General features: G+C 74.9%; 48 protein-coding genes and 1 tRNA gene (1 of these 49 running past the window's edge). 19 read left to right on the forward strand and 30 right to left on the reverse strand.

Annotated features, from left to right (window positions below; translation table 11 throughout):
* Positions 1–398: 398 nt before the first annotated feature.
* Positions 399–1427 (reverse strand): hypothetical protein, encoded by a 1029-nt coding sequence (locus tag ACIBEC_RS12470; protein ID WP_360496095.1) that lies wholly within the window; start codon positions 1425–1427, stop codon positions 399–401.
* The gene (locus ACIBEC_RS12475; protein WP_396287909.1) at positions 1424–2305 is read right to left on the reverse strand and encodes an RNA polymerase sigma factor; all 882 of its coding nucleotides are present in this window, start codon (positions 2303–2305) and stop codon (positions 1424–1426) included. The genes ACIBEC_RS12470 and ACIBEC_RS12475 overlap by 4 nt, the downstream gene beginning before the upstream one ends.
* Before the next feature lie 568 nt (positions 2306–2873).
* Between ACIBEC_RS12475 and ACIBEC_RS12480 the strand changes: the two genes are divergently transcribed.
* From ACIBEC_RS12480 to ACIBEC_RS12495, 4 genes are all read left to right on the forward strand, one after another.
* Complete coding sequence (locus ACIBEC_RS12480; protein ID WP_360496098.1) at positions 2874–3566, forward strand: hypothetical protein; 693 nt, start codon at positions 2874–2876, stop codon at positions 3564–3566.
* Positions 3567–3723: 157 nt separating this feature from the next.
* Positions 3724–4542, forward strand: a complete 819-nt coding sequence (locus tag ACIBEC_RS12485) for a VC0807 family protein (RefSeq protein ID WP_360496101.1) — start codon at positions 3724–3726, stop codon at positions 4540–4542.
* Positions 4543–4742: 200 nt separating this feature from the next.
* Positions 4743–5486 carry a tyrosine-protein phosphatase gene (locus tag ACIBEC_RS12490; RefSeq protein WP_360496104.1) on the forward strand — a complete coding sequence of 248 codons (744 nt, stop codon included), beginning with the start codon at positions 4743–4745 and terminating at the stop codon, positions 5484–5486.
* Positions 5487–5646: 160 nt separating this feature from the next.
* Complete coding sequence (locus tag ACIBEC_RS12495) at positions 5647–6405, forward strand: Clp protease N-terminal domain-containing protein (protein ID WP_360496107.1); 759 nt, start codon at positions 5647–5649, stop codon at positions 6403–6405.
* Positions 6406–6473: 68 nt separating this feature from the next.
* Here ACIBEC_RS12495 and ACIBEC_RS12500 read toward each other — a convergent pair whose 3' ends face one another.
* From ACIBEC_RS12500 to ACIBEC_RS12525, 6 genes are all read right to left on the reverse strand, one after another.
* Positions 6474–6965, reverse strand: coding sequence for an NUDIX hydrolase (locus tag ACIBEC_RS12500; RefSeq protein WP_360496110.1), 492 nt, complete (start codon positions 6963–6965; stop codon positions 6474–6476).
* A 413-nt stretch (positions 6966–7378) separates the two neighbouring features.
* Positions 7379–8458 carry a sigma-70 family RNA polymerase sigma factor gene (locus ACIBEC_RS12505; RefSeq protein WP_360496113.1) on the reverse strand — a complete coding sequence of 360 codons (1080 nt, stop codon included), beginning with the start codon at positions 8456–8458 and terminating at the stop codon, positions 7379–7381.
* Between the two features lie 116 nt (positions 8459–8574).
* Complete coding sequence (locus ACIBEC_RS12510) at positions 8575–9810, reverse strand: serine hydrolase domain-containing protein (protein ID WP_360496116.1); 1236 nt, start codon at positions 9808–9810, stop codon at positions 8575–8577.
* Between the two features lie 226 nt (positions 9811–10036).
* Positions 10037–10309, reverse strand: a complete 273-nt coding sequence (locus tag ACIBEC_RS12515) for a hypothetical protein (RefSeq protein WP_360496119.1) — start codon at positions 10307–10309, stop codon at positions 10037–10039.
* A gap of 165 nt (positions 10310–10474) precedes the next feature.
* Positions 10475–10741 (reverse strand): UBP-type zinc finger domain-containing protein, encoded by a 267-nt coding sequence (locus tag ACIBEC_RS12520; protein ID WP_360496122.1) that lies wholly within the window; start codon positions 10739–10741, stop codon positions 10475–10477.
* A gap of 125 nt (positions 10742–10866) precedes the next feature.
* Entirely contained in the window at positions 10867–11751 is an 885-nt protein-coding gene (locus ACIBEC_RS12525) for a helix-turn-helix transcriptional regulator (RefSeq protein WP_360496125.1), read from the reverse strand.
* 256 nt (positions 11752–12007) lie between these two features.
* Between ACIBEC_RS12525 and ACIBEC_RS12530 the strand changes: the two genes are divergently transcribed.
* Both ACIBEC_RS12530 and ACIBEC_RS12535 read left to right on the forward strand, forming a co-directional pair.
* Positions 12008–12769 carry an SDR family oxidoreductase gene (locus tag ACIBEC_RS12530; protein ID WP_360496128.1) on the forward strand — a complete coding sequence of 254 codons (762 nt, stop codon included), beginning with the start codon at positions 12008–12010 and terminating at the stop codon, positions 12767–12769.
* 57 nt (positions 12770–12826) lie between these two features.
* Positions 12827–15532, forward strand: a complete 2706-nt coding sequence (locus tag ACIBEC_RS12535; protein ID WP_360496131.1) for a lysylphosphatidylglycerol synthase transmembrane domain-containing protein — start codon at positions 12827–12829, stop codon at positions 15530–15532.
* 96 nt (positions 15533–15628) lie between these two features.
* Here the strand turns inward: ACIBEC_RS12535 and ACIBEC_RS12540 are convergent, their stop codons facing one another.
* The gene (locus tag ACIBEC_RS12540) at positions 15629–15826 is read right to left on the reverse strand and encodes a hypothetical protein (protein WP_360496133.1); all 198 of its coding nucleotides are present in this window, start codon (positions 15824–15826) and stop codon (positions 15629–15631) included.
* 255 nt (positions 15827–16081) lie between these two features.
* On the opposite strand from ACIBEC_RS12540, the gene ACIBEC_RS12545 reads away from it, so the two are divergent.
* The 9 genes from ACIBEC_RS12545 (at position 16082) to ACIBEC_RS12585 (ending at position 25175) form a co-directional block, all read left to right on the forward strand.
* Positions 16082–16549 (forward strand): carboxymuconolactone decarboxylase family protein, encoded by a 468-nt coding sequence (locus ACIBEC_RS12545; RefSeq protein ID WP_360496136.1) that lies wholly within the window; start codon positions 16082–16084, stop codon positions 16547–16549.
* A gap of 175 nt (positions 16550–16724) precedes the next feature.
* Positions 16725–17369, forward strand: a complete 645-nt coding sequence (locus ACIBEC_RS12550) for a methyltransferase (protein ID WP_360496139.1) — start codon at positions 16725–16727, stop codon at positions 17367–17369.
* Positions 17366–17953, forward strand: coding sequence for a TrmH family RNA methyltransferase (locus ACIBEC_RS12555; protein ID WP_360496142.1), 588 nt, complete (start codon positions 17366–17368; stop codon positions 17951–17953). The genes ACIBEC_RS12550 and ACIBEC_RS12555 overlap by 4 nt, the downstream gene beginning before the upstream one ends.
* 126 nt (positions 17954–18079) lie before the next feature.
* Positions 18080–18976, forward strand: coding sequence for an ABC transporter ATP-binding protein (locus ACIBEC_RS12560; protein WP_360496144.1), 897 nt, complete (start codon positions 18080–18082; stop codon positions 18974–18976).
* Positions 18970–20583 (forward strand): hypothetical protein, encoded by a 1614-nt coding sequence (locus tag ACIBEC_RS12565; protein ID WP_360496147.1) that lies wholly within the window; start codon positions 18970–18972, stop codon positions 20581–20583. Before ACIBEC_RS12560 ends, ACIBEC_RS12565 begins: the two co-directional genes overlap by 7 nt.
* Positions 20584–20725: 142 nt before the next feature.
* The gene (locus ACIBEC_RS12570; protein ID WP_360496150.1) at positions 20726–21283 is read left to right on the forward strand and encodes a hypothetical protein; all 558 of its coding nucleotides are present in this window, start codon (positions 20726–20728) and stop codon (positions 21281–21283) included.
* A 387-nt stretch (positions 21284–21670) separates the two neighbouring features.
* Complete coding sequence (locus tag ACIBEC_RS12575) at positions 21671–22288, forward strand: YbaK/EbsC family protein (protein WP_360496153.1); 618 nt, start codon at positions 21671–21673, stop codon at positions 22286–22288.
* A gap of 110 nt (positions 22289–22398) precedes the next feature.
* Positions 22399–23196 carry an ABC transporter ATP-binding protein gene (locus tag ACIBEC_RS12580; RefSeq protein ID WP_360496156.1) on the forward strand — a complete coding sequence of 266 codons (798 nt, stop codon included), beginning with the start codon at positions 22399–22401 and terminating at the stop codon, positions 23194–23196.
* A complete protein-coding gene (locus tag ACIBEC_RS12585; protein WP_360496159.1) occupies positions 23193–25175 on the forward strand; it encodes an ABC transporter permease in 1983 nt (660 codons plus the stop codon). The genes ACIBEC_RS12580 and ACIBEC_RS12585 overlap by 4 nt, the downstream gene beginning before the upstream one ends.
* Before the next feature lie 176 nt (positions 25176–25351).
* Here ACIBEC_RS12585 and ACIBEC_RS12590 read toward each other — a convergent pair.
* From ACIBEC_RS12590 to bldG, 13 genes are all read right to left on the reverse strand, one after another.
* Positions 25352–25425 (reverse strand) — tRNA-Thr (locus tag ACIBEC_RS12590).
* 83 nt (positions 25426–25508) lie between these two features.
* Positions 25509–26159, reverse strand: coding sequence for a leucine efflux protein LeuE (gene leuE, locus ACIBEC_RS12595; protein WP_360496162.1), 651 nt, complete (start codon positions 26157–26159; stop codon positions 25509–25511).
* Between the two features lie 107 nt (positions 26160–26266).
* A complete protein-coding gene (locus ACIBEC_RS12600) occupies positions 26267–27955 on the reverse strand; it encodes an alpha/beta fold hydrolase (RefSeq protein WP_360496164.1) in 1689 nt (562 codons plus the stop codon).
* Positions 27956–28077: 122 nt separating this feature from the next.
* Positions 28078–29244, reverse strand: a complete 1167-nt coding sequence (locus ACIBEC_RS12605) for a hypothetical protein (RefSeq protein WP_360496166.1) — start codon at positions 29242–29244, stop codon at positions 28078–28080.
* 286 nt (positions 29245–29530) lie between these two features.
* On the reverse strand, positions 29531–30742 hold the full coding sequence (locus ACIBEC_RS12610; protein ID WP_360496675.1) for a DNA polymerase III subunit delta': 1212 nt from the start codon (positions 30740–30742) through the stop codon (positions 29531–29533).
* Positions 30743–31041: 299 nt separating this feature from the next.
* Positions 31042–34530, reverse strand: coding sequence for a dTMP kinase (gene tmk, locus ACIBEC_RS12615; protein WP_360496169.1), 3489 nt, complete (start codon positions 34528–34530; stop codon positions 31042–31044).
* A gap of 216 nt (positions 34531–34746) precedes the next feature.
* Entirely contained in the window at positions 34747–37620 is a 2874-nt protein-coding gene (gene topA, locus ACIBEC_RS12620; protein WP_360496172.1) for a type I DNA topoisomerase, read from the reverse strand.
* A gap of 408 nt (positions 37621–38028) precedes the next feature.
* Entirely contained in the window at positions 38029–38487 is a 459-nt protein-coding gene (locus tag ACIBEC_RS12625) for a DUF3592 domain-containing protein (RefSeq protein WP_360496175.1), read from the reverse strand.
* Between the two features lie 224 nt (positions 38488–38711).
* A complete protein-coding gene (locus tag ACIBEC_RS12630) occupies positions 38712–40244 on the reverse strand; it encodes a methyltransferase (protein WP_360496178.1) in 1533 nt (510 codons plus the stop codon).
* Between the two features lie 428 nt (positions 40245–40672).
* The gene (locus ACIBEC_RS12635) at positions 40673–41428 is read right to left on the reverse strand and encodes a hypothetical protein (protein ID WP_360496181.1); all 756 of its coding nucleotides are present in this window, start codon (positions 41426–41428) and stop codon (positions 40673–40675) included.
* A 175-nt stretch (positions 41429–41603) separates the two neighbouring features.
* A complete protein-coding gene (locus ACIBEC_RS12640) occupies positions 41604–41972 on the reverse strand; it encodes a cyclophilin-like fold protein (RefSeq protein WP_360496184.1) in 369 nt (122 codons plus the stop codon).
* 213 nt (positions 41973–42185) lie between these two features.
* The gene (locus ACIBEC_RS12645) at positions 42186–42605 is read right to left on the reverse strand and encodes an ATP-binding protein (RefSeq protein WP_360496187.1); all 420 of its coding nucleotides are present in this window, start codon (positions 42603–42605) and stop codon (positions 42186–42188) included.
* A gap of 159 nt (positions 42606–42764) precedes the next feature.
* Entirely contained in the window at positions 42765–43106 is a 342-nt protein-coding gene (bldG, locus tag ACIBEC_RS12650; RefSeq protein ID WP_360496190.1) for an anti-sigma factor antagonist BldG, read from the reverse strand.
* A 223-nt stretch (positions 43107–43329) separates the two neighbouring features.
* Between bldG and ACIBEC_RS12655 the strand changes: the two genes are divergently transcribed.
* Positions 43330–45756 carry a DEAD/DEAH box helicase gene (locus ACIBEC_RS12655; protein ID WP_360496193.1) on the forward strand — a complete coding sequence of 809 codons (2427 nt, stop codon included), beginning with the start codon at positions 43330–43332 and terminating at the stop codon, positions 45754–45756.
* On the opposite strand, the gene ACIBEC_RS12660 is transcribed toward ACIBEC_RS12655, so the two are convergent.
* The 7 genes from ACIBEC_RS12660 to ssd all read right to left on the reverse strand — a co-directional run bounded on the left by ACIBEC_RS12660 (position 45751) and on the right by ssd (position 51611).
* Complete coding sequence (locus ACIBEC_RS12660) at positions 45751–46284, reverse strand: Rv3654c family TadE-like protein (protein ID WP_360496196.1); 534 nt, start codon at positions 46282–46284, stop codon at positions 45751–45753. The two genes, ACIBEC_RS12655 and ACIBEC_RS12660, sit on opposite strands and share 6 nt — an antisense overlap.
* Entirely contained in the window at positions 46272–46616 is a 345-nt protein-coding gene (locus ACIBEC_RS12665) for a TadE family type IV pilus minor pilin (protein WP_360496199.1), read from the reverse strand. Before ACIBEC_RS12665 ends, ACIBEC_RS12660 begins: the two co-directional genes overlap by 13 nt.
* A 193-nt stretch (positions 46617–46809) precedes the next feature.
* On the reverse strand, positions 46810–47082 hold the full coding sequence (locus ACIBEC_RS12670) for a DUF4244 domain-containing protein (RefSeq protein WP_360496202.1): 273 nt from the start codon (positions 47080–47082) through the stop codon (positions 46810–46812).
* An 87-nt stretch (positions 47083–47169) separates the two neighbouring features.
* On the reverse strand, positions 47170–47739 hold the full coding sequence (locus ACIBEC_RS12675; protein WP_360496205.1) for a type II secretion system F family protein: 570 nt from the start codon (positions 47737–47739) through the stop codon (positions 47170–47172).
* 218 nt (positions 47740–47957) lie between these two features.
* A complete protein-coding gene (locus tag ACIBEC_RS12680; protein ID WP_360496208.1) occupies positions 47958–49022 on the reverse strand; it encodes a type II secretion system F family protein in 1065 nt (354 codons plus the stop codon).
* A gap of 106 nt (positions 49023–49128) precedes the next feature.
* On the reverse strand, positions 49129–50487 hold the full coding sequence (locus ACIBEC_RS12685) for a TadA family conjugal transfer-associated ATPase (protein WP_360496211.1): 1359 nt from the start codon (positions 50485–50487) through the stop codon (positions 49129–49131).
* Positions 50487–51611: a septum site-determining protein Ssd gene (gene ssd / locus ACIBEC_RS12690; protein ID WP_360496214.1), complete on the reverse strand. Its 1125-nt coding sequence runs from the start codon at positions 51609–51611 to the stop codon at positions 50487–50489. Before ssd ends, ACIBEC_RS12685 begins: the two co-directional genes overlap by 1 nt.
* Before the next feature lie 842 nt (positions 51612–52453).
* Between ssd and ACIBEC_RS12695 the strand changes: the two genes are divergently transcribed.
* The gene (locus tag ACIBEC_RS12695; RefSeq protein ID WP_360496678.1) at positions 52454–53251 is read left to right on the forward strand and encodes an HAD-IB family hydrolase; all 798 of its coding nucleotides are present in this window, start codon (positions 52454–52456) and stop codon (positions 53249–53251) included.
* Positions 53252–53655: 404 nt separating this feature from the next.
* Here ACIBEC_RS12695 and ACIBEC_RS12700 read toward each other — a convergent pair whose 3' ends face one another.
* The gene (locus tag ACIBEC_RS12700; protein WP_360496217.1) at positions 53656–54546 is read right to left on the reverse strand and encodes an oxidoreductase; all 891 of its coding nucleotides are present in this window, start codon (positions 54544–54546) and stop codon (positions 53656–53658) included.
* Between the two features lie 222 nt (positions 54547–54768).
* On the opposite strand from ACIBEC_RS12700, the gene ACIBEC_RS12705 reads away from it, so the two are divergent.
* Both ACIBEC_RS12705 and ACIBEC_RS12710 read left to right on the forward strand, forming a co-directional pair.
* Positions 54769–55776: an ATP-binding protein gene (locus ACIBEC_RS12705; RefSeq protein ID WP_360496223.1), complete on the forward strand. Its 1008-nt coding sequence runs from the start codon at positions 54769–54771 to the stop codon at positions 55774–55776.
* 445 nt (positions 55777–56221) lie between these two features.
* Positions 56222–57671, forward strand: partial view of a SulP family inorganic anion transporter gene (locus tag ACIBEC_RS12710; RefSeq protein ID WP_360496226.1) — the 5' portion only. Its footprint extends 950 nt past the window's final position; 1450 of the gene's 2400 nt are visible here — the first part of the coding sequence; it begins with the start codon at positions 56222–56224; its stop codon lies off the right edge, out of view.

Below are 57671 nucleotides of genomic sequence, written 5' to 3' on the forward strand. Positions count from 1 at the left end.
CCGGCGGGCCCGCCCCCGCGTCCCCCCCCGCGGCCGGGGGGGGGGCCCGGGGGGCCGGGGGGGGGGGGGGGGGGCCGGGGGGGGGGGCCCCCGGCCCCCCCCCCCCCCCCCGCCGGCGCGGGGGTGCGGCCCGCCCTGACTGCGGGAGGGCGGGCCGCACGTTTCCGGGCCGGCCGGGCCGGCGGCGCGTCCGGGGTGACGCCTTGCCGGTCCGGCCGGGGCCGGCCGGGTGGACGGTGGGCACGGGGGAGCCGACCGGCCACCCGGAGTCTTCGGGTGGTACTGCTTCCTGCTGGTACCGCGAGTGGTACCGGGTGGTGCTGGTACTGCGGGTGGTGCGTTCCGGGTGGGCGGTGAGCCCGGGGGGAGTCGCTCGCCGCCCACCCGGAGTTCTGGGGTTATCCCGTGGACGACTGCCCGTCCTCGGATCGGCCGGTCTTGCTCGGGCGGATGTCCGGCAGGGTGGGCGCGGCGGGCAGCGGCGGGACGGTCGCACCGGTCTTGCCGGGCTTGGTGCCGCTGCCGCCGGTGTCCTGGCCGTTCCCGCCGCCCTTGCCGCCGTCGGTGCCGCCCTTGCCGGCGCCCGCGCTGGGAGCGTCGCCGGGCCGGCCGGGGTCGCGTGGCTGCGCACTGGCGCCCTGGTGGTCGCCGTCTCCCGCGCCGAGGGCCTTGGCGCAGAAGTCCGGGACCCGGTCCGCTCCCCCGGCGGCCGCGACCAGCGGACCGTAGAGCGGATCGGTGACCAGCCGGGCAGGGCGGTCGCCCTGGGCCGTCCGGTCGGCGAAGCCGCGGCAGAGGCCGAGCAGCGCGGGCGGTACGGCCGGACGATCGCCGTGACCCTCGGCCGACGGGGTGCCGGGGGTCGCGGTGCCGAAGGGGGCGGCCGTCTGTGGGCCGGGGGAGGCGGCGTCGGACGGACGGGCGGAGCCGGACGGCGGGGCGAACGGGGCGCCGGCGGAGTGGCCGCCGCCCGACGCGCCCGGCGAGGTGCCGGAGGCGCCGCCCTGGGCCGCGAGCGTGCGCTCGGGCTCGGCGGTGCCGCCGCTCAGTGGGGACGGCAGGTTGCCGGTGCCGGCGGCGACCGCGACCCCGCACAGCGCGGTGGCGCCGAGCACGGCGGCAGCAGCCTTCGTGCTGAAGGCCCTGGCCAGCGCTGCGGTTGCCATTGATCGTCTCCGGACGGGGGTCACTACGGGGTCGGGCGTGAGACTCGCCTCCCGGAACGCGGCCAGGGCGGCTTCCTCCCCGGCCAGTTCACCGGCCGTCGCGGGAGCGGCGGCCGCGGCGAGCACCCGGGCGAGCTGCCCGGGACCGCCGTCCGGTCCGGTGAGCGAGGCCTCCTGCCCGGCCGACGGGGCGGCCACGGCACCGCCGAGCAGCTGCTCGGCGGTATCACGGTCGATCCGACGGGATCGGTTGGTGCTCATCTCATGTCCTTCAGCGTCGCGGCCCGGCGTTCTGTCACACCCTGCGGAGAACTTTTTTTCGCGGGTTTCCCCGCGGGCTGCCCGGAGGCCTTGCCCGCGCTCCCTTCGGCGGCCTTCCCGGGGTCGCCGGGGGCCCTTCCTGCGGTGCCGCCGGGGGCCTTGACGGCGCCCTCGTCGGCTGACCCGCCCGTCCGCGCGGCCGGGATCCCGCCCCCGGACGCGAAGGGCTGCTCCAGCAGCTTGGCCAGCCGTCGAAGCCCCCGGTGGGCGGCCATCCGGACAGTGCCGGCCCGCTTGCCGAGCACCTGGGCGGCGCTCTCCGCGTCCAGTTCCATGACCACCCGCAGCAACACCGCCTCGGCCTGGTCGCGCGGCAGCCGGGAGATCAGCGCCAGTGCGTCGGCGGTGCCCACGGTGGTCAGCGCGGCGCCCGCGGTGTCATCCCCGGCCGCCAGTTCGACGAGGTACTCGAAGGGCAGGTCGGCGACCGGACGGCGGCGGCGGGCGCGCAGGTGGTCGAGTGCCCGGTGGCGGGCGATGGTGGCGGCCCAGCCGCGGAAGCCGTCCCCGTCGCCGGAGAAGCCGCTCAGGTCGCGGGCGATCTGCAGCCAGGTCTCCGAGGCGATGTCCTCGGCGTCCTGCATGTCCTCCGGCCGGCCGCCGACCAGCACCCGCAGGTAGCGCAGCAGGCCCGGTTGGACGGTCCGGAACAGCAGCCGGAACGCCTCCTCGTCCCCGCCCTGCGCGGCGCGGACCGCGTCGGCCAGATCGGCGGGAGCGGCAGCCGGTCCCGGTGGTGGGTCGTCTGCGGTCGGTACTGGTCCGGACCGGCCGACTGGGCTGCCGGTGCCCGCTCCGGGGCGCTCTGCACTCTGCACCCGCCACATGATGCGCCATTCGGGCGAACGGGTCGGCTCCGGTCGAAGGACCGGCCGGCCCGGGGCCAAGGTCCCGCGCGCTGCTGCCCTTCGTCCGCAGACCCGGCAGGCCTGCACCGCCTATGTTGTCCGTAGACGAAGCAGTCCTGGGCCGCCGGCACGCCCGGAGACCGGGTCCGCCGAAGTGCCCGGCCCGCCGCCGCGGACCCGCCGCGAATCCGCCGCGCCCGACGGCGTACGCGCGTCCACACGCACCCGGTTCGTGCACATCCGGGACGCATGACCCGGCCCCGACCGCGCAGACGAGGCGGGGACCACCGGCGACCCACCCAAGACCCCGCAGGACCGGCACAGGACCGACCGAGAACCGGCACAGGACCGACCGAGAACCGGCACAGGACCGACCGAGAACCGGCACAGGACCGGCGCAGGACCGACCGAGGACCACCGCAGGGGCCGGCCGAGGACCACCGCAGGACCGGCCATGCCACCCCCAGGCCCGCCCGAGGGCCACCAGCAGCCACGACCAGTAGCCACGACCAGTAGCCACGACCAGCAGGGACGAACGATGACGACTGCCCACGAGCTCCACGCGAAGGGCCTGCGCGAACACCTCGCGCCCGCCCTGCGCGCCCTGGGCCTCACCGGGTGGCGCCGGAGCTTCAACCTGCCGGACGACACCCACTGGGTGCTGCTCGGCCTCGTCGAGCGCCCCGCCGCCGACCGGGTGCCCTTCACCTTCGACCTCAGCCTGGTCCGCCGCACCGACTGGACCGCTGCCGCCCTGCCCGGCCATCGGCCCGACCCCCGCGTCCGGTACGGCATCGAGACCTGGCGGGCCCGGATCGGCGAGGTGCTGCCGGTCGGCGAGGACGTCTGGTGGGAGGTGCTGCCCGGGCGGCGCTGGCAGCTCCCACTGGACGATGCCGTCGCCGCCGTCAGGCACTACGGCCTGCCGGAGCTGCGCCGCCGGGCCGAGGCCGACCGTGCCCCGACCGGGGAGACCTATCTCTCCCCCGCCGAACTGCAGGAGGTCAACGCCGCGCTGCTGACCGTCGCGGTGGCCCGGGTGCAGCGCGCCGAGCTGGCCGACAAGGCGCTGGTGCTGACCGGCGCCTGGACCCGGGGCGACGCCGTCGCCCGGACCGTCCTGGCCGGGGTCGCGCAGGGGTTCCTGTCCGCCGGGGACGAGCGGTTCGGCACCGTCCGCTGCCGGGACACCCTGGACCGCGAGCTGTGGACCTTCCCCGCTGACGACTAGAGAACCGCAGGTCGGACGGGGTGTCACGGTGCGCTCCATGACAACTGTCACGCGGATCCCGCAACGGACGGCACTGCCCTGACGGAGGGTCGGCCGGAAAAACTGGAGGCACAACGCGGGCAGCAGCCCGCGGCCACCAGCCGGGGAGGAACCCACCGTGAGCCAGACCGTCAGCGCCGCCGCCGGCGCCCCCACCCTCGCCGTCACCCCCACCGTCGCCGTCGCCGTCTCCGCCCGTGCGAAGGCCGCTCCCGCGAAGGCCGCCGCCGATGTTCGGCAGGCCCAGGCAGTTGCCGAGGGCGCCGCCAGCGCCAAGGCCGCCAACCCGCTGCTCTCCGGCCTCCGCCCGCTGGCCCTCGACGTGGCCGCCCCGCTGGCCGGCTACTACCTGCTGCACTCGGCCTGCGGCCTGAGCGAGTTCGCCGCCCTGGCCTGGAGCAGCGCCTTCCCGGCCGCCCGCACCGTCATCGGCCTGCTCCGGGAGCGCAAGGTCAACCTGTGGGCCGCGCTGATGCTGACCGTCAACCTGGCGGGCCTCGCCCTGACCTTCGTCACCGGCGACGCCCGGATGATGATCGCCAAGGACGGCGGACTGAGCGGCACCGTGGCGCTCGCGATCCTGGTCTCGGCGGTGATCGGCCGACCGGTGATGAGCCCGATGCTGATGCCCTTCCTCACCAAGGGCAAGCGGGACCGCGCCGCCGCCTGGCAGCGGCTGGCCGAGGGCCGGGCGGCCGCGTCGCGATCCTTCCGCCGCCACGAGCGCCTGTTCTCGGGCATCTGGGGCGCCGCGCTGCTGACCGAGTGCGCGGCCCGGGTGGTCGGCGCCTTCACCCTGCCGGTGTCGACGATGGCCTGGCTGTCCACCGTGTTCCTGATCGGCGCGATCGTGGCCGGTTCGATGCTCGGCCAGATCGCCACCGAGCCGATGGAGAAGCTGGTCAGTGCCGAGACCGAGGCCCCGACCGCCGCCTGAGCCCCACACCCGCCCGCCGCCCGACCGCCGTCTGACCAGCACCCCGACCACCACCCCGATCAGCACGGGAGCGCCACCCCGACCGGCACGTGAACAGCCGGTTCCGAGGACTCGAACGGCCAGGAACCATCCTGATCTCCCGGGAGTCCTTACATAACGAGGGGGTAACGGGACCCCCCGACGAGGAAACGGGGAGTCCCATGAACCGGACGACGGACGCGCTGACCACCATCGAGGACCGCACCCTCGTCTGGGACGGCTGCCTGAACATCCGCGACCTGGGCGGGCTGCCCACCGCCTCCGGCCGGCTCACCGCCCGCCGTGCGATAGTCCGGGCGGACAACCTGGACCGCCTCACCTTCGAGGGCTGGGACGCCCTCCTCGACCACGGGGTCCGCACCGTGATCGACCTGCGCAACGCCGAGGAGTACAAGCCGCTCCTCCCGCTCCCCGACGACGTCGACCTGATCCGCATCCCGCTGGACGAACTGGCCGGCCCCGCCTGGTGGGAGGCCCACGGCCGGCTGGACGGCACCCCGCTCGCGCTCCGCCCGTACCTGGACCACTGCCCGCACGCCGCCGCCGCGCTGATCGCCGCGATCGCCGGCGCCCACCCCGGCGGCGTGGTCGTGCACTGCGGCGCCGGCCGTGACCGCACCGGCCTCGCCGCCCTGCTGCTGCTCGCCCTGGCCGGGGTCGACCGGGCCTCGATCGCCGAGGACTACCTACTGAGCGGCCCCAACGTCCGCCCGTTGTACGGGATGCTGGGCCTGCCCGACCCGTACCGCCGGATCGATGCGGTGCTCGCCGAGGCCGGCACCACCGCCGAGGCCGCCCTGGAAGCCACGCTCGACGGGTTCGACCCGGCCGGCTACCTGCTCGCGGCGGGCGTCACGCCCGACCGGATCGCCGCCGTCCGCAGCCGACTGCTGCCGGCCGCATAGGAACCGCCAGGCAGGAACCGCCGCGCAGGAACGCCGCACAGGAACCGCCACCTAGGACCCGACGCGCAGAGGCCGCCGCGCAGGACGGGCCGCCGGAAGCCTTCACGACAATCGTCAATCGATGGTTGACGATCCCGGGGCGACAACCTACGGTTGACGCATGGAGAATCCCGTTGTTCCCAACACCACTCCGTTGCGCCTCGACGACCTGATCGCCGCGATCAAGAAGGTCCACACCGACGCGCTCGACCAACTCTCCGACGCGGTCATCGCCGCCGACCACCTCGGCGAGCTCGCCGACCACCTGATCGGCCACTTCGTCGACCAGGCCCGGCGCTCCGGCGCCTCCTGGACCGACATCGGCCAGAGCATGGGCGTCAGCAAGCAGGCCGCCCAGAAGCGCTTCGTCCCCAGGGACCCGGCCACCCCGAACGACCTCGACCCCAGCCAGGGTTTCAGCCGGTTCACCCCCCGGGCCCGCAGCGTCGTGGTGGCCTCGCAGGAGGAGGCCCGGAAGGCGAGCAACGCCGAGATCACCACGGAGCACCTGCTGCTCGGCCTGCTCGCCGAGCCCGAGGGCATCGGCATGAAGGCGCTCGCCGCCCAGGGCGTCGCCCCGGAGGCCCTGAGGGAGGCGGCCACCGCCGCCCTGCCGGCCGCCGTCGACGAACTGCCCGCACTGATCCCGTTCGACGCCCGCAGCAAGAAGGTGCTGGAGCTGACCTTCCGCGAGGCGCTCAAGCTCGGACACAACTACGTCGGCACCGAGCACCTCCTGCTCGCGCTGCTGGAGCAGGACAACGGCCAGGGCATCCTCACCGCGCTGAAGGTGGACAAGTCCGAGGCGGAGACCTTCGTCTCTGAGGCCATCGCCGCCATCATCGCCGCCCGGAACGCGGAGTCCGAGCAGCAGGGTTGAGGACCCGGCGCCGTGCCCCGGGCGGAACACCCGCCCGGGGCACGACACTTCCTGCTGGAACCCGGAGCCTAGAAGCCGGAGACGCGGGTGGTGACGATCCGGACCCGGCCGTCCTCCGCCGCCTCCAGAGCCGCCCGCAGCCGGGCCGATCGGGCCGGGCCGAGGAGCTCCAGCGCCTCCTCGAGCGGGGCCCAGCGGTGGTCGTCCAGCTCACCGGCCGGGACGGTCACGGGGGTGCCGTCCGGGACGGTGCCGAAGTCGAACATGAAGTGCTCGGCGGGGTGGTCGAGTTCGGCCGAGGGGTGGGTCCAGGAGATGGCCAGCAGCTCACCGGCCTCCCGGACGATGCCGGTCTCCTCCTCCAACTCCCGCTTGGCGCACTCGACCGGGCCCTCCCCGAGGTCGATCGTGCCCCCGGGGAACTGCCAGTGCTCGCGGTACCCGGCCTTCACGATCAGGATCCGACCGGACTCGTCCCGCAGCAGGCCGCCCGCCCCCGCGTAGATCCGGGGCAGGGACGCCAGCCATTCCTCGCGGGACTTCAAGGGCTCAGCCGTCACGGTGCTCCTCCTGGCGCAGGTGGGGTTCGACGGCCCCACTCTGCCACCAGGCTTCGTCACCGGACTTCGCCACCGCACCTCGCCACCGGACCGCGCCGACGAAACGTCGCCGCCGGACTTCGGAGCGACCGATGAGTCGGCACCGTCATGCCGGTCCAACCCGTATGACCACCACCACCGGGACCACCGGCGAGACCACACCGAGCACGATCGTGCTGACCTGCGACCTGCGCGCGCTGACCGCCCCCGACCTGGCCGTCGTCGACGCGCTCGCCCGGCTGCGGCTCGCCGCCGCCCGGTACGGGGTGGACGTGGTGCTGCTGAACGCGAACGGCCCGCTGCGGGAACTGCTCGCGTTCAGCGGGCTCGCGGCACTGCTGCCGGGCGCGGCCGATCCACTCGACCTGTACGGGCTACTCGGCGTCGACCTCCCCGTCGCGGACATCCGGGCGGACATCCGGGCGGACATCCGGGCGGACGTCGACCGGTCCAGCGCCGACCGGCCCGACCCCGGCCTGCTCGGCATCCAGCCGGGGCGGCAGGCCGAACAGCGGGAAGAGCACATCGGTGTCCAGGAAGTTGGTGAACCCGGTGATCCGCCCCGCTGACACCTCCGGCACGATCAGCGCCCACGGCTCGTGCCCGCCCGCCGGGCTCGGCCGGTACTGGGCGAAGGCCGGCCCGCCATTGGCCGTCACCGGGAGCAGCCGGGAGTCGCGGCAGCCGTGCCCGGGGCCCAGCATCCAGGCCCGGATCTCGTCCTGCCCCTGCAGCCACATCGCGAACGGCGGCATGTTGAGCGTGACGTCCTCGTGCAGCAGGGCGGCCAGGCCGTCCATGTCGTATGCCTCGAAGGCGCGGACGTAGCGGTCCAGCAGCGCGCGGTGGTCCTCGTCCAGCGCGGGGACCGGCCGGGCGGCCGAGGCGTCGGTGGCGAGCACCGCGCGGGCGCGCTGCAGCGCGCTGTTGACCGAGGCCACCGTGACGCCGAGGAGTTCGGCGACCTCGGCGGCCTTCCAGCCGAGCACCTCACGAAGGATCAGCACCGCCCGCTGCCGGGGCGCGAGCCGCTGCAGCACGGCCACGAAGGCCAGCTTCACCGATTCGCGCTGGGCGGCCACCTCGGCCGGGTCCCCCGTCTCGGGCAGCACCCGGCCGTCCGGGGCAGGGCCGATCCAGGTCACCTCGGGCAGCTGGGTGTCGTGCGCCGTGGCCACCGTGACCGGGCCCGCCAGGTCCATCGGACGGGCCCGGGCGTTGCGGCCGTTCAGCGCGTCCAGGCAGACGTTGGTGGCGATGCGGTACAGCCAGGAGCGCAGCGCGGCCCGGCCCTCGAAGCCCCGGTGCCCGCGCCAGGCCCGGACCATGGTCTCCTGCACCGCGTCCTCGGACTCGAAGACGGAGCCGAGCATCCGGTAGCAGTAGCCGGTGAGTTCCGTCCGATACCGCTCCAGCTGGAGCTCGACCGGCTCCGCCGTGATCACGTCGGCCATCGTGCGCCCCCGTCGTCCTGCCGTGCCCTGGTGAACGGGACGAACGTAGCGCAGGGCACCGACAATCGCTCACGGCTCCGGCAGCCGGCCGTCGGCTCACCGCTCCGACGGCCGGCTCACTGCTTCCCGTACACCTGGCCGGAGCCGAAGCCGGTGGTCACCAGCTTCCACAGGGTGGGGAACTCCTCGCCGGAGATGCCGGTCGGGTTGAGCCCGACGATCACGGTGCGGGAGAGATCGCGGGTGGCGAAGAAACCGCTGCTGTAGCCGGGCCGGGCACCGGTCTTGCCCCAGATCTCGGTGCCGTTCGGCAGCACGCTGCGCAGCATGCCGCCCGCGCTGAAGCAGGCGTGGCCGGCGGTCGGGCCGATCTCGCAGCTCTTGTTGTGGTCGTTCGGCACGTTCGGGACGGCGAACACCTCGGCCTGCTGGGCGGGCGGCAGCAGCCGGCCGCGGAAGAGGGCGTCGAAGAACCGCTCCAGGTCGGCGGCGGAGGAGATCATGCCGCCTTCGGCCCACGGGTACGGGCTCTGCTCGGTGACGTCCACCCGGTCGGTGGTGCCGTCGGCGGCGCGGACGTCCACGTAGCCGGAGGCGTGCGGACCGTGAACGGTCAGGTCGTCGGCGGCCGGGACGTAGGTGGCGTGCAGGCCGAGCGGGCCCGTGATGCGTCGGCGCACCTGGTCGGCGAAGGTGTCGCCGCTGACCTTCTCGATCACCATCCCGGCGACGAAGTAGTTGTTGCCGTTGTACTGCTGGGCGGTGCCGGGCACGAAGCTCATCGGCTGGGTGAGCATGTCGGCGACCACCTGCTCGGGGCTGAAGTAGTCCGCCTTGTGCGCGGCGAACCACGCCGTGCTGCCGTCCCCCGCGGTCATTCCGCCGCCGCCGGGCAGACCGCTGGTGTGGTCGAGCAACTGCCGTACGGTGACCGGCGGGTAGCCGGTCGGCAGCAGGCCGGGCAGGTAGTGCTGGACGGTGCCGTCCAGATCGACCTTGCCCTCGGCGACGAGCTGGAGCATCACGGTCGCCGTGAACACCTTGGAGATGCTGCCGATCCGGAACCGGGCGTTCGCCGGGACGTCCTCGCCCGAGGTGCCGCGCCACCGCGCGTCCGGGCCGCCCACCCGGACCAGCGCGCCGGTGATGTCGGCGGGCAGGGTGTCGAGGGTCTTCGCGAGCGATTCCCGGTCCAGCGGCCCCGGTTGGGCCGACACGGAGGCGGAGCCAGCGCTGACGGACGGCGCCTCCGCAGCCAGGGCCGGGGCCGCAGCGCCGACCGTGACGGCGGCGAGCAGCGCACCGGCTGCCGCAAGGGTGGACCAACGAATGCTGCGCGTAAGGGTGTTCATCCGGCTTCTCTCCAACGACGGCTCGCCCGGCGGGCGGTGGCTCTGACAGGAGAGAGTCTTCGGCGGGACACCCGGCCGCGGCATCCGGGAACTCCCCTGAACCGGCCCGGAGAAGGCCCCCGAGAAGACCCCCGAGGAGAGCCCTGATGAAAGCCCCCGAGAGCACCCCTGGCCATGCGCCGGGGGCGGACACCCGCAGCTCGGTGCCCGCCCCCGGCCGGACGGTTCAGTGGGCGGAGTGCTTCTCCGCGCCGCGGTGCCGGTGACCCTTGAGTTCGGCGTGCATCGCCGGAGCGGAGTGCGTGGCCGCGGCCGGCGTGTCGCGCCCGCCGTGGCGGAACGCCTCGCCGGTGCCGTACCCGGCGCCGGCGGAAGACACCGCGCCGGTGCGCAGCTTCGGCCCGATCCGGGCGGGCGGGCTCGCCATGCCGCGGCGTTCCAGCAGTTCCTGGGTGCCCTGGCGGAGCTGGGCGGTGCTGCCCGGTGTTCGCTTGGTCATCGTGGGCCTCCCTTCGGCGGTCCACCGGCCGGACGGGCGTCGGCCGGAGGGGCCGCACGGGCTTTATGTCCGGATTTTATCCGTCGTGCGCGGCCACGCCACCGGGGAGAGCGAGGAGAGCGGCGAGACCCGGGAGACCGGGGAGACCGGTTGCGAACGCCCGTCTCAGCCCATGACCTCGTGGACGAAGCACCAGCGCCAGTCCTCCCCCGGCTCGTACGAGCGGATCACCGGGTGGGAGGTGTTGTGGAAGTGCGCGGTGGCGTGCCGCTGCGGCGAGAAGTCGCAGCAGCCGATGTGGCCGCAGTCCAGGCAGATCCGCAGGTGCACCCAGTCCCGGCGCCCCTGCGCCAGGCAGTCGGCGCAGCCGTTGGTGGGAGGAACGGGCTCGATGTCCTGAGGGGCCAGAGCGAGGTCTTCGCAGGCACTCATGAGTGCAGGCTAAGCCGCCCCGGGCCGTCCCGCCCGCTCAGAACTCCCCGGACGGCCCGTTCAGGAGGACCCGGCCCGACCTGCCCAGGACGGCCCGCTCGGCCTGCCCGGGACGCCTCCGGCGCTCAGGAGACGCCGGACGCCTCGGACTCCGCCCCCGGCGCCGTCCAACTCGCCAGCAGCGCCAGCTTCTGGGCGGTCGGCGAGCCCACCGGGGCGGTGTAGACGACCAGCAGTTGGTCCGGCGAGCCGTTGACGCCCAGGGTCTCGTAGCCGAACTCCAGGTCGCCGACCAGCGGGTGCCGGACCAGCTTGACGCCGTGGGTCTTCTCCCGAACCAGGTGGTCCGCCCAGAGCCGGCCGAACTCCTCACTGCGCACCGACAGTTCACCCACCAGGGCGCTCAGCTCCGGGTCCTCCGGGTGCAGTCCGGCGTCCCGGCGCAGGTAGGAGACGGTCTCCGCGGCGACCGCGTCCCACTGCCGGTAGTAGTCCCGGGCCGCCGGGTCGAGGAAGCCGTGCCGGGCCTGGTTGGGCGGGCCGTCCGGGCCGCCCTCCGTACGCGTGGAGAAGCCGTTCACCGCGTCGCCCAGCGCGTTCCAGGCCAGGACGTCCATCCGGCGGCCCAGGACGAAGGCCGGCACCTCGGTCATCAGGTCCAGCAGCAGCCTGGTCCCCGGGCGGACCTGCTGCCGGGCCCGTCCCCGCGCGGCACCGGCGGCGGCACCGGCCGGGGCCTTGGGCGGACGGGCGAGCGAGCGCAGGTGCGCCGTCTCCACCTCGTCCAGCCGCAACACGCGGGCCACCGCGTCCAGCACCGCGTCCGAGGCGCTGCCGCCCCGGCCCTGCTCCAGCCGGACGTAGTAGTCGACGCTGACGCCCGCGAGCTGCGCCACCTCCTCCCGGCGCAGCCCCTGCACCCGGCGGCGGCCGTGCGAGGGCAGGCCCACCTCCTCCGGCAGGATCCGGGCTCGGCGCGTGCGGAGGAAGTCCCCCAGGGTGTTCTCCATGCCTGGCAGGTTAGCCGCGGGCGGCCGCGCGAGGGTGGTACTGCCGTACCCAGGAAAGGCCGTCCCGGGAAGGGGGTTCCCAGGACGGCGGTACCCGGGAAAGGCACAGCCCTGGGTCGGCGGCCGCGGTCCGCGCAGAGTGGTCGACGTCAGCCCGACCACCGCCGGAAACCCCGGAGCCCCCGGACCCTCTGGCCCCCGGAACACCGGAACCTCTGGACCCGGACCCCGGAACCTGGACCCCCCTGGAGCCCCGATGAGCCTCGTCTCCCTCGCCACCCGCACCGCCGTCGTCACCGGAGCCGCCAGCGGCATGGGCGCCGCCACCGCCCGGACGCTCGCCGCCCAGGGCGCCCGGGTCGCCCTGCTCGCCCGGCGCACCGATCGGCTGGACGCGCTCGCCGCCGAGATCGCCGCCGCCGGCGGGCAGGCGCTCGCCGTCACCGCCGACATCACCGACCAGACCTCCGTGGACGCCGCCGCGAAGGCCGTCCACGACACCTACGGGCAGGTCGACCTGGTCGTCAACAATGCCGGGGTGATGCTGCCCAACCCGCTCGCCGACGGCCGGATCGACGAGTGGACCCGCATGGTCGACACCAACCTCACCGGCGCGCTGCGGATCGTCCGCGCCTTCACCGCCGACCTCACCGCGGCCGCCGCCGAGGGCCGCCCCTCCGACCTGGTCAACGTCTCCTCGATCGCCTCACACGTGGTCTTCCCCGACTACGCCGTGTACGGCGCCACCAAGGCCGCGCTCACCCAGCTGTCCGCCGCCCTGCGCAGCGAGCTGGGCCCGCGCGACGTCCGGGTCAGCGCGATCGAGCCCGGCCTGACCGACACCGAACTCGGCGGGCACATCGACAACCCGGCCCTGCGCGAACAGCTCGGCAGCATGTTCGACGTCATCCCGGCGCTCGCGGCCGAGGACATCGCCGACCTCATCGCGTACACCGTCAGCCGCCCCCGGCACGTCAACCTGCGCCACCTGGTCGTGCTGCCGACCCGGCAGGCGTGACCGGCCCGCCCGGCGTCCACGCTCCGCACGCACGGGTGGCATGGGAGCATGCCACCCGTGGCGATCGTGACGGGGAGAACGAACGGCGACACCGACGGGGGCGACACCGGCGGTGTGCCCGCGCAACTGGCGGGTGACGCGGGCGACGCAGGGGTGCCGGACGGCGGTGCAGCAGGCAGCGGCGGTGCGACGGACACCAGTAGAGCGGGCAGCAGGGCCACCGGGATCCCCGGGCAGGCCGGACCCGGCCGGTTCCCGGCCCGCCCGGTGCCCGCCACCGGCCGGCTCCGGCAGCCCGTCGCCCTGATCCGGCTGCTCGGCGGCCTGTTCGCCATCGCCCTCACCCTGCTGCTCGCCGACTACGCCCGCGCCACCACCGGCGGCATCGCCGCCGACGTGGCCGAGGCCGCCGCCCTGGTGCCGCGGCCGCTGGCGAGCCTGGCAGGCGGGCTCACCACCGCCGCCGTCCTGCTGCTGCCAGTCGGCCTCGCCGTGCGCCGCCTGCTCGGCCCCGACCGGCGGCGCGCCCTCCAGCAGGTCTCCGACGGGCTGCTCGCCGCCGTCCTCGCGTACGGCGCCACCCTCGGCGTGGACCTGTGGGCGGACGGCCTCGCTCCGCACTCGCTGCTCACCGCGCTCAGCCAGCCGCTGCCCGGCGACGTCCTCGGGCACACCGAACCGGTGTACGGCTACCTCGCCCCGGTCCTCGCCTTCATGACCGCCTCCGGCAGCCGCGAACGCCGCCTGCCCTGGACCATCCTCGCCCTCTCCGGCCTCGCCGGACTGGCCGGCGGCTTCGCCACCCCCACCGCGCTGCTGCTCGGCCTGCTGATCGGCTGGACCGGCGCCCACGGCACCCTCTACGCAGTCGGCACCCCCGACCCCTGCCCCCGGCCCGGCGAGATCCTGCGCGCCCTGCGCGAGAGCGGCCTGCGCCCGGTCGAAGCCCACCCGACCGGGCCCGACCGCTACCGGGTCCGACAGGCCGACGACCGCCCCGACCTCGACGTCCAGCTCCTCGACCGGCAGGCCGTCACCGCCGCCGCCGTCCGGCGCGCCTGGCGCCGGCTGCGCCTGCGCACCGCCCCCGACCCGCGGGTCCTGCGCTCCCCGCGCACCGGCCTGGAACACGAGGCCCTGGTGACGTACGCGGCCCTGGCCGCCGGCGTCCGCACCCGCAGCATCGCCGCCACCGCCGGTGTCGGCCACGACACCGCCCTCCTCGCGTACGAGCGGCTGGCCGGCCGCACCCTGGACCAGCTCGCCGACGAGGAGATCACCGACGAGCTGCTCACCGACGCCTGGGGCCAGCTCGCCCTCCTCCAGCGCCGCGAGATCGCCCACCGCGCCCTCGTCCCCTCCTCGCTCCTGGTCGACGGCTCGGGCGCGGTGCACCTGGTCGACTTCGCCGACGGCGACATCGCCGCCACCGAACTCGTCCTGCGCTGCGACATCGCCCAGCTCCTCACCACCCTCGCCCTGCGCACCGGCGCCGCCCGCTCCGTCCGCACCGCCACCGCCGTCCTCGGCCGCGACCCCATCGGCGCCGCTCTCCCCCTCCTCCAACCGATCGCCCTCACCCACACCACCCGCCGCGCCCTCAAACGCCACGCGAAACCCACCGGCACGGCCCCGGCCCGGCCGGAACCGTCGCCCGCCGGCACCCCGGCCGCCTCGGCTGGCACCGCCCAGGGCGCTGGCGCCAGTGCCAGCGCCGCCGACGGGGCGCAGACCCAGAACGCCCCCGTTCCCGGTGGGCTGCTGGAGGAGATCCGGGCTGAGGTGCTGCGGGCGCGACCGCAGGTGGTGGGGCGGCCGGTGCGGTTGGAGCGGTTGCGGCCGCGGACGATGCTGGCCGTCGTGGGCGGGGTGGTGGCCGGGTGGCTGCTGATCCCGCAGCTGTTCGCGGCGGAGGACAACCCGGTCTCCGCCCTGGCGGACGCCGATCCGTGGTGGCTGCTGCTGGCGCTGGTCGCGGCGGCAACGAGCCACGTCACGGCGGCGATGGGGTTCGTCGGCTTCGTGCCGGAGCGGCTGGACTTCCGCAACGCGGTGCTGGCGCAGGTGGCCGGGTCGTTCGTGAAGCTGGTGTCGCCCGGCGGGGTCGGCGGGGTCGCGCTGAACACCCGCCTGCTGCAGCAGGCCGGGATCCCGACGGCGCAGGCGCTGTCCAGCGTCGGTGTGGGGACGATGATCGGACTGGTGCTGCACCTGCTGCAGCTGGGGGCCTTCGTCTACCTGCTGGACCTGCAGCCGGGCGGCTCCGAGCTGGACGCGCTGCCCGCGGTGGTCGGCGGGCTGGCGGGGGCGGCGGCGCTGCTGGCGTTGGTGTCGGCCATCCCGGTGGCCCGGCGGTGGCTGGCGGCGCGGCTGCGGCCGTTGACGACCGAGGTGGTGCCGCGGCTGCTGGACCTGCTGCGCAGTCCGACCCGGCTGGCGGTCGGGGTGACCGGGCAGCTGCTGGTGTCGATCTGCCTGATCTCCTGCCTGTACTGCTGTACCCGGGCGATCGGCCGGGAGCCGTCCTTCGCCTCGGTCGCGGTGGTGTTCCTGGTGGGCAACGCGGCGGGCAGCGCGGCGCCGACCCCGGGCGGGGCCGGCGCGGTGGACGGGGCACTGATCACGCTGCTGCAGCAGACCGCGTCGATGGAGAAGGGCGGCGCGCTGGCGGCGGTGGCGCTGTACCGGCTGCTGACGCTGATCCTGCCGGTGCTGCCGGGCTGGGCGGCGCTGGCCTGGCTGCAGCGCCGCCGCGCGCTCTAGGGTCCGCCGCACGCCGTAGGGCCGCCGCTCGGGAACAGCCCGGCACGCGGGGCCCGCTCGGGTTCAGCCCGACCCCGCGCGGCCCGCTCGGGACGGCTACTCCCGGTACTCGTCCTCGTCGAGCTGGACCACCCGGGTCTGCTCCGCAACGTCCGCGACGTCGGTGGCCGGGTCGGCGCCGAGGGCGCGGCGCTCGGCGACCTCGTCGTACTCGTCGACGTCGGGCGCCTCCTCGTCGGTCTCGACGGTCTCGGCGGTCTCGTCGATCAGGTAGTCCTCGTGATCCTGCGGCATGGCATCGTCCTCACTGTTCGGAGGCTCCCACGGGCCCGGGTGGCGGTACTGGCAGTATCCGCCGCCCGGTGCCCGGACGCGAAGCGCCGAGCCCGCCCGGGCGTGTTGCCGCAAGCGCCGTGCCGCCTCCGCGCCGCCTCCGCGCCGCCTCCGCGCCGCCTCCGTGCCGCCCGGCCGAACCCCTCGCATTGACCCACGAATCACGCTGCCGAATGACCCAAGAGAAGGGTGCATTCCGAGCCTAGGGTCGTAGCCATGACGACGAACGAGCTCACCGAAGCCCCCGCCCGCCTCGACTACGCCCGCACCGTCCCGAAGGTGTTCCGGGCGATGATCGCCCTGGACGCCGCCGCCCGCGAGGGCCTGGACCCGGCGCTGGTCGAGCTCGTCCAGATGCGCACCTCGCAGCTGAACGGCTGCGCGTACTGCCTGGACATGCACACCAAGGACGCCCGCAAGGCCGGCGAGAGCGACGAGCGGATCTACCTGCTGCCGGTCTGGCCGGAGGCCCCGGCCGGGGTGTACAGCGAGCGCGAGCGGGCCGCCCTGGCACTCGCGGAGGAGATCGCGCGGATCGGCGGCGGGGTCTCGGACGCGGTGTACGCCCGGGCGGCCGCGCACTTCGCGGAGGCCGAGCTGGCGCAGCTGATCTCGGTCTGCTTCACCATCAACGCCTGGAACCGCATCAACGTGGCCACCCGCAAGTCCCCCGGCGCCGCCTGACCGGGCCACCTGCCGGACCGCCGCGCGGGGCACCGTACGCAGCACCGCCCGCAGCACCGCCCGGTGGCCCGTGCGGAACGCCGCCCAGGCCACCGGGGGTACGATCGGTGCCGTACAAAGGGCTTACCCACACCCACCCGGTGGCCCCGAGGCCCACACGAACGACGGGGAAATCATGTCCGGCTCGCACTACTTCAGCGGTGCACCCGAGGTCGCCAGCGACCGTCGGCCGATCACGGTCTCCCTGCCGGACCTGACCCTGGAACTGACCACCGACACCGGGGTGTTCTCCCGCGAGCGGCTCGACCCGGGCACCCGGATCCTGCTGGAGCACGCCCCGCAGCCGCGGGTGCGCGGCCCGATCCTGGACGTCGGCTGCGGCTACGGCCCGATCGCGCTCACCTGGGCGACCCGGCGCAAGCGCCTGCCGGTCTGGGGGGTGGACGTCAACGAGCGCGCCCTGGAGCTGGTGCGGCTCAACGCCGAGGCGCTGGGGCTGGGCAACGTCCAGGCCGCGCTGCCGGACGACGTCCCGGAGGACCTCCGGTTCGCGACGATCTACTCCAACCCGCCGATCCGGATCGGCAAGGCGCCACTGCGCCGCCTGCTGACGCACTGGCTCGGCCGGCTGACCCCGGACGGCTCGGCGTTCCTCGTGGTGCAGAAGCACCTGGGCTCGGACTCGCTGCAGAAGTGGCTGAACGACCAGGGCTACCCGACGACCCGGGTCGCGTCGGTCAACGGGTTCCGGATTCTGGAAGCGCGGCCCCGTCCCGAGGTGGGCGAGGGCTCCGAGAATGGACGAGGTACGACGTCGTGAAGCAGCTCCGCGGGACCGAACTGAAGCGTCTGCACCGCTCGTGGCGGCGCAGCAACGAGTTCCGGCTCGCGATGATCCTGGAGAACCTGCAGTCGCCGTTCAACGTCGGCTCGGTGGTCCGGACCGGTGCGGCGATGGGCGCCGAGAAGCTGTACCTGGTCGGGGAGACCCCGTCGGTGCGCTCGTCCGGCGCGCAGAAGGCCGCGATGGGCACCGACAAGTACCTGAAGGTGGAGCACTTCCCGACCATCGCCGAGGCGGTGGCGGCGGCGAAGGCGGACGGCTTCAAGGTGGTCGGCCTGGAGCTGGCGGACGAGGCGGTGCCGATGTTCGCCGCCGAGCTGACCCCGGCAGTGGCCTTCGTGCTCGGGCACGAGGACCGCGGGATCACGCCGGACGCGCTGGAGCTCTGCGACCAGGTGGTGTTCGTGCCGCAGCTGGGCCGGGTCGGCTCGCTGAACGTGTCGGCGGCCGCGACGGTGGCCTGCTACGAGGCGCGCCGGCAGGGGTACACGATCAGCGGCACCCCGGACGGCGACCTCGGCGGGGACTTCGGGGGCGACCTCGGGGGCGACGAGGACTGAAGCGTGTGAACGGCGGGAGGGGTGGGCCGAAAGGCCCACCCCTCCCGCCGTTTCCGCCCGGAAACCCCGCACATCTCTGCCGAACGGCAGATGTGCGAACGGCCCCCGCCCGGAAGCATTCCGTGCGTGACCGAACTCCGGATCCTCGACCTGACCAAGGAGTACCGCGGCGGCAAGCGCGCGGTGGACTCCTTCACGCTGACGCTGCGGCCCGGCGTGCTCGGCCTGCTCGGTGCCAACGGCGCCGGCAAGTCGAGCCTGATGCGCATCCTGGCCACGGTCACCCGGCCCACCTCGGGCCGGGTGCTCTGGGAGGGCGAGGACATCGCCCGCCGCCCCGGGCCGCTGCGCCGTGCCGTCGGGTACCTCCCGCAGGACTTCGGCGTCTACCCGCAGCTCACCGCGCGCGAGTTCCTCGGCTACCTGGCCGCCGCCAAGGGGATGCGGCGGCGCCCCGCGAAGGCCCGGATCGACGAACTGCTCGAACTGGTCAACCTGTCGGGCGTGGCCGGGCAGCGGCTCGGCGCGATGTCCGGCGGGATGCGCCAGCGGGTCGGCATCGCCCAGGCACTGCTCAACGACCCGGCCCTGCTGATCGTGGACGAGCCGACGGTCGGGCTGGATCCGGAGGAGCGGCTGCGCTTCGGCAGCCTGCTGAGCGGGCTCGGCGCCGACCGGATCGTCGTGCTGTCCACCCACATCGTCCCGGACGTGGCCGCCACCGCCGACCGGATCGCCGTCATGGGACACGGCCGGCTGCTGCACCACAGCACCCCGGAGGAGTTGCTCCGCCGCGCCGAGGGCTCCGTCTGGGAGTTGACCGTCGGGGCCGAGCAACTCCCCTCGCTGCGTTCGCGGTTCCTGCTCGGCGGCACCACCCGCACCCGGCAGGGCGTCCGGGCGCGGGTGCTGTCCGGGGCCCGGCCCGCACCGGAGGCGCAGCCCGTCACGCCCCGGCTGGACGACGCGTACCTGCTGCTCACCGCCGCCCCGGCCGCGGCCAAGGAGGTGGCGGCATGGTGACGCGCGTCGGGGCGCTGGCCCTGGCCGACTTCCGGGAGCGCCGACGGCGGCCCGGCTACCTGGTCGTGCTGCTGGGCACGCTCGCCCTCGGGCTACTGGCCGCGCCGGTCGGCGACTCCCGCTGGGAGGTGTTCCAGGTGACCGATCTGCACGGCCGCTACACCAGCGGCTACGTGGGGACGGTGACGGCGCTCGGCGGCGCGGTGTGGCTGTCGCTGGCGGGCTTCGGCATCGTGCGCGGAGCGATCCCCCGGGACGAGCAGAGCGGTGTCGGCCGGCTGCTCGCCGCCACGCCGATGAGCCGGATCGCCTATCTGGCCGGCAAGTTCGGCAGCAACCTGCTGCTCTTCGGGTCGATGCTGCTCGCCCTGGCCGGAACGGCGCTCGGGGTGCAGCTGCTCAAGGGCGACGCGGACCACGTGGACGTGGTGCGGCTGCTGCTGCCGTACGTCCTGATCACGCTGCCGCTGCTGGCGGCGGTGGCCGGGTGCGCGGTGCTCTTCGACACCGTGCCCGGGCTGCGCGGCGGGCTGGGGGCCGCGGTCTGGTGCGCGGTCTGGCTGATGCTCGTCCTGGGCGCGCAGACGAGCAGCGGGCTGGATCTGCTGGGCATGCGGCGGATCACCGCGTCGATCCGGGAGGTGCTCGCGGCGGGCGGACGGCCGGTTGACGGCGTGGAGTTCGGCGTCGGGCTGACGGCGGACGACCGGGTGCTCGGCACCTTCGACTGGCCCGGTCTGGGGCCGGGCGAGGCGGGCGGGCCGGCCGCGACGGGGCTGCTGCTGACGGCGGCGGCCGTCGGGCTCGCGCTGCTCGGGGCGCTCTGGTTCCGCCGCTTCGACGGGGCGCAGGCACGCCCGGGTACGACGACGCTCCGCCCGGGCGCGACGGGGGTGCGCCCGGGCGGGTGGGGCCGTGGGGCCGCCCCACAGGACGGCGCGGCAGGCGCGGCTCCGGAGGTCGGCCCCGCCGCCTTCGCGCTGGATCCGGCCCGGTTGACCCCGGCCCACCGGGGCGGCACGGTGCTCGCCGCGCTCGCCGGTGAACTGCGGATCCTGGCGCAGGGGCAGCGGTGGTGGTGGGCCGGGGCCGCGGTGATCGCGGCGGTGGCGCTGAGCGTCGCACCGGACGGGCCCAGCCACGCGATGCTGCCGTTCGCGATGCTCTGGCCGATGCTCCTCTGGTCCCGGATGGGCCACCGGGCGGGCGGCGGCAGCATCGAGGAACTGCTCGGTGCCTGCCCGTCCCCGCTGCGCCGCGGGCTGGCCGCCCTGCTCGCCGGGATCGTCCCGGCGCTGGCGGTGGCGGCCGGGCCGGTGGTCCGGCTGCTCGGCGCCGGGGAGTCCCGGGCCGCCGCGGGCGCCCTGGCCGGGGCGCTGCTGATCCCCTCCCTGGCGATGCTCTGCGGCACCGTCACCCGCGGCCCCCGGCTGTTCCAGACCCTCTACCCGCTGCTCTGGTACGGGATGGTCAACCACGTCGGCGGGCTGGACTTCCTCGGCGTCTCCGGGGGCCGCGCCCCGGCCCCGGCGGCGGTCGCCGGCCTCGCCGCCGCGCTGGCCCTGGGCGCGCTCACCGTCGACGCGATACGCCACGCCACCCGCTGAGCCGACGGGTCGAGAGCCGGTTCCCCCGCCCGGGGGAGCCGGTCCCTCCGCAGGACGGAGGCCACGCCCGGGGGCGAACCGGCAGCGTTGTCGGCAACGCACGCACAGCCCGAAATCCCGCCCCGCACCGAAGGACCGACCCATGCGCAAGCCGATCACCGCCATCGCCCTCGCCACCGCAGCCACCGCCCTCTCGGCGGGCACCGCCATCGCAGCCCCCGCCTCCGCGCCCGCGCCCGCAGCCGACCACCTCCGGCTGCACAGCTGGACCGTGCTCAACGAGCACGGCCCCGGCCCCAACCCCGGCGAGCGGCTCACCGCGTGGGTCGACGCCCGGACCGTCGACGGCCGCACGCGTGGACACGCCGTGGTGCAGCACGAGTTCATCGGAACCGGTACCGCCCGGGTCGAGTTCGACATCGACTGCCTGACCGCCGACGCCGGCGGTGCGGTCACCGTCACCGGGCCGGTCGGCACCGCCACCGTCACGCCGGTCAACGGCCCGGCAACCACCGGCCGGGCCGGCTGGCACCCCGAGACCGGCCTCACCTTCTATCCCGCGGACGCGAGCGGCGAGCACCGGGTCGGCTGGGCCGGGGCCGACTTCCTGCACCCCGACGCGCCCGCCCGGGCCACCAGGTGCACCCCGGTCCCCGCCGGTCTCTGGGTCATCGAGGGTCGCACCGCCGTACACCGGTGATCCATCCGCGCCCACCGGAGAAGCACCGGAGTGAGGAGGGCGGCCATGCCGACCGCCGCCGGACAGGGTGCCCGTCGTGCCCCCGCGGACACGGCAACGAAGCGCAAAGCTGCCGGTCAACCGGCAGATTGGGCCCGGCGCGAGGCCGAAACCCCGGAGTACGATGGCCCGGTCCCGGAGGCGCCGAACGCATCAGAGCCCCGTGGGCCCGCCCCTCGCCGAAGCCGAAGCGATCCTCTCGGAGCGAGGTCGGGCAGGGCCGCGCACCCCGGGATCGTCAATCGCACCACAGCACCAGGCAAGGCCCAGAACGACGGCCCGTCGTGCTGCGCAGGCAGGGCGAGGGGCCGCGCCACGCCCCGATGCCCCGTCTGTGAGGACGCACCCATGACCCCTGCCTTGTCCACCACGAGCCCGACCACCGGCGGACGCCCGACCGGGATCGCCGACTCCACCGACTCCACCTCCACAGCCACCGGAGTCTTGACCTCCACCTCCACCTCCACCGAACCCGCGACCGAACCCTCCACCTACAGCAGGCTGTTGGGCCTACTGGCCACCCATCCCGCCGCCTACCGGACGATCTGCCACGAGCCGGAGGGGAACACCGCCCTCGCCAGTGAGCTGCGCGGCCACCCGCTGGAGCAGGCCGCCAAGTCCATCGTCATCCGGGCCAAGCGCACCAAACAGGACGGCGGCGGCCGGTACGCGCTCGCCGTGGTGCCGGGCGACCGCCGGGTCGATCTGGACGCCGTCGGCCAGGCCCTCGGGTCCAGCCGGGTCGGCTTCGCGGACCGCACCACCGCCGAGCGGCTGAGCGGCTGCGTGACCGGCTCGATCATCCCGTTCTCGTTCCACCCCGATCTCGAACTCCTCGTCGACCACGACCTGTTGGCGCATAGCCATCTCTATTTCAACGCCGCGAGACTCGATCGCTCCATCGAACTGCGCACCGCCGTCTACCGGACGCTGGCACAGCCGCAGGTGCTCGCCATCGCTGCCTAGCCCCTCCCGGTCCGGCCCGGGAGCGGATCCCGAGCCGGACCGGACCCCCGGGCCGCCCTGCCAGGACGAGATTCCGCCACCTCCGGCGACCTGGTAGGAAGTGGATCATCATGAACGACAACGATGTAGTACGACTGGACCAGGTCACCCGCACCTACGGAGCGGGCCAGAACACCGTCACCGCCCTGGCCGGGGTCACCCTCGGCTTCGCCCGCGGCAGCTTCACCGCCGTCATGGGCCCGTCCGGCTCCGGCAAGAGCACCCTGCTCCAGTGCGCCGCCGGACTCGACCGCCCGGACTCCGGCACCGTCATCGTCGACGGCGTCGACCTCGGCGGCCTCGACGAGACCGCCCTGACCGAACTGCGCCGGGAGCGCCTGGGCTTCGTCTTCCAGGCCTTCAACCTCCTGGGAGCCTTGACCGCCGAGCAGAACGTCGGCCTGCCACTGCGCCTGGCCGGCCGTAGACCCGACCCGGCGCAGGTCCGGGACGCCCTCGCCCAGGTGGGCCTGGGCGAGCGGATCGGTCACCTGCCCTCACAGATGTCCGGCGGCCAGCAGCAGCGGGTGGCGATCGCCCGGGCGCTGATCGCCGCCCCCGAGGTACTCTTCGCGGACGAACCCACCGGCGCCCTGGACAGCTCCAGCAGCCGCGAGGTGCTCACCCTGCTCCGCTCCCTGGTCGATCGGCAGGGCCAGAGCACCATCATGGTCACCCACGACCCGGTCGCTGCCTCCTACGCCGACACCGTGCTCTTCCTCGCCGACGGCCAGGTCGTCGACCGTCTGGCCGACCCGGACCCGCAGACCGTCGCCGCCCGGATGACCGCGCTGGAAGACGCCCGCGCAAAGCCTGCCGCCAACGCCGCCGCAGAAGCCGGAACCCCCGGACACGGTGACCCCCGATGAACGGTCTCCGACTGCTACTCCCGATCGCCGCCGTCTCCCTGCGGCGACGGTGGCCGTCCTTCGTCGGCTCCTTCGTCGCGCTCGCCCTCGGCGTCGCGGTGATGTCCGCCGCCGGGGTGCTGCTCAACACCACGATGGGCGAGGACTCGCTGCCCGGCGCGCCCTCGCTGCACAAGCTGGTGAGCTTCATGGCCGCCATGGCCGGATTCGTCTCGGTCTTCGTGGTCTCCTCGACCTTCGCCTTCGCCGTCGCCCAGCGCCGCCAGGAGACGGCGATGCTGCGCGCGGTCGGCGCGACGCCGCGTCAGGTCCGGGCGCTGGTCCTCGGCGAGGCCCTGGTGGTGGCGCTGGCCGCCGCGGTCTCGGGCTGCCTGCTCGGGCTGGCCGTCGCCCCGGCGATCGCCGGCTGGCTGGTCGACCAGGGTGCCGCGCCGAGTGGCTTCCACTCCGAGCCGGCCCTGCTGCCGCTGCTGCTCGCCGCCTCGGGCGGGCTCGTCGTCGCCCTGCTCGGCGCCTACGCGGCCTCCCGCCGGGCCGGCCGGGTGCGGCCGGTGGAGGCACTGAACGAGGTCGCCGTCGACAGGAAGGTGATGCCGGTGGTCCGTTGGGTGGCCTCGGTCCTCTTCCTCGGTGTCTTCGGCTACACCCTGTCGACGTTCATCTCGATGCCCGCGTCGATGCTGGCCGACCCGCAGTCCCGCGATCCGGAGACCACCCCGCAGTGGGCGCTGCTCTTCGACGTCATGGCGGTGCTCGCCGTCGTGCTGATCGCCCCGGTGCTGGTGCCGCCGCTGGTGCGGCTGTTCACCTCGCTCGTCCCGTTGCTGCCCGGCGCGGCCGGGCTGATCGCCCGGCAGAACGCGCTCGCCGCGATCCGCCGCACCGTCTCCACCGCGACGCCGGTCTTCCTGGTGATCGGCCTGGCCGGCTCGGTGGTCGGCGGCACGGTGGCCTTCAGCGACGCGATGGCCGCCCAGGGCCGCGCCGCCCTGAAGGCCGGGTACGTGATCGAGCCGTCCGACGGCCACACCGTGCCCGCCGACGCCCTCCGGGGCCTCGCCGCCCTGCCGGACGCCCGGCTGACCACCGCGGCGACCGTACGGTTCGACGGCCTGGCGCTCCCGGACCAGCAGCCCGCCCCCGGCCGCCCCACCGACCTGCCGATCCCGGAGGACGGCCTCGCCGTCGACGGCGACCTGCGCGAGGCCTGGAACCTGACCGCCGACGCCGGCTCGCTCGCGGATCTGCACGGCAGGACGGTCGCGGTCTCCACCGACATGGCGCGGGTTTTCGGCTGGCACGTCGGCGACACCCTGAACGCCCGACTCGCGGACGGCACCCGGGAGCCGCTGCGGCTGGTCGCCCAGGTCCGCCACCTGCTGCCGCAGCTGCCCGAGATCGTCGTCCCCCGCGAGGCCGTCCCCGGCGAGAGCGCCGTCTCGGTCGCCTACCTGGGCACCGGCGCGGGCCCCGAGCAGGTCACGGCCGCGCTGGGCGGCAGCGCGGCCCGGGCCACCACGGGCGCGGACTGGATCGGGACGCACAACGACCGGACCGCGAAGAACAGCTGGATCGCGATGCTGGCGATCCTCGGCCCGGCCCTCCTCTACGCGCTGATCGCGATCGTCAACACGATGATGATGTCCACCGGCGACCGCCTGCGGGACTTCGCCACCCTGCGCCTGACCGGCGGCACCCGCCGCCAGGTCCTCCGCGTGGTCGCCGTCGAGACCCTGCTGGTCGTCGCCACCGCGGCGGCCCTCGGACTGCTCGTCACCCTGCTGACCCAGTACGCGACCGTCCTGCTGATCGAGAACCGCATCCTCGACGCGACCCAGTCCGCGGCCTTCGACCTGCCCTGGGGCGCCCTCGCCGGAGCCACCGCAGTCTGCCTGGTCCTCGCCCTGGTCTCCAGCCTGGCCCCGGCCCGGCTGGCACTGCGCATCCGCCCCCTCGACCTCGCGAGCGGCCGCCACTGACCCCCGCCCCCGCCCGGCCCCGCTCCCCTACCCAGGCAGCGGGGCCGGCCCGTTCCCCCACGAAAAAGCCCAGGTCAGAAAGGATCTGACCTGGGCTTCAAGCTGAGCCGACCGGCCGAGCGCCACAAAGCGCAAAAGCCCCAGGTCACGGCGAGTGAGTCCTGGGGCTTCTACAGAGCCGCCTGCGGGATTCGAACCCGCGACCTACGCATTACGAGTGCGTTGCTCTGGCCAGCTGAGCTAAGGCGGCACCGTTGCCGTGTGTGGCGGCAACGCGGGCCAGTCTACACAGGTTTCGCGGGTGATCCGTACCCGGATGCCGGGGGGGGTGGATCAGGCGGAGGAGACGGCCAGTTTGGCGGCGAAGCCGGCGAAGAGGACGGCGACGCCGCTGGTGAGGGTGGCGGAGAGGCGCTTGCGGCGGCGGAAGGCGGTGGCGAGGGTGGTGCCGGCGAAGATCAGCAGCGAGAGGTAGAGCAGGCTGAAGGTCTGCAGGACGCCGCCGAGGAGGGCGAAGGACAGGGCGGGCCGGCCGTAGGACGGGTCGACGAACTGGGTGAAGAAGGAGAGCAGGAAGAGGATGGCCTTGGGGTTGAGGAGGCTGACCACCAGGGCGCGGCGGAAGGGGTTCTCGGCGGATTCGGGGGCCGGCTCGGCGGTGGGGTCGGTGGCGGCCCGGCGTTCGCGCCAGAGCTCGCGGGCGGCGCGGAGCATTCCATAGCCGAGCCAGAGCAGGTAGGCGGCGCCGCCGAACTTGACCACCGCGAAGACGGCGGGGTTGGCCTTCAGCAGGGAGGCCGCACCGATCGAGGTGAGGCTGATCAGGGTGAGGTCGCCGACGAAGACGCCGGCCGCGGCCCGGTAGCCGGTCCGGACGCCCTTGCGGGCGGCGACGGACAGCACGTACAGGGAGTTGGGGCCGGGCAGCAGGACGATGACGAGGGCGCCGAGGATGTACGTCGCCAGGTCGTTGACTCCGAGCACGTTGCGCTCCGGTGCGGGGGAAGGGCAGGGGGGCGCTCATCGTAACGTCGTACCGGCAATCGATTGAAGCGAGAACTACCTACCGGTCGCCCGGAACCCCCCGCCCCCTACCGGTCGCAGCGCTTGCCCGGCTCGGGGGCCTCCCCGGTCAGCAGGAAGCGGTTCACCGCCCCGTCCACGCAGGCGCTGTGCCGGCCGTACGCGGTGTGGCCGTCCCCGTCGAAGGTGAGCAGGCGGCCGGACTCCAGCTGCCCGGCCAGGGACTGGGCCCAGGCGTACGGGGTGGCCGGGTCCCGGGTGGTGCCGACGACGACGATCGGGGCGGCGCCGGCCGCCCGGATGGTGTGCGCCGTACCGGTGGCCCGGACCGGCCAGTACGCGCAGGTCAGCGCCATCCAGGCCATGTCGCGCCCGAAGTGCGGCGAGACCTGCTCGAAGTCCGGCACCGCCCGCTGGACCTCCTCCGGTCCGCGGAACGGGGCGGGCAGGTCGAGGCAGTTCACCGCCGTGTTGGCGAACATGAGGTTGGGGTACGAGCCGTCCGCCTCGCGCCCGTAGTAGGCGTCGGAGAGCATCAGCAGCCCGGTGCCGTCGCCCGCCTTGGCGTCGGCGAGCGCGGTGCGCAGCCTGGGCCAGAGGAAGTCGGCGTACATGGCCTCGATGACGCCGGTGGTCGCCTGGGACTCGGTGAGTCGGCGCCCGCTGTCCGTGGTGGGCAGCGAGGCGGTCTGGACGGCCGCGAACAGGGCTCCGAGCTGCTCGCCGACCTGCTGCTCGGTGCGGCCGAGCGGGCAGTCCTCGAGCTTGGCGCAGTCCTTGGCGAAGGCGGCCCAGGCGGTCTCGAAGCCGCCGGCCTGGGTGCGGTTGCCGGTGACCGAGTCGAGCGCCGGGTCCATCGCGCCGTCCAGCAGCAGCCGGCCCACCCGGGTCGGGAAGAGCCCCGCGTAGGTCGCGCCGAGGAAGGTTCCGTAGGACTTGCCGACGAAGTTCAGCCGCTCGTCGCCCAGTAGGGCGCGCAGCACGTCCATGTCCCGGGCGGCCTCGACGGTGCTGAGGTGGCCGAGCGCCGTTCCGGCCTGCTTCCGGCAACCCTCGGCGAACTCCTTGTCGGCGGCGACAAGCGCGTCGATCCCGTGCTGGTCGCCGGGGGTCAGGTCGACGGCGGTGAAGGCGTCCATCCGGTCGCCGCTCAGGCAGGTGACGGGGCTGCTGCGGCCCACCCCGCGCGGGTCGAGGCCGACCAGGTCGTACCGGGCGCGCACCCCGAGGTCGTACGTCCGGGCGGCGGACTCCAGGTACTCGACCGCCGAGCCGCCGGGCCCGCCCGGGTTGAGCAGCAGCGAGCCGAGCCGCGGGTCGTGGGAGCCGGCGCCGGTACCCGCGCCGGTCGCGGAGGGTTCGGCCGCCGCGCGGGCGGCCGCCAGGGTGAGCTCGCCGTCCCCCGGCCGGTCGTAGTCCAGCGGCACCCGGAACGTCGTGCACTCGAACCCGCCGTCGCACGGCTGCCAGGCCAACCGCTGCGCGTAGTACGGCGCGAGCGCGGCCGGGACGGTGGCGGGCAGCGGCTCCAACGGGGTGGCCCCCGGCGCGCCGGCCGCCGGGGTCGAGGGCGCGCCGGGGCCCGGCGTCGCGGCCGGGGCCGAGGACACACCGGAGTCGGCCGAATCGGACGAGGCCGCCCTCGGCGCCCCGTACGGGCCTGAGCCGCACCCGCCGGCCAGCAGGCCGACGGCCAGCGCCGCGGCCGACACCCGCGCCGTCGCGGCCAGTACCCGAATCCGCCCGAAGGCCCTCATCCGGTTGCTCTCCTCAGAGGATGGAAGGGACGAAGAAGCGATGACCCGGAAAGCGGAGGAAACGCCGCTGCCCGGTACCCACCCCGGGGTACCGGGCAGCGTAACGCCCGCTCGACGGGTGCTCAGGACGCCTTGGCCAGCGCCTCGGCCAGGAACTGCGCCGCCTGCCGGACCAGCCGCAGCCGCTCCCGGTCGGGGGTGAAGTCCTGCACGTTGTCCGAGATCCGCACCTCGGCCTTGGCCGCCGGACCGGGGCCCGCCTTGAGCGAGGCCTGGAGCTTGCGGGCCGCGTCCAGCCCGGCGGAGTCGGCCTTGGCGGCGGCCAGCAGCAGCTTGGCCGCGCTGCCGGTCGGGGCCTCGGCCCCGGTCTGGGTGAGCGCGGCGGCGTCGTAGCGGCCGGAGACCGCCGCGGCCGCGCCGTACAGGTCGGGGCGGGCCAACCCGGCGGCGGCCGCGCACGGCGCGCCGCCGTCGACGCCGAGGGTGCCCCAGGAAGCCGGGCCGGGCGGCAGGGTGCGGAAGGAGGCCGCGATGGTGGTGCGCAGCGTCGCGTCGTCCGCGACGGCGGCCGGGGCGGCGGCGACCAGTTCACAGGGGTGCGCGGTGCCGTTCGGCGCCTCGGGGGCGACCAGGATGAACGCGCGGGCCTTGCCGGTCTGCAGCGCCGAGCCGATGCCCTCGAACACGTCCGGGACCTCGGCGTCGGCGGTCCTGCGCGGCGCGGCCGCGTGCATCACGACGACCGGGAAGCGCGCGTTGGGCTCCTTGGCGTACTGCGGCGGCAGCCAGACCCGGACGTTGCGCGGGCGCCCGTCGGGGCCGAGCACGGCGGACTGGAGGAGCTCGCCGCCGCCCGGGTGGCCGACGCTGTCAAAGCGGCTGACCACGGCGGGGGCCGTGGTGGCGACCGTGGTGGCAGCGGCGGCAGCAGCGCCGGCGGCCGGCTCGGTGGCCGCGGGCGGCGCCGCCTGCTGCCGGGCGGCCGCCCCGGCCGCCGACTCCGAGCCCGCCCCCGCCGCGTCCACGACGGGCTGCGGACGGTCCGGGTCCTGGTCGCCGCGGCCGAGAGCGCCGAAGGCGCCGAGCCCGGTGAGCAGCGTCAACCCGGTGACGCACACCCCGCAGACCATCGCCCCGCCCGCGCGCACCAGCATCGGCCACCGGTCTCCGGCCAGCTCGTAGGTCTCGGCGGCGCGCAGGTCGCGCCAGCGCTGCAGGGCACCGCGGGCCAGCCAGATCCCGCCGAGCGCGGCGGCCAGTAGGGGAATGACGAGGAGCGAACGAACCATGCGACGCACCGCCTCGGGAGGAGGGCCGGCGCCGGACCGGACCCGGCGCGTACGGGAGGCGACCGGCCCGGCACCGGGCGCAGTCGGCCCCCAGCGTGCACAACCGGCGGACGGTCACACGCTCGTGTGCCCGGCGCGTATCGCCCGTTCACTCGAAGGTGGGACAACGCACCGGCTCCGGCAGGCGTACGGCCGTCGGCTGGTGGAGCGGACCGGCGGACGGCTGGGCGGACGGCTTGGGCGGAGCGGACCGGCGGACGACCCGGCCGACACCCCTGCGGCCGGCTCAGCCCGCGCGCAGCGCCACCGTCATCGCCTCGACCGCCAGCAGCGGGTCCACGTTGCGGTCCAGCGCCTCGCGGCAGGCCAGCACCGCCTCGATCCGGCGTAGCGTGCCCTCCGCCGGACCGGCCTGGGCGACCCGGTTCAGGGCCTGCCGCTGGTCCTCGTTGGCGAGCGCGCCGGTGGAGCCGAACTGGATCGCGAGCACGTCCCGGTAGAAGCCGAGCAGGTCGAGCAGGGCGACGCCGAGGGTCTCCCGGCGGGTGCGGGTGGCGCGGCTCTTCTGCCGCTTCTCCAGTTCCTTGACCGCCCCGGCCATGCCGCGCGGCGCCTTGCTGCCCTCGGCGGCGCCGTAGGCGGCCTTGAGGTCGTCGGTCTCCTTGGCGTCCTGGGTCTCGGCGAGCGCTTCCGCGTCGGCCTTGGCGGTGTCGACCAGGCGCTGGGCGGCGGTCAGGCAGCCGCCGATGTCGCCGACCTCCAGCGGGATCCGCAGCACGTCCGTCCGGCGAGTGCGGACCTGCTCGTCGACGGCGAGGCGGCGGGAGCGCTCGATGTCGCCCTGTCCGGCGAGCGCGGCGAGCCTGGCGGTCTCCGGGTCGACGCCGTCGCGGCGGACCAGCGTGTCGGCGACCGCCTCGGCGGCGGGGGTGCGCAGCACCAGCAGGCGGCAGCGCGAGCGGATGGTCGGCAGCACGTCCTGGACGGAGGGGGCGCAGAGCAGCCAGACGGTGCGCGGGGAGGGCTCCTCCACGCCCTTGAGCAGCGCGTTCGCGGCGGCCTCGGTGAGTCGGTGGGCGGCGTCCACCAGGATCACCGACCAGCGGCCGCCGGTCGGGTAGCTGGAGGCGCGCAGCACCAGGGCGCGCATGTCGCCGACACCGATGGACAGGCCGTCGGTCCGGACGTACTTCACGTCGGCGTGGCTGCCGGCCAGCACGGTGTGGCAACCGTCGCAGAACCCGCAGCCGGGCGTGCCGCCGAGCGCGAGGTCGGGACTGGTGCACTGGAGGGAGGCGGCGAAGGCGCGCGCGGCGGTGACCTGGCCGGCACCGGGCGGACCGGTGAACAGCCAGGCGTGCGTCATCAGGGAGGCGTTCCCACCCTCGACGGGGGCGGCCCCGCGGCCGACCTCGACCGCCGCCCCGGCTGCCCGGGCTGCGGCGGTCAGCTGCTCGACCACCCGCTCCTGGCCCACCAGGTCGTCCCAGACGGCCACTACTGCTCCCAAGCTCCGTACGGCAGCGCCCACGGCGCCTCTTCCCCGCCGTCGAGCATACGTCTCCGCCCCGACAGCCACTGCTCCGTTGGGGTCACGGCGGACGGACGGAGCGGCGGGCAGCGGACGGCCGACGCGCGGTGGCCGGACGGGCGGACGGGCGGACGGGCGGACGGCATGACCGCCACCGGCCCGGGGCCGCCCGCCCGACAGCAAGGCGGCGCCGCCGGGGACCTACCCCGACGGCGCCGCCCACACCGTGTCCGGTCAGCACCGTGTCCGGTCAGCACCGTGTCCGGTCAGCCCCGGCGGCCCCAGCGCCGGCCCTTGCCCTTGCCGTCACCGTCCTTGCCGTCGCCGCCCTGGCCCTGGTCGTCGCCGTCGCGCGGATCCGCAGCACGCTGCGGGCCACCCTGGCCCTGGCCCTGGCCCGGGTTGCCGCCGTGCTCCCAACGCGTCCACTCGTCGTGCGAGCCGAGCAGGGTGTCGGTGAGGCTCGGCAGGTCATCCATCGGCGTCTCCTCGGCCCACTCCGGCCGAGGCCGCTCGGCGACCGGCTGCGGCTGCGGCTGCGGCTGCTGAGCCTGAGGCTTCGCCGGGGGCTGCTGCCGAGGCGGCTGGGCCTGGCGCCGAGGCTCCGTGGCGGGCTCCCCGCCGACCACCGGCAGCTCACGCGTGCTGTCCACCGGACGGTCCGGCTCGACCCGCGGCAGCACCGCGGTCCGGTCGGCCTCCGCCGGGACCGTCGGCAGCACGGCCGTCTCGTCCACCGCCGAGGCCGGCACCACCGGCAGCTTGGCGGTCGCGTCGACCGCCCCGGCGGCTCCCGCCGCCTTGCGCGCCTCGGCGGCCTCGGCCGCCCGGACCGCGGCCTGCCGGTCCCGCGGCGACAGCTCGCGCGTCGCCTCGTCCCCGAGCCCGTCCGCCGGACCCTGCGCAGCATCCCGAACCCCAGCAGCTCGAACCGCAGCAGCCCGAACCGCAGCGTCGTCCGGGGTGTCCCGGACCGCCCGCAGCTGCGTGGTCACGGCATCCCCGCCCGGTGCACCCGGGGCCGCCCCCGGCCCCCCGGTCGCCCGGTCCTCCGCCGTCTCGGCCGCCGCAGCCGCGGCCGCCAGGGCGGCGGCCTGCGCCAGCCGGGCCTCCTCGGCCCGCTGCAGCGCCTCCTCCGCCCGGCGGCGCTGCTCCTCGCGGGCGAGCTCCCGCTGCCGCTGCAGCTCGGCCTGGGCGGCCGCGTCGTCGGCGATCCGCTTGCGCTCGGCGGCCTCGGCCGCCAGCCGGGCCTCCTCCACGGCGCGGAGCCTGGCTTCCTCCTCGGCGCGGCGCTTGGCCTCCTCCTCGGCCCTGCGGCGCGCTTCCTCCTCGGCCTTGCGCCGGGCCTCGGCGGCGGCCCGCTCGGCCTCCTCCTTGGCCAGCCGCTCCTTCTCCGCCTGCTCGGCGCGCAGCTGCGCCAGCAGCTCCTGCCGCTTGCGCTCGGCGGCCTCCTCCTCGGCCTTCTTGCGGGCCTCCTCGGCGGCGCGGCGCTCGGCCTCCTCACGGGCGAGGCGCTCCTGCTCGGCGCGGGCGGCCTTCTCCTGCTCGGAGAGCGGCAGCTCGCGGTCGAGCCGGTGCCGGATGGCGGTGGTGACGGAGCCGGGGGCCTGGCTGCCGTCCACGACCAGGTAGCGCGCCGGGTCGGCGGCCGCGAGGGCGAGGAAGCCGGCCCGGACCCGCTGGTGGAACTCGGTGGGCTCGGACTCAAGCCGGTCCAGCGCCTCGGTGAAGCGCTCCCGGGCCCTGGTCGGGTCGACGTCCAGGACGACGGTCAGGTCGGGCAGCAGTCCGCCGGTGGCCCAGCGGGAGATCCGGGCGACCTCGGTGGCGGCCAGGTCGCGCCCGGCGCCCTGGTAGGCGATGGAGGAGTCCATGTACCGGTCGGTGATCACCACGGCGCCGCGGGCGAGGGCCGGGCGGATGACGTTCTCGACGTGCTCGGCGCGGTCGGCGGCGTAGATCAGCGCTTCGGCGCGGTGCGACAGGCCGGTGTTGCCGACGTCCAGGACGAGGCCGCGCAGCCGCTGGCCGACCGGGCTGCCGCCGGGCTCGCGGGTGAGCACGACCTCGTGCCCCTTCCCGCGGATCCACTCGGCGAGTGCCTGAGCCTGGGTGGACTTGCCGGCGCCGTCGCCGCCCTCGAGGGCGATGAAGAAGCCGGTGCCCGCGCCCCGGTGCGGGACGGGGCCGGCGGCGCCGCGCACCGCGTCCACCAGGTCCCGGCCGAACGGCACGGTGCCGCGCCGGTCGTCGGTGCGCAGCAGCACGACGGCGGCGAGCACCAGGGTGAGCAGCCCCGCGGTGGCGACGGCGAGGGCCGCGCCGCCGTGGATGAAGGTGAAGGAGCCGGGTTCGACGGTGCCGTACTCGACGTCCCCGTAGGCGGCGGCGATCAGCGGGACGACGACCAGCGCGGCGGCGACCACGGTCCGCAGCACCGCGACGAGGTGCTCGGTGACCCTCGGCAGCCGGGCCTCCTCGACCTCCTGAGCGAGCAGGGTGCGCCCGGCCGAGACGACGATCCCGGCGGCCAGCGCGGCCAGCACGGTGAGCAGCAGGACCAGCACGAAGTCCAGCACCAGCCCGGCCAGGATCAGCGCGACGCCCTGGGTGAGCAGCGCCAGCGCGAGCAGTCGGCGGCGGGAGAGCGAGGGCAGCGTGGCCCGGGTGAGCCGGGCGCCGAGGGCGGGCGCCGCGGTGGCGGCGAGGACCAGCAGGCCGTAGCCGATCGGCCCGGCCCGGTGTTCGGCGGCGGTGAGCAGCGCGAGCGCGGCGACGCCCGCCATCGAGGCGAAGCCGGCCGCGACGGCGAAGGTGAAGTACGGGGCGCTGCCGGTGCGGCCCTTGCCCAGCGCGGGACCGGGTGCCGAGTCGGTCGGGGCGCGCAGGCCCTGCAGCGGGGAGACCGGGGCGACGGCCACCGGGCCGCCGGGCAGCTGCTGGAGGTAGCCGCGGGTCGCCGAGGCGGCGAACAGCCCGGCCGCGCCGAGTGCCGCGAAGGTGAGCTGGTGGGCGCGGAGCCAGTCCGAGCCGACCGCCGCGCCGATGTTGTTGAGCAGGGTGAAGCCGACCAGGCCGACGGCGGCCAGCGGCACGGTGACCCAGCCGGTGAAGCGGTCGATGCCCCGGACGGTCTCCAGGTTCGCGGCCGCGGGCCGCTGCTCGGCGGCCGGGGCGTAGGGGTTGGCCGGCGGCAGCAGGCCGGGGACGGCGGCGGCCTTGGCGATCCCCCAGACCCGCTCGGCGGCACCGGTGACGAACACGGTGGCGAGCAGGACGTAGGTGGCGGCCCCGGAGGGCTTCGAGCCGGAGCCCAGCCAGACGGTCCACCAGGGCGCGAGGCCGATCAGCAGGGCGCGCAGCGCGTCGGCGCCGACCAGCGTCCAGCGCCGGTCGAGCTTGCCTGCGACCAGCCGGTGCACCGGGCCGAGCAGCGCCACACCGACCAGGCCGGTGGCCGCCACCCGGACGGCGAGGACCGCCGCGAGGGCGAAGGCGAGGCTGCGCGGCAGGTCGCCGAACCGGCCGCCCAGGGCGGCTGCGATCACGGTGAGCGCGAGCAGCACCAGCAGGCCGAGCCGGTCGGCGGTGCCGCCGATCAGCTGGGTGGTCCACAGACGCCGGTAGGCCCGGGTCCGCAGCAGTGCCCGGGCCCGGTCCACCGGGGTCCCGGCGGGCGCGACCTCCGGCAGGTCGGGCGTCGCGGCTCTGGCGGCCGGGGCGGCGCTGGGGGTGGGCTGCTCCTCGCTCGTCATACGGTCAGCGTAGCGGGCGGGGCTTGGCCGGATTGTGGCGAACGCGCTTCCGGATCCCGCTCATCACCGGGTTGTGACGTTCCCCGCACAGATCCGCGCACAGATCCCCACGCGGGCCCCGCACAGATCCCCGACCACCTCCCGCCCGGTCCCCGGCAGCCGACGGGCCCGTACCCCCGGGATCGGGGGCACGGGCCCGTCGGCGGTGATCGGGGATCAGTCCTCGTCGGTCGCCGTGGTCTTGGCAGCGGCCGTCTTCTTGGTCGCCGTCTTCTTCGCCGCCGCCGTCTTGGTCGTGGTCTTCTTGGCGGCGGTCTTCTTCGCGGCCGCGGTCTTGGTGGCCGTGGCCGCCGTCTTGGTCGCGGTCGCCTTCTTGGCGGCGGTCTTCTTCGCCGGGGCCTTCTTCGCCGTCTTCTTCACCGGTCCGCGCGCCCGCTTCTCGGCGAGCAGCTCGTAGCCGCGCTCCGGCGTGATGGTCTCGACGTCGTCGTCCTTGCGCAGCGTCGCGTTGGTCTCGCCGTCGGTCACGTACGGGCCGAAGCGGCCGTCCTTGACCACCACCGGGCGCTCGCTGACCGGGTCGTTGCCCAGCTCCTTGAGCGGCGGGGCGGCGGCGGCCCGGCCGCGCTGCTTGGGCTGGGCGTAGATCGCCAGCGCCTCGTCGAGGGTGATCGTGAAGAGCTGGTCCTCGCTGGTGAGCGAGCGGGAGTCGGTGCCGCGCTTGAGGTACGGGCCGTAGCGGCCGTTCTGCGCGGTGATCTCCGCGCCCTCGGCGTCGGTGCCGACCACGCGCGGCAGCGAGAGCAGCCGCAGCGCGTCCTCCAGGGTGACGGTGTCCAGCGACATCGTCTTGAACAGCGAGGCGGTGCGCGGCTTGACCGCGTTCTTGCCGGTCTTGGGCGTGCCCTCGGGCAGGATCTCGGTCACGTACGGGCCGTAGCGGCCGTCCTTGGCGACGAGCATGTTGCCGCTGACCGGATCCGGGCCGAGCTCGAAGTCGCCGCTGGGCTTGGCCAGCAGCTCCTCGGCCAGCTCGACGGTGAGCTCGTCCGGCGGCAGCTCGTCCGGGATGTCGGCGCGCTGGCCGGGCTCGCCCTCGACGGCGGAGGCACGCTCGACGTACGGGCCGTAGCGGCCGACCCGCAGGGTGATGTCGTCGCTGATCCGGAACGAGCTGATCTCCCGGGCGTCGATCGCGCCGAGGTCGGTGACCAGTTCCTTCAGGCCGCCCAGGTGGTCGCCGTCGCCGTTGCCGGCCTCGGCGGCGCCGCCCACGGCGTGGCCTTCGCCCTCGCCGAAGTAGAAGCGCTTCAGCCACGGCACGGACTTGGCCTCACCGGCGGCGATCCGGTCGAGGTCGTCCTCCATCTTGGCGGTGAAGTCGTAGTCGACCAGTCGGCCGAAGTGCTTCTCCAGCAGGTTGACCACGGCGAAGGAGAGGAACGACGGGACGAGCGCCGTCCCCTTCTTGAACACGTACCGGCGCTGGATGATCGTGTCGATGATCGACGCGTAGGTGGAGGGGCGGCCGATCTCCCGGTCCTCCAGCTCCTTGACCAGCGAGGCCTCGGTGTAGCGGGCCGGCGGCTTGGTGGCGTGGCCCTCCGGGGTGATCCGCTCGGCGCCCAGCGGGTCGCCCTGGGCGACCTGCGGCAGCCGGCGCTCGCGGTCGTCGAGCTCGGCGTTCGGGTCGTCGGCGCCCTCGACGTAGGCCTTGAGGAAGCCGTGGAAGGTGATGATCTTGCCGGAGGCGGAGAACTCGACGTCCCGGCCGTCGGCGGAGGCGCCGCCGACCCGGACGGTGACGGACTGGCCGACGGCGTCCTTCATCTGGGAGGCGACGGTGCGCATCCAGATCAGCTCGTAGAGCCGGAAGTCGTCACCGGTCAGGCCGGTCTCGGCGGGGGTGCGGAAGCGGTCGCCGGAGGGGCGGACGGCCTCGTGCGCCTCCTGCGCGTTCTTGACCTTGCTGGCGTAGGTGCGCGGGGCGTCCGGCAGGTAGTCGGCGCCGTACAGCTGGGTGACCTGGGCGCGGGCGGCGCCGATCGCGGTCTCCGACAGCGTCGTGGAGTCGGTACGCATATAGGTGATGAAGCCGTTCTCGTACAGCTTCTGGGCCACCTGCATGGTCCGCTTGGCCCCGAAGCCCAGCTTGCGGCTGGCCTCCTGCTGGAGCGTGGTGGTGCGGAACGGCGCGTACGGCGAGCGGCGGTAGGGCTTGGACTCGACGCTGCGGACGCTGTACGCGGTCTGCTCCAGGGCGGCGGCCAGCTGCCGGGCGGCCTGCTCGTCCAGGTGCAGGGTGTTGGCGCTGCCGGCCTTCAGGCGGCCGTCCGAGCCGAAGTCGCGGCCGCTGGCGATCCGCTTGCCGTCGACCGAGGCGAGCCGGGCGCCGAAGGTCTCCGGGTTGGCGGAGTCGGCCGGGGTGCGACCGGTACCGAAGGTCCCGACCAGGTCCCAGTACGAGGCGGTGCGGAAGGCAATCCGCTCACGCTCGCGCTCGACCACCAGCCGGGTGGCGACGGACTGCACGCGGCCCGCCGACAGCTTCGGCATGACCTTCTTCCACAGCACCGGCGAGACCTCGAAGCCGTAGAGGCGGTCGAGGATGCGACGGGTCTCCTGGGCGTCGACCAGGCGCTGGTTGAGCTCGCGCGGGTTGGCCACGGCCTCCTGGATCGCCGACTTGGTGATCTCGTGGAACACCATCCGGTGCACCGGCACCTTGGGCTTGAGCACCTGCTGCAGGTGCCACGCGATGGCCTCGCCCTCGCGGTCCTCATCGGTGGCGAGGAAGAGCTCGTCGGACTCCGCGAGCAGCGACTTCAACTTGCTGACCTGGGACTTCTTGTCCGCGTTGACCACGTAGATCGGCGCGAAGTCGTGATCGACGTCCACTCCGAGTCGGCGCACCTCACCGGTGTACTTGTCCGGCACCTCGGCCGCGGTGCTGGGCAGGTCGCGGATGTGCCCGACGCTCGCCTCGACGATGTAGCCGGGGCCAAGGTAGCCCTTGATCGTCTTCGCCTTGGCCGGCGACTCGACAATGACGAGTCGCTGTCCGTGCGCGGTCTCGCTGCTCGGGGACACCTTCGCTCTTCTCTCCCGGTCCTTATGTGGCTGGTCGGCGCTGGCAGCACGGGCTGCGCTCCGCCCGACCCCTCCACCGTCCCGGGGCCGCCGCTGCACGACACCCCACCAGCGGAGTGTGACCGTACCCCGGCCACCCTTGTCAAACGGACGGATACCGCGTTTTCACTTGCCGGGCTCACCGACGCCACTCGAACGGTAACCCGATGACGGAGGTTCCCGCCCCGTGGAGGGCGGCCTTCGGCAGGTTCCGGAGGATGGAATGACGGATTTCAAGATCTGTCAACGGAAAATCGACGGTGGATCGACCGGTGGGCGGGTCGGCGGGCGGACCGGCGGGCGGACCGACCGGCGCCGGGGTCCCGTCGAGGGCGCGGCCGGGGACGGCCGCGCGCGTGGGTGGCCCGCTCAGCCGCCAGCCGCCGCCAGGAGCCCGGCGCCCGCTGCCAGACAGGCCACCCCCAGGGCGCTCCACAGCAGGTCGGCGACGACCGCCCGGCCGATCTCCCCGGCCGCCAGCACCACCCGGCTCGGGTGCTGCGGGTCGTAGCAGATCCGCACCGGGGCGCCGGGCGCGAAGCGGTCCGGACGGCGCAGCGGGGTGTGCCCGCGCGGCCGGGTGAGCACGAGCCCGGCGATCCGGCACGCGCCGGAGCCACCGGCCGAGGTCGGCACCGAGAAGGAGAGTAGCGGCGCACTGTCCAGCTGACCGTGCGCGTCGTCCTCGGCCATCACCGTGGCCACCGCCGCCACCCCGCGACGGCGCACCCGGTGGCGAAGGCGCACTTCGGCCGCGCACCAGAGCAGCAGCACGCCACCGAAGAGGGCGAGCACCAGCCCGCCCACCGTCGCCGTCGTCGTGTCCACCCCTGGCCCCCGACTCCCCAGCTCTGTCCACAGCCTGTGGACAGAGCCTCACAGCGGAGAGCCAACGGGGGGCAGCCGTTCGAAGACCGCCGGACGAACCAGGGGGGACGGGCGGGTGAACCGGGCCCGGCGGGCCGGTCCGTCGGCGGGCCGACCCTGTCTGCGGGCCGGTCCGGCGGCGGGGTGCGCTCAGCGAATGGCTTGGCCCAGCGGACCGGGTCGGCTCAGCGGACCGGGTCGATGAACCCCTGCTCGGTCAGCAGCCGCAGCGACTCCGGCACCCGGTCGCGCAGGACCACCCGGTCCTCGCCGAGCAGCTGCGCGATGGCGTCCACGATCTCGCCCGCCGACAGCGTCCCGTCGCAGACGCCGACGAAACCGGCGCCCACCGTGTCCACCTTGGTGGCCCGCCGCATGCCCCGGTTGTGACGCAGGATCACGTGCTCCGGGTCCTCCGCGCCCGGTGCGCCGACCTGCTCCTGGACCACCTCGTCGGCCAGCACGTAGCGGGCCGCGAGCAGGCCCGCGTCGTCGTGCGAGCGGAGGAAGTCCTGCCGGTCGAACCAGGCCTCGATGTGCGGGCCGAGCGGCTGCTCCACCGGGTGCGGCCACTCCTCGACCCGGACGGTCGGGCGCTCGGCGCCACTCGCCCGCAGGGTGATCCACCCCATGCCGATGCCCTCCACCCGGCCGGCCTCGAAGGCGTCCAGCCACTCGCCGTAGCGGGCCTGGTAGTCACCGCCGGGGCCGCGGTGGTCGCCGCCGTCGCGCAGCCACAACTCGGCGTACTGGGCCACGTCCTGGACCTCGCGCTGGACGACCCAGGCGTCCAGGCCGGTGCCCGCGACCCAGCCGGCCAGCCGCTCGTGCCAGTCCTCGCCCTTGACGTGCTGCCAGTTGGCGAGCAACTGGCAGTAGCCGCCGGGCTCCAGGTGGTCGGCGGCCGAGCGGACCAGGCTGCGGCACAGGTCGTCGCCGGCCATCCCGCCGTCGCGGTAGGTGAACCGGCCGCCGGGCGAGATGACGAACGGCGGGTTGGAGACGATCAGGTCGAACTTCCGTTCCCCGACCGGCTCGAAGAGGCTTCCCGCGAGCGCCTCGGTGTGGTCGAATCCGGACAGCGCCAGGGTCAGCTCGGTGAAGCGCAGCGCGCGCGGGTTGAGGTCGGTGGCGGTGACCGTACCGGCGTGCCGGGCCGCGTGCAGGGCCTGCACACCGGAGCCCGCGCCGAGGTCCAGCGCGGCCCGGACCGGGCGGCGCACGGTGATGTTGGCCAGCGTCGTGGAGGCACCGCCGACGCCCAGCACCAGGTCCTTGCGGGCCACGCCGTGCGCGGTCTCGCCGGAGCCGATGCCGCCCGCGCCGCCCACCGCACAGCCCAGGTCGGAGACCACCCAGGCATCCGAACTGGGCATCCCGGACACCTCGTTGGCGTACGGCCGGACGTCGACGGTGGCCCGCACCAGGTCCCCGTCGGGGCGCAGCCAGCCGTCCGCCAGGCAGTCCTCCACCGGCAGCGCCGCGGCGGCCGCCCGGTACGGCACCGGCTGCTGCAGCAGGAACAGCCGCACCAGCGTCTCCAGCGGGCTGCCACCGCGCGTCGCGCGCAGCGCCGGAACGGCCTCGCTGCGGGCCAGCGCGGCATAGCCGGTGGGCCCGAGCAGGTCCAGGCAACCGTCGGCGGTGAACGAGGCGGCGAGCAGCGCCTCACGCAGCTTGGCGAGGCGGGTCGGGTCGAGAACGGGGCTACTGGTCACCCCGCCATTGTCCCCCGCCGGTTCCCCACCGCCCGCCTCCGGGCCCGACCGGCCCGTACATCGCCGCCCCCGTCCGGGCCCGCCCGCCGGGAGCGTCCCAACGGGAGCCCGAGCCGCACCGCGCGCCCCCACCGGGCTTCCACACGCCCGGTCGTACGCCCCGGAGCTCAGGCTCTGCGGCTCCCCGCTCGGCGGTGCTCGCTCTCGTCCTCACCCGTACCGTGCGGACGCCTCGGCCGGTCGCCCGGTACACCCGGGCCGCGCGACACCCCGCCTGCGACGCGCAGCAGCCGGTGCCGCTCCTGCGAGCGGCACCGGCTGCTACTGCTGTCCGTCCCTCTTCACGCCTTCAGGCCTTCAGGCGGCCTTCAGGCGGTCTTCACGCTGCCGCCGACGCCGTGAAGGCGGGATCGGCCCTCGGCCCCCGGTCAACTCGCGGCGGGAGCCGGGGTGGTGGCCGGGGCGGCCGGGGTGGTGGCACCGGCGGCGGGGCTCGCGGTGTCGGTCGCGCCGGGCGCGGGGGTGGTGGCAGGGGCGCTCGGGGTGGCGGTCGCGCCGGGGGTCGCGCCCGCGCCGGCGGGTGCCGGGGTGCCGCTGGCGCCGGTGCCCGCGCCACCGGTCGGGGCGGTCGGGGCGGTGGTCGGGGACGGCTTGCAGCCCTCCTGCTTGGCCATCGCCGCACCGAGGTCGCCGCGCTGCAGCTTGCTCTGCGCCTGGGTGGAGAGCGAGGCCAGCTGCTGGATCTGGTCGGCGACGCTGCGCAGCCCGTCGGCGAACTTCGCCTGGTCGTTGTTGGGTAGCGCGTCCAGCTTCTTCTGGACCTCCTGGTAGCCGTCGGCCGCCTTCTTCAGCTCGTCGACGGTGTCCTTCTGCAGGGTCGCGCCGTCCTGCACCTTGGGCGCACCGGCCCCGTCGATGGCGGCCGCGATGTCCTGGTTGGTCTTGGCCAGCCGCCCGATGTCCGTGGAGAGCCGCTTCTGCAGGTCGGCCGGGGCCTCGCCGGTCTTCACCTGGCCGGTGTCGGCGAGCGCGGTCTGGGCTTGGGCGATCGGGTCCTTGGCCGCGCCGCAGACGCTCGACGCCCAGGACTCCAGCTGCTTGCTGTTGTCGTCGCCGCCGCAGCCGACGGCGCCGAACGCCAGCAGCACGCCGAGGACGGGTACGGCCAGCAGTCGCTTGTTCACCGGGAGAAGCCTTTCGGTTTCGGTCGTCATCGGTCGTCGAACCTACACGGCCGGTTCCCGCCCCCGGTTCCCGGTTCCCGCCTGCGACGTCCCGCCCCGGGCCTCCCCGGGACCGCCCGCGGGCCGTTTGCGGCCCGTGCCCGGCCCGTCCCGGTGCCCCGCCCCCGGCCGCGACTCAGGCCCGCTCGACCCTGATCGGATCGCCCGGGCGGACGGTGCGCAGCACTGCGGCGTCCCCGTCCAGCGCGCCCAGGACGTTGCAGGGACTGGCCAGCCGGCACTCACCGTCGCGTGAGATCGGCGTCGGCCCGTACGGCAGGGCGAGGCTGTCGCCGTCGGTCCACAAGGCGACCGTGCCGGGTTCCACGACCTGCCGAGCGCCGGCCTCGCGCGGCACGCTGACGGGCGTGCCGAAGTAGACCTCCTCGCCCCAGGTGCTCGCCGAGGAACCGATCGGCAGCTCGGCCCAGAGCGCCTCGGCGGTGGGGGTGACCGTCAGCGTGGCGGTGGCCTGCCCGGCCGGCCACAGAATGCGAATCTGCATGGACTTCCTCTTCCGCGACGAGGTCCGATCAGGGATCGGACCCGGTCGTGCCGGAAGCAGCGAACCGCCACACTCAACATTTTGTCAACGCACGCCCGGGGACTGGACCCCGGTCGCGCGCGAGAAACGCGAAGACGCGCGAGAAACACGAAGGACGTGAAAGACGAAGGACACGAAGGACGCGAAGGACGCGACCACCGCGGAAGTGGGGCCTCAGACCGCGACGGAAGCGACCGAAACCGGCCAGCTCATCCGAATCAGGCCACCGTCCGTGCCGTTGGTGACCTCCAGGTCTTCGACCAGGCCGGTGATCACGGCGAGGCCGAGGGTGTCCTCGGCCGGCTCGCCGCCCTCGGCAGCGCCGGAGGCCGGGACGGCGGGGGGGCCGGCCTCGTCCTCGACCTCGATGAGGAAACGCTTCTCCTGGTCGGTCAGCGCGACCCTGACCGTGCCGCCGATGCCGCCCCGCTGGTGCAGGCCGACCGCGCGGGAGCACGCCTCGCCGACCGCGAGCCGTACCTCGTCGAGCACCGACTCGTCGACCCCGGCCCGTCTGGCGACGGCCGCGGCGACCAGTCGGGCCGTCCGCACGTGCTCGGGAAGCGCGCTGAATCGAAGTTCGACGGTTGCCATCTCTCCCCCTCGGGGTGCTCCGACCGGGGCCGGAAGTACGGCCCCTACGGGCCGGCTGGACCGGCCCAGAGGCGGCCGGGACGCGCCGGGCCGCACCGGCCCAGGCACCCCGGACGCGTGGAAACGGGCGGGCCGGCCACGAGGACCGGCCCGGCCGCGTCAGTCGGTCGCGTTGACCGCGTCGTCCACCGAGGTGTGGATCGGGAAGACCTTGGTCAAGCCGGTGATACGGAAGATCTTCAGGATGCGCTCCTGGTTGCAGACGAGGCGCAGCGAGCCCTCGTGGGCGCGCACCCGCTTCAGGCCGCCCACCAGCACACCCAGGCCGGTCGAGTCGAGGAAGTCGACGCCTTCCATGTCGACGACGAGGTGGTACTTGCCGTCGTTGACGAGCTCGACCAGCTGCTCCCGCAGCTTCGGGGCGGTGTACACATCGATCTCGCCGCCAACCTCGACGACCGTGCGATCGCCGACTGTACGGGTCGACAGGGACAGGTCCACGGAACCTCCAGCACCTTGCCTTGCTACGTCATGTGCGATCCTCGGCCGGACGGCCGCCACCGCATGGTCGCGAGCCCGGGCGCGCCCCAACCAGCACGTGGCAAGCCTCAGCGCTGCGACCCACGGCCGTACGGCCGTCACGGCCACATTCAACCACCTGCGACCATGCCCGCACGATGGCTTACGACGATTCTCCGTCACGCCGGTGACACACTGGGTCCTCATGCCGCCCCGACACAGCCCGCCCGAGGCACTGCTCACGAGCCTGATCACCAGCCGGGGGCGGTCCGACCGGCTCACCCATACGGAGCACCTTCCCGCCCGACCTGCGCGTTATTCACCGTGGCCCGGGTCGATCCGGCCGGAGATCGTGGCCTCGGCACTCGCGGTCGGGGTCGAACGGCCCTGGGCGCACCAGGCAGAAGCGATGAATCTGGCCAAAAGCGGCCAAACTGTGGTGATCGCCACAGGCACCGCCTCGGGCAAGTCGCTGGGCTACCTGGCCCCGGTGCTCAGCGATCTGCTGGACGGCACCGAGGCCCGCAACGGCCGCGGCGCCACCGCGCTCTACCTGGCACCGACCAAGGCCCTCGCCGCCGACCAGCGCCGCCGGGCCGCCGAACTCGCCCCGCCGAGGGTCCGCGCCGCGCTGTACGACGGCGACACCCCGCCCGAGGAGCGCGAGTGGGTCCGCCAGTACGCGTCCTACGTGCTCACCAACCCGGACATGCTGCACCGCGGCATCCTGCCCGGCCACGCCCGCTGGTCCTCCTTCCTCAAGGCGCTCCGCTACGTGGTCGTCGACGAGTGCCACAGCTACCGGGGCGTGTTCGGCTCGCACGTCGCCCAGGTGCTGCGCCGACTGCGCCGCGTGTGCGCCCGTTACGGTTCGTCACCGACCTTCCTGCTGGCCTCCGCCACCACCGCCGAGCCGGCCGCGACCGCCGAACGCCTCACCGGTCTGCCCTCCGTCGCCGTCACTGAGGACGCCTCGCCGCGCGGGCCGATGGTCTTCGGCCTCTGGGAACCGCCCCTGACCGAGAACGTCGGCGAGCACGGCGCGCCCGTGCGCCGCACCGCCACCGCCGAGGCGGCGCACCTGCTCACCGACCTGGTCGAGCGGGAGACCCGCACCGTCGTCTTCGTCCGCTCCCGCCGCGCGGCCGAGGTCGTCGCCCTCCAGACCCAGGACCAGCTCGGCCGACCGCTCGCCGACCGGGTGGCCGCCTACCGCGGCGGCTACCTGGCCGACGAACGCCGGGCCCTGGAACGCGCCCTGCACAGCGGCCGGCTGCTCGGCCTCGCCTCCACCTCCGCTCTCGAACTCGGCGTCGACATCTCCGGCCTCGACGCCGTTCTGATGGCCGGGTACCCGGGCACCCGGGCCTCGCTCTGGCAGCAGGCGGGCCGGGCGGGCCGCGAGGCCCAAGGCGCGCTGGCCGTCCTGATCGCCCGGGACGACCCGCTGGACACCTACCTGGTGCACCACCCGGAGGCGCTGTTCGCGGCACCCGTCGAAGCCACCGTGCTCGACCCCGACAACCCGCACGTGCTCGCCCCGCACCTGTGCGCGGCCGCCGCGGAACTGCCGCTCACCGACGCCGACCTGGAGCTGTTCGGCCCGTCCACCGCACCGCTGCTGCCCGTCCTGGAACGGCGCGGCCTGCTGCGTCGGCGCGGCGACGGCTGGTACTGGACGCGCCGCGAGCGCGCCGCCGACGCCGTGGACCTGCGCGGCAGCGGCGGCAGCCCGGTCCAGATCGTCGAGGCCGACACCGGCAGGCTGCTCGGCACCGTGGACGCCGCGGCCGCGCACACCACCGTCCACACCGGGGCCGTCCACCTCCACCAGGGCCGCACCTACCTGGTCCGGGAGCTCGACCTGGAGAACTCGGCCGCCCTGGTCGAACCGGCCGATCCGCCGTACACCACGGCCGCCCGCGACATCACCTCCATCTCCGTCCTCGGCACCGACACCACCGTCGAGTGGGGCGAGGGGCGGCTCAGCTTCGGCTCGGTGGAGGTGGTCAACCAGGTGGTCGGCTACCTCCGGAAGCGGATCTCCACCGGAGAGATCATGGGCGAGACCAAGCTCGACCTGCCGCCCCGCACGCTGCGCACCCGCGCGGTCTGGTGGACCGTCACCGAGGACCAGCTGCTCGACGCGGACATCCCGCCCGACCAGCTGCCCGGCGCCGCCCACGCCGCCGAGCACGCCTCGATCGGCCTGCTGCCGCTGTTCGCCACCTGCGACCGGTGGGACATCGGCGGCGTCTCCGTCCCGCTGCACCCGGACACCGGGCTGCCGACCGTGTTCGTCTACGACGGCCACCCGGGCGGGGCCGGCTTCGCCGAACGCGCCTTCCAGCGGGCGGTCGAGTGGCTGACGGCCACCCGCTCGGCGATCGCCTCCTGCGAATGCGAGCGCGGCTGCCCGTCCTGCGTCCAGTCACCCAAGTGCGGCAACGGGAACGACCCGCTGGACAAGGCGGCCGCCGTCCGGCTCCTGGACGTGCTGCTGGCCGGGGCTCCGGGGACCGCGGAGGCGGGGGCCCGGACGACGGCGGGAACGGCAGAGGCGAAGACGGACGCAGCAGAGGCGGACGAGGCCGGGGCGGGCCCGGACGGTGGGGCGCCGGCCTCGTCATGAGGCCGCCGACGCACCGCTCGGGGTGCTGTCGAGGCCGTCCTCGGCGGCGGTGACCGCGGCCCGTACCGGACCGGCCCGGGCCCTCGCCCGCGCCGGTCCGACCGGCAGACGGACCGGGAGCCAGCCGACCCTCACCTCGGCCACCACCTCGACGACGTCCGCCGACCGGTCCACCACGCAGGACACCAGGCCCGCACCCTGGGCGGCGGCGATCCCGGCGGCCCGGGCGCAGCCACCGTCCGGGTCCAGCAGCAGCCGGTCCGCCGCCGCCAGGGCCGCGAGGTCGGCGGCCGACTCGGCCCGGTGCCGGGCGGCGACCACCGAGCCGACCGCGATCGTCGCGGCGAACACCGCCGTGCCCAACATCGCCAGGGCGAGCAGCCAGACCGTCGCGGAGCCGGTGTCCGGCCCGCGCCCACCCGCCACCGCCCGTCCGGTACGGGCCCGGGCTAACCGCCCCACCGCCGTCCGCAGCCCGAACGGGCCGGCCTGCGCGGTCAGGACGGCCGGCCCGGTCAGGACGGCCATGGGCCGCCACCTCCCTCCGTGACTCCCACCAGGACGTCCTCCCGCGCCGCCACGGCCGCCGCGCCGACCCGCACCGCGAGCAGTCCGCCGAGCCTGCCCGGCGCCGCACACGGTGCGTCCACGTCGACCCGTACCGTGTCGGCCGTCGGCGTCACCCGGACCCGTGCGCCCTCCGGAGCCGCCGCACGGGCGAGTTCGACGGCGTCCGTCTCCCCGCGTGCGGCCGCCCTGGCACCGACCCGGGCCGCGTCCACGCAGCGGATCTGCGCGGCCGCCGCGAGCACGCCCCAGATCAGCATCGCCGCGAGCAGGACGAGCGCCGGCAGGGCCACCGCCGTCTCCGCCGTGACGTAGCCGCCGTCACCACGCCGACCCGGACGACCGGCTGCTGCCCTGCCCGTCGCGGCCACCGGCCCGGTGCGCGCACCGCGCCGCCGACACGCACCGACGGCGCCCGGGTCTCCGGCGGCCACCTCGGTACCGGCCGCACCGCCGTCACCGCCGTCACCGCCTCCCTGGCTCGTCCTAGGCCGCATGGAGCGCCCGTTGGAGCATGTCGGTCAGCGCGCCGGTGATGGCCTCGCTGGTCACCACCTTGTAGAGCCCGGCCGCGAGGGCGCACGCGCCCAAGGTCCCGACCGCGTACTCGGCCGTGGTCATCCCGGCGTCCGACCGGCCCCGGCGCCGAGCCACCCGGCTCACCCGGCAGGCCGCCCAGCGGCTCTTGCGCCGCCACGCCCCAAGCAGCCGCCGGAGCGGGCGCCCGCCGGCGGGCCTGATCGCGATCACCGCAGTCATGGATCTCTCCTGTCTCTCGTCGTTCTCGTCGTTCTCGTTGCTCTTGCCGCTCTTGCCGCTCTTGCCGGCCGCATGTTCGGCTCCCGGTCACATCGCCTGCGCGAAGAGGCTGGTGAGGCCGACGACCACCGGCACCACCCCGATCAGCACGAAGGCCGGCAGGAAGCAAAGCCCGAGTGGCGCGGTGGCGAGCACCGCGGCCCGGCGGACCCGGGCGTGGGCCGCGCGGGCGGCCGCCGTCCGCAGCCCCTGGGCCAGCCCGATCAGTGGCTCGGCGGCGGGAGTTCCGCCGAGGCTCGTCCGCACCAGGCAGCGCGCCAGCGGCGCCAGCGGCGGGTGCTGCTCGCCCAGTCGGTTCCAGCACAGCTCCGGTGGTGCGCCGAGGGCCAGTTCGGCCCCGATCGCCACCAGCCGGGGACCCATCGGCGCGCCCACGCTCCGGCCGACCGCCGACACGGCCTCGGAGGGCAGCGCCGCCGAGCCGAGGCAGGCCGCCAACAGTTCGGCGCTCAGTGGGAGTTGCCTGGCCAGCAGCTCCTCCTCCAGGGCCGCCCGACGATCCGCCGGCGATCGCGCTCGGGTCGACCACCGGTGGGTGCCAACCGCCGCCAGCGCTCCGACGACCAGCCCGGTGCCGCCACCGAGCAGCAGTGCCACCGCGAGCCCGGCTACGGCAGCCGTGACAACCCGCCGTCGATGCCCGACGCCCGACCCGGTCGGCCCGGTCGGCCCGGTCGACCTCCGTCCCTCCTCCCGCTCACGGGCCCCGGCGAACGCCCGCCGCCGCCTCATCCGGCCACGCGCCAGCACCCGCACCCGCAGTAGGGCGGCCGCCACGGCCGGAAGTCCGGCCACCGCCCACTCGACGCCCCGCATCACCCGACCCCCGCTCCCGCGCCGAGGGCCCGGGCCCGCAGCCGCGACAGCCCGCCGCCCCGTTCGCTCGCTCGGAGCGCGGGCAGCGCACCGTCAGGCGTCCGACGGGGCTCGCCACGCCCCCGGGGGGCCTCCAGGGCGCCCCGGGCCGCCGACCGGACGATGCGTGCCGTCCAGAACACCCCCAGCCCCTCCAGGAGGGCCCCCGCCGCCAGGCAGCCCAACCCGGCGGTCGTGTGCAGCAGCACGGCCAGCGGGCGGGCCCCGAGGGCTGCGCCGAGGAGCAGCCCGGCGGCCGGCAGCGCGGCCAGGACGGCGATCGTCGCCCGTGGCCCGGCCAGTTCCCCGGCGATCTCCTCCGCCAGCGCCCGCTCGCCGCGCAGCGCCTCCGCGACCCGGTCCAGCGCGGCGGCCAGCCCCGCCCCGCTGTCGGCGGCGACCCGCCAGCAGGCCGCGATCGCCGCCGCCCCGCTCCCGCCCGGCAGTTCGGCCAGCAGGTGGAACGCGGCGGGCACGTCCGCGCCGTAGCGGCCGGCCGCGAGCCGGGCCACCGGCTCCTCGCCGAGCCTGCGCCGTCCGTCCGGGTCGGTGGCGAGCCGCGCGGTGACCAGGTGCAGCGCCCGTTCCGGCGTCGCCCCGCCGCGCAACTCCCTGGCCAGCCCGGCGCAGAGCTCCACCACCGCGGCCGCCCGCTGCCGGGCCTCCGCCGCCAGGCGCCGGTGCAAGCGCCACCGGCGCAGCGGCAGGACGGCCAGGGCCGCCGCGAGCACCGGCACCGGCGAGGCGGTGGCCTGCCCGGCGGCCAATCCCACCGGCAGGGCCAGGAGTTCGGGCGTGAGGACCTCCGAAAGCCGGAGCCGGCCGGGCCGCGCCGCCTCCAGCCCCGGGCCCGGCCCCCGTACGGGAGGCCCGCTGCCCGCGAGCACGAGCCTGGAGCGTCGCCCGCCCGGCAACTGCTCCTGCAGCGCTCGCCACCCGGCGACAGCCGCCAGACACAGCACCACCACCCAACAGAGCGGAAGTTGACTTTGCATCGCGCCATTGACCCCCGTTGCCATCGTCATCAGCCCTTTCTCTTCCAGGCCCCGAGCAGCGCCAGGGCACCCGTGGCGCACCCGCCGAGCAGCAGGACGAAGGCGAGTTCCACCGCCCGCACCCCCGCGCCCGCCGTCACGACGGCCCTCCGGGGCCGGGTTCGGCCCCCGCCCCGAGCACCACCCCACGCGCTGCCAGCAGCCCGACCAGCCGCTCCCAGCCCGCCCCGGGCACCAGGCCGCCCGCCGCCGGGAAGGCCACCGCGGGGGTGGTCACGGCCAGCCCGGCGCGATCCCCGGCCAGGGTGTGGATCTCCGCCACCCGGTGCCGCCCCGAGCCCGGATCCCGGACCAGGTGCACCACCACCTCGAGCGCGGCCCGCAGTTGGCTGTGCAGCGCCGGCCGGTCGAGCCCGGCGAGCGAGCCCAGGGCCTCCAGCCGGACCGGCACGTCCGCCGCCGTGTTGGCGTGGACCGTGCCGAAACCGCCTTCGTGTCCGGTGTTCAGCGCGGCCAGCAGGTCCGACACCTCGGCCCCGCGCACCTCGCCGATCACCAGCCGGTCCGGACGCATCCGCAGCGCCTGGCGGACGAGGTCCCGGAGCGTGAACTCGCCGAGCCCTTCCTGGTTGGGCGGCCGGCTCTGCAGCCGGACCACGTGCGGATGGGCCGGCTGCAGCTCCGCCGAGTCCTCGGCGACCACGATCCGCTCGTCCGGCCCGACCAGTCCGAGCAACGCCGCGAGCAGCGTGGTCTTGCCCGAGCCCGTCCCGCCGGAGACGAGCAGTGACAGCCGCGCCCGCACGATGCCGGCCAGCAGGTCGGCGCCCTCCGGCGGCAGTGCTCCGCCCGCCACCAGCTCGTCGAGCGTGAACGGCCGGGGTCGGCAGACCCGCAACGAGATGTGCGTGCAGCCCGCCGCGATCGGGGGCAGCACGGCGTGCAGCCGGGTGCCGTCCGGCAGCCGGGCGTCCACCCATGGCCGGGCGTCGTCCAACCGCCGCCCGGCCGCGGTGGCCAGCCGGTGGGCCAGCCGTCGCACCGCGTCGGCGTCGGTGAACCGGACTCCGGTGGCCCGGTGCAGGCCGCCGCCACGGTCGACCCACACCTCCTCCGGACCGTTCACCAGGACGTCCGTGACGTCGGGCGCCGCCAGCAGCCGGTCCAGCGGGCCCGCACCCACCAGTTCGGCGCGCAGCGAGCGCACGGTGTCCAGGACCTCGTCCCCGCCGAGCGGCGGGCGGGTGGCCCGCAGCGCGGCCGCGACCGAGCCCGCCGTCGGGGCGGCCCCCGACTCGGCCAGCCGCAGCCGCACCGCGTCCACCAGGGCCGCCGCCCGCTGCTCGCGGGCCGTCCGGCCGTACGGGCAGGGCCCGTGCTCGGCCTCCGGCGGCCCGCCGGGCGGCGGCACGCTCCGGAGCGGCCGGTGCTCCCGCCCACCGGTGCCCGGGCCGGGCGCACCGCCCCGAAGGCCTGTTCTGCGCAGACGGACCATCAGTACACACCTCCTCCGACCGCCGGCACCGGCGGCAGCACCTCGTTCAGGAAGGTCGCGCAGAAGCGCGCGAGCGGACCGCTCTCCCTCGTCCCGGGCGGGATGCCCTTCTCGACGTCCTGGGCCAGGCCGGGCTCCGGTTCCAACTCCCCTGCCAGCGGCAGCCGCAGGCCGCGGGCGATGCGGTGGGCCGGCAGCCCGCCGGCCCGGACCGATCGCACCACGGCCCGGACGTCGCCGAGCCGCATCCGGGCGGCCGCCGCGACGCGGTCGGCGGCGGCCACCGCGCGCAGCTCGGCCGGCACCACCAGCAGCGCCAGGTCGGACTGCTCCAACGCCTGCCCGGCGGCCGCGTCGAGGTGGCGGGGCACGTCGACCACCACCAGCCCGCCGCGCCGCCGGGAGGCGGCCAGCACGCTGCGCATGGCCTCCGGCGGCACCGTCAGGGTGTCGCCGCGGTCCCAGGACAGGCAGGCCAGCTCGGAGAGCCGGTTGAGCGCCGGCAGCGCCCGGGCCAGCTCGGCCCCGCTGACCCGCCCGCGCGAGCCGGCCAGATCGGGCCAGCGCAGCCCGCGGGCCATCTCGCCGCCGAGCAGGATGTCGAGGCCGCCGCCCAGCGGGTCGCCGTCGATGAGCATCGTCCGTCGGCCGGCCCGTGCGGACGTGACCGCCAGGGCGCAGGCCAGCGTCGAGGCCCCGGCGCCGCCCCGGCCGCCGAGCACCGCGACGGTGACCGCCGGGGGCCCGCCGCCCTCGGCCGCGTCGGCGATCCGGTCGAGCAGCCAGGCCTCCGCATCGGGCAGGAACAGCACGTGCTCGGCGCCGAGTCGGACGGCCCGGACCCACACGCCGGGGTCGTCCAGGTCGAGTCCGAGCAGCAGCACCCCGCCGCGCCGGCCCAACTCGGAGCAGTGGACGGCCTGGTCGTCCCCGACCAGGACCAGCGAGGCACCTTCCCAGAGCTCCCGCGTCGGCGGCGCGCCCCGGATCAGCCTCGGCTCGGTGCCCGCCGCCGCGCAGAGTCGCAGCAGGTGCTCGGCCAGGCCCTCGTCCTCGGTGACGACGAGCGGCCCGACGGGGCCGGGGCCCTCGGCGGTGACGTGGTCGGCGATCGGCGTCGACATGGTGGTCTCCCCTCCGCGCCGTCGGCCACCGGGGGCGGCCAGCGACGCACGTCGGACGGTTCCGGCGGACGGCCGCCAGGCAGACCTCTGAGAGAGGAAGGGGATGAGGCCCTGCCCGGCGACCGCCGCCGACCATCACGGTGGGGGAGAGATCCGGATTCCGTCATCCACGTTCCGATTGCCTGTGGATAACTCGTGGGCTGTGGAGGAAAACGTTCACCCGGGCGGGGGGCTAATCGGCGAAGAATTGACGAAAGGGGGTCACCGAGATGAACCGGCGGTCTGTCGCGGCGCGATCGGACGATCTCCCGGCCGATCTCCGGGCGGTCTCCCGACCGCCTTCCGGCATCCCTCGGAACGGCCTGCGCCGCCGATCGGAACCAGCCGTTCGTTTCTTGGCAGCGATGAGCAAACAGCGACGCAGAGTGACGAAAGGTGGTCGATGGACCCAGGCGCCGACACCCCCTGTACACCGTCGGCGGGGCACGCGCGGAATGCGCGGCAGCGGACCTTCAAGCCCTGAAAATGGCCCCGGACGTGCGACGACCCCCGCCGGGGGGGAGAGCGGGGGTCGTCTATCCACAGCCCGACTCGGGGGGGAGGAGCCGGACCGGGTTAGCACGGTCGCGAACGATCCGTGACTTCCATGGTGTACCCGAGCGGCCAGAAACACAAACCCACCCGCCCGCGAGTACGCCGAATGGCGGGGTGTTTTGTGGCGCCCTCTATCCTCGGTTCCCGTGGACACCACCGAGAACGCCGACGACCACGCCGACGAGTCCCCGGGCGACCCCACCGGGCCCGAAGAGCTCCCCGCACCCGACCGCCCCCGGTCGGGCGGGCTGCGCACGGCGGCCTTCTTCGACCTCGACAAGACCATCATCGCCAAATCGAGCGCGCTGGCCTTCAGCCGCCCCTTCTACCAGGGCGGCCTGATCAACCGTCGGGCCGTACTGCGCAGCGCGTACGCCCAGTTCGTCTTCCTGGTCGGCGGCGCGGACCACGACCAGATGGAGAAGATGCGTGAGTACCTCTCCGCGCTGACCCGGGGCTGGAACGTCCAGCAGGTCCGCGAGATCGTCGCCGAGACCCTGCACAACCTGATCGACCCGATCATCTACGACGAGGCCGCCTCGCTGATCGAGCAGCACCACGCAGCCGGCCGGGACGTGGTGATCGTCAGCAGCTCCGGCTCCGAGGTGGTCGAGCCGATCGGCGCGCTGCTCGGCGCGGACCACGTGATCGCCACCCGGCTCAAGGTCGAGGACGGCTGCTACACCGGCGAGATCGAGTACTACGCCTACGCGGAGAACAAGGCCGCCGCCATCCGGGAGTTGGCCGCGGTCGAGGGCTACGACCTGGCCGCGTCCTACGCCTACAGCGACTCCTCCACCGACCTGCCGCTGCTGGCGGCGGTCGGCCATCCGTCGGCCGTCAACCCGGATCGGGCGCTGCGCAAGGAGGCGCAGGCCCGGGAGTGGCCGGTGCTGGTCTTCGACAAGCCGGTGGAACTGCGGCGACGGCTGCCCGAGTTCTCCGCTCCGAGCGGTTCGGTGCTGACCGCGGTGGCGGTCGGGACGGCCGTCGTGACCGCCGGAGTGATCTGGTACCTGGCCCGTCGGCGGCGTCCCCTCGCCTGAGGCCCCGCATCCGGCCGAACCGGCCCGCCCGGCCCGCCCTGGATAAAACGGGCAATCGACACAGACTTCTCGTTTCGGGTTCCCCTTTCGCCCGAAACGCGATACAAATGAAGCACGGCCCGCGAGACCCGGTCAGGACCTAAGAGGTCAAACCGACAACGCAGTTCAGGCCCCACGGACCGCGTGTACAGATAGCCGAGCACCCACATGCAGCCGACCCGCTGTCGGGCCGCCGGACCAGACGAACGGGCAGGATCCCCGTCTGATCGGCACTTCCGGTGCATGCATGGTCACCTGGCATCTGCACCAGCGGCGGCACCCAGCAGGATCAGGTGCCGCCGCATCTCCGTGTGTACGGGCCCCTTCGCGGGGCCCTTCCGCCCGTCCCCGTCCGGCCCGGCCGCTCAGGCCATGCCGCGCTGCATCGCCTCGCAGACCGCCGTGCTCTCCCGCACGCCGAGCCGCAGCGCCGCGCCGCAGTGCGCGATCCAGGCTCCCATCCCCTCGGGCGTGCCCGCCAGGTAGCCCGCGAGGGCCCGGCGGTAGGCGGCGGTGCCGAGTTCCGCCAGGCCGACCTCGGCCGGGCAGATCGACTTCGGGTCGAGCCCCTCGGCGATCAGCACGATCCGCTGGGCGGCCCGCGCGATCACCCCGTTGTAGGCGCCGAACGGCCGCAGCGCGAGCAGTTCACCGTGCACCACCGAGGCCACGACGAGGGCCGGCGTGCCCACACCCTGCCCCTCCGCGCGCGCGACCAGCAGCCGGGAGAGCTGGTCGAGCCGGGCCGCGACCTCCTCCGCGCCCGGGGCGGGCGGCAGCTCGGGCAGCGGCCCGTCCGCGGTGTCGGCCTCGACGCTCTCCACCCGCTGCAGCTCCAGCGGGAACAGCGGCTCGGCGCCCTCCCCCGCCCGGCGCGGGCGCCCGGCGACCGGGTCTCCGTCGCCGACCGCGAGCAGGTGCAGCCGGGCCAGCACCTGGAGCGGCGAGTGCCGCCAGATGCTGAGCAGCTGGCCGGCCTCGGCGGCGATCCGCAGGGCGGCGCCGACCGTGCGGGCCTCGGTGTCCGCGCCGAAGTCGGTGCGGCGGCGGACCTCCTCCAGCGGCCAGTCGGCCCCGGCCAGGGCCGCTGACGCGCGGGCGCCGCGCAGCGCGGACTCGGAGGTGACCTCGGCCGCGCGGCGGCGCATCACCCGGTGGCCGTAGAGCCGGTCGACGGCCTTGCGGACCTCGGCGACCGCGTCGGGCACCCCGGGGAGCTGGGCCAGCGGGGCGAGGGGATCTGTTCCAGTGCTCACCTACCCGAGAGTAATGAACGGGCCGCCCCTCCCGGAACAGCAACCCCGCATCACCCGTTAGAGGCAATCCTCACTTCCCTCCCCCGGCGAGGTCCAAACCCCGGCTAGCATGACCACTATCGGAGACGATAACGATTTCCAACTAGAGGGCGCCCCCGTCGCACGCGCCCCCTGGGCAGGCGGCCCCGAGCGAGGGCCCTGAGCGAGAGCCGGAGTCCCCAGATGAAGATCGCCTTCGTCGGCAAGGGCGGCAGCGGGAAGACCACGCTGTCCGCACTGTTCATCCGCCACCTGGCCGCCGCCGGTCGGCCGGTCATCGCCGTGGACGCCGACATCAACCAGCACCTGGGCCCCGCCCTGGGACTGACGGATGCCCAGGCGGCCGGCCTGCCCTCGCTCGGCGCACACCTGCCGGAGATCAAGGAGTACCTGCGCGGCAGCAACCCGCTGATCCGCTCGGCCGAGGAGATGATCAAGACCACGCCGCCCGGCCGCGGTTCGCGGCTGCTGCGGATCGTCGAGGAGAACCCGGTCTACGCCGCCTGCGCCCGCCCGATCGCGCTGGACGAGGGCTCGGTCCGGCTGCTGGCGACCGGCGCGTTCACCGAGGAGGACCTCGGGGTGGCCTGCTACCACTCCAAGGTCGGCGCGGTGGAGCTGCTGCTCAACCACCTGCTGGACGGCTCCGACGAGTACATGGTCACCGACATGACGGCGGGCTCGGACTCCTTCGCCTCCGGCCTGTTCACCCGCTTCGACCTGACCTTCCTGGTGGCCGAGCCGACCCGCAAGGGCGTCTCCGTCTACCGCCAGTACCGGGACTACGCCCGCGACTTCGGCGTGCAGCTGCGGGTGGTCGGCAACAAGGTGCAGGGCCCGGACGACCTGGCGTTCCTGCGCCGCGAGGTCGGCGACGACCTGCTCACCACCTTCGGGCAGTCGGACTGGGTGCGCCGCTTGGAGCAGGGCGCCGAGCCGCCGTTGAAGTCCCTGGAGCCGGCCAACCGGGCCGTGCTGGAGCAGCTGCGGGCCGAGGCCGACGCAGCGTACGGACGGCGGGACGCGCACCGCTACACCGAACAGGCCGTGCTCTTCCACCGCCGCAACGCGGAGAGTTGGGCCAACGCCAAGGTCGGCATCGACCTGGCGACCCAGGTGGACGAGGGCTTCGTCCCGGGCGAGTTCGCGGACGGCGGCGAGCGTCCGGCTCCGGCGGGCGCCCACGCCTGACATCCGCCCCAGCGCGCCCGGACGGGCCGCGGCCTCCCGCCACCCCGGGAAGCCGCGGCCCGTTCGCCGTGTCCGGCCCCACCGCTCGCCCCGCCACTCGCGCCACCGCCACCAGGCCCCCGACCGTTCGAACACCACCCATTGGGGTGAATCAGGGGGTTTTCCGCTTCCCTCCCGCAACAACGCTGTGCAAAGCTTTCATTACTCTCGGTTTACCGAGTCTTGATGGTCCGTCCCGACGGCCCTCGGCGAGACCTCCCGCTCCTCGCCCGGGCTCCTGGCGGGCCCGATGGTCGACGCCGGCCGGTGACACCCGCACTCCCCGCCGCGCCCACGCCATCCCGCCACACCGTCGCGACCCACGACAGCCGATCCGCCCGGAGCCCCACCCCGGACTCACCGCCGGACCTGACTGCGTTCGTTCCCCCGGACAGACGGGAAGACAATGACCCTCGACATCTCCAGCGCCCCCATCGCCTCCGACACCACCGACCACGCACCGCCGGGCCCCGGCGCCCGGATCCGCTGGGCGCAGGACCTGTCCGCCTCGCTCGTGGTCTTCCTGATCGCCGTGCCGTTCTCCCTCGGCATCGCGCTGGCCACCGGCGCCCCGCTCACCGCCGGCCTGGCCGCCGCGGCCGTGGGCGGCATCGTGGTCGGGCTGTTCGGCGGCACCACACTCATGGTCAGCGGCCCCTCGGCCGCGCTGACCGTGATCACCGCCGGGCTGATCGCCCAGTACGGCTGGCAGGCCACCTGCGCCATCACCCTCGCCGCCGGTCTGCTCCAACTCCTGCTCGGCGCACGCCGGGTGGCCCGGACGGCGCTCGCCGTCTCGCCCGCGATCGTGCACGGCATGCTGGCCGGGGTCGGGCTCACCATCGCCATCGCGCAGCTGCACGTCGTGCTCGGCGGCTCGCCGCAGAGCTCCGCGATCGCCAACATCCTCGCGCTCCCGGGGCAGTTGGCCGGCCCGCACCCGCCCGCACTACTGGCCGGCGCGGTGACCGTGGCCGTCCTGCTCGGCTGGCCCCGGCTCGGCCGACTCCCCGGCCGCGCGGGCCGGTTGGGCGCCCGGCTGGCCAAGGTGCCGGGCCCGCTGGCCGCCATCGCCCTGGCCACCGCCCTCGCGCTCGCCCTGGACCTGCGACTCGCCCACATCGAGCTGCCCGCCTGGCAGCCGCACGCCTTCGCGCCCGCCCTGCCGCACGGTCCGGTGCTCGGCCTGATCGCCGCCGTCCTGACCGTCACCGCCGTCGCCAGCGTGGAGTCACTGCTGTCCGCCGTCGCGATCGACCGGATGTCCCGCCGCACCGGCGACCTCGACCGCGAGCTGCGCGGCCAGGGCCTCGCCAACCTGGTGAGCGGCCTGATCGGCGGGCTGCCGATCGCCGGCGGCGCGGTGCGCAGCACCGCCAACGTCCAGGCCGGCGCGCGGTCCAGGTGGGCCTCGGTGCTGCACGGCGCCTGGGTGCTGACCGCCGCGCTGGCGCTGACCGGCGGGCTGCGCCGGATCCCGCTGGCCGCGCTCGCCGCGCTGGTCCTGGTGGTCGGGCTGCAGATGGTGAGCTTCGCGCACATCCGCAATGTGCACCGGCACCGCGAGTTCCCCGTCTACCTCACCACCGTGGTCGCCGTGGTGGCGGCCGGGGTGCTGTGGGGCGTCGCGATCGGGGCCGGCACCGCCGTCCTACTCGCGCTCTACCGGCTGACCCGCGCCCATGTGGACGTCAGGACCGGGCCGGACGGCTCGGTCACCGTCCAGACGCACGGCCCGCTCACCTTCACCGCCGTGCCCCGGCTCAGCCGGGCACTGTCCGACATCCCGGCCCGGGCCGAGGTCACCGTGGTCCACGACGGCTCCTTCCTGGACCACGCCGCTTACGAGACGCTGC

The organism is Kitasatospora sp. NPDC051164, assembly GCF_044455625.1.
GTDB lineage: Bacteria > Actinomycetota > Actinomycetes > Streptomycetales > Streptomycetaceae > Kitasatospora.

Bases quoted from the DNA above. Each gene is read 5' to 3' on its own strand.
- ACIBEC_RS12640 (WP_360496184.1), bottom strand. From the start codon at position 41,972: ATGCAGATTCGCATTCTGTGGCCGGCCGGGCAGGCCACCGCCACGCTG.
- ACIBEC_RS12670 (WP_360496202.1), bottom strand. From the start codon at position 47,082: ATGACTGCGGTGATCGCGATCAGGCCCGCCGGCGGGCGCCCGCTCCGG.
- ACIBEC_RS12600 (WP_360496164.1), bottom strand. From the start codon at position 27,955: ATGAGGGCCTTCGGGCGGATTCGGGTACTGGCCGCGACGGCGCGGGTG.
- ACIBEC_RS12470 (WP_360496095.1), bottom strand. From the start codon at position 1,427: ATGAGCACCAACCGATCCCGTCGGATCGACCGTGATACCGCCGAGCAG.
- ACIBEC_RS12550 (WP_360496139.1), top strand. From the start codon at position 16,725: ATGTCCGGCTCGCACTACTTCAGCGGTGCACCCGAGGTCGCCAGCGAC.
- ACIBEC_RS12510 (WP_360496116.1), bottom strand. From the start codon at position 9,810: ATGAACACCCTTACGCGCAGCATTCGTTGGTCCACCCTTGCGGCAGCC.
- ssd (WP_360496214.1), bottom strand. From the start codon at position 51,611: ATGTCGACGCCGATCGCCGACCACGTCACCGCCGAGGGCCCCGGCCCC.
- ACIBEC_RS12680 (WP_360496208.1), bottom strand. From the start codon at position 49,022: ATGACGATGGCAACGGGGGTCAATGGCGCGATGCAAAGTCAACTTCCG.
- ACIBEC_RS12705 (WP_360496223.1), top strand. From the start codon at position 54,769: ATGAAGATCGCCTTCGTCGGCAAGGGCGGCAGCGGGAAGACCACGCTG.
- ACIBEC_RS12495 (WP_360496107.1), top strand. From the start codon at position 5,647: ATGGAGAATCCCGTTGTTCCCAACACCACTCCGTTGCGCCTCGACGAC.
- ACIBEC_RS12575 (WP_360496153.1), top strand. From the start codon at position 21,671: ATGACCCCTGCCTTGTCCACCACGAGCCCGACCACCGGCGGACGCCCG.
- ACIBEC_RS12540 (WP_360496133.1), bottom strand. From the start codon at position 15,826: ATGCCGCAGGATCACGAGGACTACCTGATCGACGAGACCGCCGAGACC.
- tmk (WP_360496169.1), bottom strand. From the start codon at position 34,530: ATGACGAGCGAGGAGCAGCCCACCCCCAGCGCCGCCCCGGCCGCCAGA.
- ACIBEC_RS12570 (WP_360496150.1), top strand. From the start codon at position 20,726: ATGCGCAAGCCGATCACCGCCATCGCCCTCGCCACCGCAGCCACCGCC.
- ACIBEC_RS12545 (WP_360496136.1), top strand. From the start codon at position 16,082: ATGACGACGAACGAGCTCACCGAAGCCCCCGCCCGCCTCGACTACGCC.
- ACIBEC_RS12660 (WP_360496196.1), bottom strand. From the start codon at position 46,284: ATGGCCGTCCTGACCGGGCCGGCCGTCCTGACCGCGCAGGCCGGCCCG.
- ACIBEC_RS12525 (WP_360496125.1), bottom strand. From the start codon at position 11,751: ATGGAGAACACCCTGGGGGACTTCCTCCGCACGCGCCGAGCCCGGATC.
- ACIBEC_RS12565 (WP_360496147.1), top strand. From the start codon at position 18,970: ATGGTGACGCGCGTCGGGGCGCTGGCCCTGGCCGACTTCCGGGAGCGC.
- ACIBEC_RS12505 (WP_360496113.1), bottom strand. From the start codon at position 8,458: ATGGCCGACGTGATCACGGCGGAGCCGGTCGAGCTCCAGCTGGAGCGG.
- ACIBEC_RS12480 (WP_360496098.1), top strand. From the start codon at position 2,874: ATGACGACTGCCCACGAGCTCCACGCGAAGGGCCTGCGCGAACACCTC.
- ACIBEC_RS12605 (WP_360496166.1), bottom strand. From the start codon at position 29,244: ATGGTTCGTTCGCTCCTCGTCATTCCCCTACTGGCCGCCGCGCTCGGC.
- ACIBEC_RS12490 (WP_360496104.1), top strand. From the start codon at position 4,743: ATGAACCGGACGACGGACGCGCTGACCACCATCGAGGACCGCACCCTC.
- ACIBEC_RS12685 (WP_360496211.1), bottom strand. From the start codon at position 50,487: ATGGTCCGTCTGCGCAGAACAGGCCTTCGGGGCGGTGCGCCCGGCCCG.
- ACIBEC_RS12520 (WP_360496122.1), bottom strand. From the start codon at position 10,741: ATGAGTGCCTGCGAAGACCTCGCTCTGGCCCCTCAGGACATCGAGCCC.
- ACIBEC_RS12585 (WP_360496159.1), top strand. From the start codon at position 23,193: ATGAACGGTCTCCGACTGCTACTCCCGATCGCCGCCGTCTCCCTGCGG.
- ACIBEC_RS12515 (WP_360496119.1), bottom strand. From the start codon at position 10,309: ATGACCAAGCGAACACCGGGCAGCACCGCCCAGCTCCGCCAGGGCACC.
- ACIBEC_RS12580 (WP_360496156.1), top strand. From the start codon at position 22,399: ATGAACGACAACGATGTAGTACGACTGGACCAGGTCACCCGCACCTAC.
- ACIBEC_RS12655 (WP_360496193.1), top strand. From the start codon at position 43,330: ATGCCGCCCCGACACAGCCCGCCCGAGGCACTGCTCACGAGCCTGATC.
- ACIBEC_RS12530 (WP_360496128.1), top strand. From the start codon at position 12,008: ATGAGCCTCGTCTCCCTCGCCACCCGCACCGCCGTCGTCACCGGAGCC.
- ACIBEC_RS12645 (WP_360496187.1), bottom strand. From the start codon at position 42,605: ATGGCAACCGTCGAACTTCGATTCAGCGCGCTTCCCGAGCACGTGCGG.